General features: G+C 67.8%; 43 protein-coding genes (1 of these 43 running past the window's edge). 22 read left to right on the top strand and 21 right to left on the bottom strand.

The annotated features are described in order from the left end of the window. Positions 1 to 270: 270 nt before the first annotated feature. The 7 genes from pqqE to typA form a co-directional block, all read right to left on the bottom strand. On the bottom strand, positions 271 to 1,419 hold the full coding sequence (pqqE, locus tag ACSAMQ_RS05455; RefSeq protein WP_435394681.1) for a pyrroloquinoline quinone biosynthesis protein PqqE: 1,149 nt from the start codon (positions 1,417 to 1,419) through the stop codon (positions 271 to 273). Then, entirely contained in the window at positions 1,416 to 1,712 is a 297-nt protein-coding gene (pqqD, locus tag ACSAMQ_RS05460) for a pyrroloquinoline quinone biosynthesis peptide chaperone PqqD (protein ID WP_435394682.1), read from the bottom strand. Before pqqD ends, pqqE begins: the two co-directional genes overlap by 4 nt. Continuing rightward, complete coding sequence (gene pqqC / locus ACSAMQ_RS05465; protein WP_435394728.1) at positions 1,709 to 2,512, bottom strand: pyrroloquinoline-quinone synthase PqqC; 804 nt, start codon at positions 2,510 to 2,512, stop codon at positions 1,709 to 1,711. Before pqqC ends, pqqD begins: the two co-directional genes overlap by 4 nt. Before the next feature lie 70 nt (positions 2,513 to 2,582). Beyond that, positions 2,583 to 3,509, bottom strand: coding sequence for a pyrroloquinoline quinone biosynthesis protein PqqB (gene pqqB, locus ACSAMQ_RS05470; protein ID WP_435394729.1), 927 nt, complete (start codon positions 3,507 to 3,509; stop codon positions 2,583 to 2,585). 65 nt (positions 3,510 to 3,574) lie between these two features. Further along, positions 3,575 to 3,658 (bottom strand): pyrroloquinoline quinone precursor peptide PqqA, encoded by an 84-nt coding sequence (pqqA, locus tag ACSAMQ_RS05475; RefSeq protein WP_036111709.1) that lies wholly within the window; start codon positions 3,656 to 3,658, stop codon positions 3,575 to 3,577. A 254-nt stretch (positions 3,659 to 3,912) separates the two neighbouring features. Continuing rightward, complete coding sequence (locus tag ACSAMQ_RS05480; protein ID WP_435394683.1) at positions 3,913 to 4,386, bottom strand: DUF2127 domain-containing protein; 474 nt, start codon at positions 4,384 to 4,386, stop codon at positions 3,913 to 3,915. Between the two features lie 370 nt (positions 4,387 to 4,756). Next, positions 4,757 to 6,586 carry a translational GTPase TypA gene (gene typA, locus ACSAMQ_RS05485; protein WP_435394684.1) on the bottom strand — a complete coding sequence of 610 codons (1,830 nt, stop codon included), beginning with the start codon at positions 6,584 to 6,586 and terminating at the stop codon, positions 4,757 to 4,759. Between the two features lie 344 nt (positions 6,587 to 6,930). On the opposite strand from typA, the gene ACSAMQ_RS05490 reads away from it, so the two are divergent. The 5 genes from ACSAMQ_RS05490 (at position 6,931) to ACSAMQ_RS05510 (ending at position 11,434) form a co-directional block, all read left to right on the top strand. Further along, complete coding sequence (locus tag ACSAMQ_RS05490; protein ID WP_435394685.1) at positions 6,931 to 7,437, top strand: peptidylprolyl isomerase; 507 nt, start codon at positions 6,931 to 6,933, stop codon at positions 7,435 to 7,437. 396 nt (positions 7,438 to 7,833) lie between these two features. Then, positions 7,834 to 9,039, top strand: coding sequence for a pyridoxal phosphate-dependent aminotransferase (locus ACSAMQ_RS05495; protein WP_435394686.1), 1,206 nt, complete (start codon positions 7,834 to 7,836; stop codon positions 9,037 to 9,039). A 44-nt stretch (positions 9,040 to 9,083) separates the two neighbouring features. Further along, on the top strand, positions 9,084 to 9,461 hold the full coding sequence (locus ACSAMQ_RS05500) for a glutaredoxin family protein (protein WP_435394687.1): 378 nt from the start codon (positions 9,084 to 9,086) through the stop codon (positions 9,459 to 9,461). 118 nt (positions 9,462 to 9,579) lie between these two features. Next, on the top strand, positions 9,580 to 10,566 hold the full coding sequence (locus tag ACSAMQ_RS05505; protein WP_435394688.1) for a malate dehydrogenase: 987 nt from the start codon (positions 9,580 to 9,582) through the stop codon (positions 10,564 to 10,566). A gap of 199 nt (positions 10,567 to 10,765) precedes the next feature. Next, the gene (locus ACSAMQ_RS05510; RefSeq protein WP_435394689.1) at positions 10,766 to 11,434 is read left to right on the top strand and encodes a LuxR C-terminal-related transcriptional regulator; all 669 of its coding nucleotides are present in this window, start codon (positions 10,766 to 10,768) and stop codon (positions 11,432 to 11,434) included. Positions 11,435 to 11,580: 146 nt separating this feature from the next. Here ACSAMQ_RS05510 and ACSAMQ_RS05515 read toward each other — a convergent pair whose 3' ends face one another. The 4 genes from ACSAMQ_RS05515 to ACSAMQ_RS05530 form a co-directional block, all read right to left on the bottom strand. Next, on the bottom strand, positions 11,581 to 14,244 hold the full coding sequence (locus ACSAMQ_RS05515) for a hybrid sensor histidine kinase/response regulator (protein WP_435394730.1): 2,664 nt from the start codon (positions 14,242 to 14,244) through the stop codon (positions 11,581 to 11,583). 199 nt (positions 14,245 to 14,443) lie between these two features. Beyond that, positions 14,444 to 15,646: an OprO/OprP family phosphate-selective porin gene (locus tag ACSAMQ_RS05520; RefSeq protein WP_435394690.1), complete on the bottom strand. Its 1,203-nt coding sequence runs from the start codon at positions 15,644 to 15,646 to the stop codon at positions 14,444 to 14,446. Between the two features lie 113 nt (positions 15,647 to 15,759). Beyond that, the gene (locus ACSAMQ_RS05525) at positions 15,760 to 17,082 is read right to left on the bottom strand and encodes a dicarboxylate/amino acid:cation symporter (RefSeq protein ID WP_435394691.1); all 1,323 of its coding nucleotides are present in this window, start codon (positions 17,080 to 17,082) and stop codon (positions 15,760 to 15,762) included. 72 nt (positions 17,083 to 17,154) lie between these two features. Further along, positions 17,155 to 18,483, bottom strand: coding sequence for an MFS transporter (locus ACSAMQ_RS05530; protein ID WP_435394692.1), 1,329 nt, complete (start codon positions 18,481 to 18,483; stop codon positions 17,155 to 17,157). 412 nt (positions 18,484 to 18,895) lie between these two features. On the opposite strand from ACSAMQ_RS05530, the gene ACSAMQ_RS05535 reads away from it, so the two are divergent. From ACSAMQ_RS05535 to ACSAMQ_RS05560, 6 genes are all read left to right on the top strand, one after another. Further along, on the top strand, positions 18,896 to 21,259 hold the full coding sequence (locus ACSAMQ_RS05535; RefSeq protein ID WP_435394693.1) for a TonB-dependent receptor: 2,364 nt from the start codon (positions 18,896 to 18,898) through the stop codon (positions 21,257 to 21,259). Between the two features lie 1,022 nt (positions 21,260 to 22,281). Next, positions 22,282 to 24,192, top strand: a complete 1,911-nt coding sequence (gene prpE, locus ACSAMQ_RS05540; protein WP_435394694.1) for a propionate--CoA ligase — start codon at positions 22,282 to 22,284, stop codon at positions 24,190 to 24,192. Between the two features lie 116 nt (positions 24,193 to 24,308). Continuing rightward, positions 24,309 to 25,358: a suppressor of fused domain protein gene (locus ACSAMQ_RS05545; protein ID WP_435394695.1), complete on the top strand. Its 1,050-nt coding sequence runs from the start codon at positions 24,309 to 24,311 to the stop codon at positions 25,356 to 25,358. 152 nt (positions 25,359 to 25,510) lie between these two features. Continuing rightward, the gene (gene prpB / locus ACSAMQ_RS05550; protein WP_435394696.1) at positions 25,511 to 26,398 is read left to right on the top strand and encodes a methylisocitrate lyase; all 888 of its coding nucleotides are present in this window, start codon (positions 25,511 to 25,513) and stop codon (positions 26,396 to 26,398) included. A 135-nt stretch (positions 26,399 to 26,533) separates the two neighbouring features. Continuing rightward, positions 26,534 to 27,685 (top strand): bifunctional 2-methylcitrate synthase/citrate synthase, encoded by a 1,152-nt coding sequence (gene prpC, locus ACSAMQ_RS05555; protein ID WP_435394697.1) that lies wholly within the window; start codon positions 26,534 to 26,536, stop codon positions 27,683 to 27,685. A 290-nt stretch (positions 27,686 to 27,975) separates the two neighbouring features. Next, the gene (locus ACSAMQ_RS05560; RefSeq protein ID WP_435394698.1) at positions 27,976 to 28,488 is read left to right on the top strand and encodes a hypothetical protein; all 513 of its coding nucleotides are present in this window, start codon (positions 27,976 to 27,978) and stop codon (positions 28,486 to 28,488) included. A 231-nt stretch (positions 28,489 to 28,719) separates the two neighbouring features. Here ACSAMQ_RS05560 and ACSAMQ_RS05565 read toward each other — a convergent pair whose 3' ends face one another. From ACSAMQ_RS05565 to ACSAMQ_RS05575, 3 genes are all read right to left on the bottom strand, one after another. Beyond that, positions 28,720 to 29,331 carry a glutathione S-transferase N-terminal domain-containing protein gene (locus ACSAMQ_RS05565; protein ID WP_435394699.1) on the bottom strand — a complete coding sequence of 204 codons (612 nt, stop codon included), beginning with the start codon at positions 29,329 to 29,331 and terminating at the stop codon, positions 28,720 to 28,722. A gap of 162 nt (positions 29,332 to 29,493) precedes the next feature. After that, on the bottom strand, positions 29,494 to 29,991 hold the full coding sequence (locus ACSAMQ_RS05570) for a cell wall hydrolase (RefSeq protein WP_435394700.1): 498 nt from the start codon (positions 29,989 to 29,991) through the stop codon (positions 29,494 to 29,496). Positions 29,992 to 30,775: 784 nt separating this feature from the next. Next, the gene (locus ACSAMQ_RS05575) at positions 30,776 to 32,824 is read right to left on the bottom strand and encodes an FAD-dependent oxidoreductase (protein WP_435394701.1); all 2,049 of its coding nucleotides are present in this window, start codon (positions 32,822 to 32,824) and stop codon (positions 30,776 to 30,778) included. Positions 32,825 to 32,995: 171 nt separating this feature from the next. Here ACSAMQ_RS05575 and ACSAMQ_RS05580 point away from each other — a divergent pair, with 171 nt between their 5' ends. The 4 genes from ACSAMQ_RS05580 to fusA all read left to right on the top strand — a co-directional run bounded on the left by ACSAMQ_RS05580 (position 32,996) and on the right by fusA (position 41,033). Then, positions 32,996 to 34,453, top strand: a complete 1,458-nt coding sequence (locus ACSAMQ_RS05580; protein ID WP_435394702.1) for a hypothetical protein — start codon at positions 32,996 to 32,998, stop codon at positions 34,451 to 34,453. Beyond that, positions 34,450 to 35,442, top strand: a complete 993-nt coding sequence (locus tag ACSAMQ_RS05585; protein WP_435394703.1) for a hypothetical protein — start codon at positions 34,450 to 34,452, stop codon at positions 35,440 to 35,442. Before ACSAMQ_RS05580 ends, ACSAMQ_RS05585 begins: the two co-directional genes overlap by 4 nt. Next, positions 35,435 to 38,236 carry an AAA family ATPase gene (locus ACSAMQ_RS05590; RefSeq protein ID WP_435394704.1) on the top strand — a complete coding sequence of 934 codons (2,802 nt, stop codon included), beginning with the start codon at positions 35,435 to 35,437 and terminating at the stop codon, positions 38,234 to 38,236. The genes ACSAMQ_RS05585 and ACSAMQ_RS05590 overlap by 8 nt, the downstream gene beginning before the upstream one ends. Before the next feature lie 733 nt (positions 38,237 to 38,969). Beyond that, positions 38,970 to 41,033 (top strand): elongation factor G, encoded by a 2,064-nt coding sequence (gene fusA / locus ACSAMQ_RS05595; RefSeq protein WP_435394705.1) that lies wholly within the window; start codon positions 38,970 to 38,972, stop codon positions 41,031 to 41,033. A 284-nt stretch (positions 41,034 to 41,317) separates the two neighbouring features. On the opposite strand, the gene ACSAMQ_RS05600 is transcribed toward fusA, so the two are convergent. From ACSAMQ_RS05600 to ACSAMQ_RS05610, 3 genes are read right to left on the bottom strand one after another with little or no spacing between them, the layout of a single operon-like run. Beyond that, positions 41,318 to 42,334 carry a zinc-binding alcohol dehydrogenase family protein gene (locus ACSAMQ_RS05600; RefSeq protein ID WP_435394706.1) on the bottom strand — a complete coding sequence of 339 codons (1,017 nt, stop codon included), beginning with the start codon at positions 42,332 to 42,334 and terminating at the stop codon, positions 41,318 to 41,320. A gap of 55 nt (positions 42,335 to 42,389) precedes the next feature. After that, positions 42,390 to 43,421, bottom strand: a complete 1,032-nt coding sequence (locus tag ACSAMQ_RS05605; RefSeq protein ID WP_435394731.1) for an aldo/keto reductase — start codon at positions 43,419 to 43,421, stop codon at positions 42,390 to 42,392. Between the two features lie 41 nt (positions 43,422 to 43,462). Continuing rightward, complete coding sequence (locus ACSAMQ_RS05610; protein ID WP_435394707.1) at positions 43,463 to 44,713, bottom strand: SGNH/GDSL hydrolase family protein; 1,251 nt, start codon at positions 44,711 to 44,713, stop codon at positions 43,463 to 43,465. Positions 44,714 to 44,846: 133 nt separating this feature from the next. On the opposite strand from ACSAMQ_RS05610, the gene ACSAMQ_RS05615 reads away from it, so the two are divergent. After that, the gene (locus ACSAMQ_RS05615; protein ID WP_435394708.1) at positions 44,847 to 45,752 is read left to right on the top strand and encodes a LysR substrate-binding domain-containing protein; all 906 of its coding nucleotides are present in this window, start codon (positions 44,847 to 44,849) and stop codon (positions 45,750 to 45,752) included. Positions 45,753 to 45,859: 107 nt separating this feature from the next. Here the strand turns inward: ACSAMQ_RS05615 and ACSAMQ_RS05620 are convergent, their stop codons facing one another. Next, on the bottom strand, positions 45,860 to 47,107 hold the full coding sequence (locus ACSAMQ_RS05620) for an MFS transporter (protein ID WP_435394709.1): 1,248 nt from the start codon (positions 47,105 to 47,107) through the stop codon (positions 45,860 to 45,862). Between the two features lie 101 nt (positions 47,108 to 47,208). On the opposite strand from ACSAMQ_RS05620, the gene ACSAMQ_RS05625 reads away from it, so the two are divergent. Next, entirely contained in the window at positions 47,209 to 48,123 is a 915-nt protein-coding gene (locus ACSAMQ_RS05625) for a LysR family transcriptional regulator (RefSeq protein ID WP_435394710.1), read from the top strand. Between the two features lie 1,231 nt (positions 48,124 to 49,354). Here the strand turns inward: ACSAMQ_RS05625 and ACSAMQ_RS05630 are convergent. Beyond that, a complete protein-coding gene (locus tag ACSAMQ_RS05630; RefSeq protein WP_435394711.1) occupies positions 49,355 to 50,146 on the bottom strand; it encodes a DODA-type extradiol aromatic ring-opening family dioxygenase in 792 nt (263 codons plus the stop codon). 225 nt (positions 50,147 to 50,371) lie between these two features. Here ACSAMQ_RS05630 and ACSAMQ_RS05635 point away from each other — a divergent pair, with 225 nt between their 5' ends. The 5 genes from ACSAMQ_RS05635 (at position 50,372) to ACSAMQ_RS05655 (ending at position 56,404) form a co-directional block, all read left to right on the top strand. Further along, positions 50,372 to 51,829, top strand: coding sequence for a bifunctional 2-methylcitrate dehydratase/aconitate hydratase (locus tag ACSAMQ_RS05635; RefSeq protein WP_435394712.1), 1,458 nt, complete (start codon positions 50,372 to 50,374; stop codon positions 51,827 to 51,829). Between the two features lie 256 nt (positions 51,830 to 52,085). Then, complete coding sequence (locus ACSAMQ_RS05640; protein ID WP_435394713.1) at positions 52,086 to 53,174, top strand: OmpA family protein; 1,089 nt, start codon at positions 52,086 to 52,088, stop codon at positions 53,172 to 53,174. Between the two features lie 405 nt (positions 53,175 to 53,579). Beyond that, positions 53,580 to 54,668, top strand: a complete 1,089-nt coding sequence (locus ACSAMQ_RS05645; RefSeq protein WP_408950707.1) for an OmpA family protein — start codon at positions 53,580 to 53,582, stop codon at positions 54,666 to 54,668. Positions 54,669 to 54,980: 312 nt separating this feature from the next. Continuing rightward, positions 54,981 to 55,502 carry a hypothetical protein gene (locus ACSAMQ_RS05650; RefSeq protein ID WP_435394714.1) on the top strand — a complete coding sequence of 174 codons (522 nt, stop codon included), beginning with the start codon at positions 54,981 to 54,983 and terminating at the stop codon, positions 55,500 to 55,502. 71 nt (positions 55,503 to 55,573) lie between these two features. Then, complete coding sequence (locus ACSAMQ_RS05655) at positions 55,574 to 56,404, top strand: pseudouridine synthase (RefSeq protein WP_435394715.1); 831 nt, start codon at positions 55,574 to 55,576, stop codon at positions 56,402 to 56,404. On the opposite strand, the gene ACSAMQ_RS05660 is transcribed toward ACSAMQ_RS05655, so the two are convergent. Further along, positions 56,401 to 56,805 (bottom strand): HNH endonuclease, encoded by a 405-nt coding sequence (locus ACSAMQ_RS05660; protein ID WP_435394716.1) that lies wholly within the window; start codon positions 56,803 to 56,805, stop codon positions 56,401 to 56,403. The genes ACSAMQ_RS05655 and ACSAMQ_RS05660 overlap by 4 nt on opposite strands. Before the next feature lie 24 nt (positions 56,806 to 56,829). Beyond that, positions 56,830 to 57,671 carry the 3' portion of a glycine C-acetyltransferase gene (gene kbl, locus ACSAMQ_RS05665; RefSeq protein WP_435394717.1) on the bottom strand. The gene runs 376 nt beyond the window's last position, so only the last 842 of its 1,218 coding nucleotides appear in the window; its start codon lies off the right edge, out of view — the gene reads right to left on this strand; its stop codon occupies positions 56,830 to 56,832.

The following is a 57,671-nucleotide window of genomic DNA, read 5'->3' on the forward strand; positions in this document are numbered from 1 at the left end:
GGGTCGGGCGCGGCGCGCCGTTGCCCGCGCAGCTGGCGACGGCCAGGACGAGCACGACGGCGCTCAGGCGCAGCGCGAGCGTGGCGGACATGGCGGATTCCTGCGGGGACTCGGGCGAGTATGCGCGCGCGCACGGGCCTGGGCGAGGCAGGTTCTGCTCCGCGGGCGCCGCGCAGACCGCCGTTCGGCCGGATGGCGGCCTCCTGACGCGATTGTCCTAACACCGCAGCGGACGCCGGCGCTTCGCCGATACCTGCGCGCAGGCGTGGCTCAGGGCGTGCCGCGGCCGGCGGGGCGGATCTTGCGGTAGACGAATTCCGGCGCCGGCGCCCGCGATTCGCGCTCGGCCAGTTCGCGTACCGCGGCATGATCCGGCGAGCGATCGCAGACCGGGTCGAGGGTGTCGGCGCGTCCGCTCAAGGCCAGCGCCTGGCAGCGGCAACCGCCCCAGTCGATTTCGCGGCGGTCGCAGCCGCGGCAGGGTTCCGGCATCCAGTCGGTGCCGCGATAACGCTGGAAGGCATCCGACTCGCGCCAGATCTCGCCGAGGCTGCGGTCGCGCACCGAATCGAACTGCAGTTCGGCGATGCTCTCGGCGGCGTGGCAGGGCAGGACCTTGCCTTCCGGAGTGATGTTGACGAAGCGCTGCGCCCAGCCGCCCATGCAGGCCTTGGGACGGCGCGCGTAGTAATCGGGGGTGACGTAGTCGATGGTCAGCGTGCCGCGAAGGCGTTGGCGCGCGTCCTCGACCACCGCGGTGACCGCGTCGAGCTGCGCCCGGGTCGGCATCAGTGCGGCGCGGTTCTTCAGGCCCCAGCCGTAGTATTGGGTGTGCGCGACTTCGAGCCGGCCGGCACCGAGCTCGAGCGCGAGTTCGATCATCGCCGCGACGCGCTCGGCGTTATGGCGATGGACCACCGCGTTGAGGGTCAGCGGCAGGCCGAGTTCGCCGCACCAGCGCGCCAGGGCGAGCTTGCGCCGATGGCTGCCGGCATAACCGGCGATACGGTCGGCGCCGCGTTCCTCGCTGTCCTGGATGCTCAGCTGCAGATGGTCGAGGCCGGCCTGTTGCAGGCCGAGCAAGCGCTCGCGGTCGACGCCGACGCCGGAAGTGATCAGATTGCAGTACAGCCCCAGCGAACGCGCATGCCGCAGCAGCTCGGGCAAATCCTTGCGCAGGGTCGGTTCGCCGCCGGAGAAGTGCACCTGCAGCACGCCGAGTTCGGCGGCTTCGCCGAGCACGCGCAGCCAGTCGTCGGTCGCCAGTTCCTCGCGCAGGCCGACCAGTTGCAGCGGGTTGGAGCAATACGGGCAGGACAGCGGGCAACGGTGGGTGAGTTCGAGCAGCACCGCGAGCGGCGGCGCCGGGACGCGTTCGGCGTGCGGCGACGGTACCGACGGGGCGGCGACGGCGCTCATGAGGCCGGCGCGGCGACCGCGAGCATGCGCTTGTCGAGCAGACTGGCGAACAGTTCGAGCACGTCGTCGCGGACCTGCCCGGCGTCGGCGCCGTACTCGGCCGCGAGCGCGGCGACGATGGTGTCGACGTCGGCGGCGCCGTCGACGCGGGCGAGCACGGCATGGGCGATCTCGTCGAGTTCGACCACGCGTTCGGGCGCCAGCAGCACCCATTGGTCGCGGGCGCGGTCGTGCTGCAGGCGCACGCCGGCAGGAAAGCGCGGCACCGCGCGGGCGTCGATCGTCGCGCTCATGCGCCGGGCTCCGATATGGGCTGCGGGTCGGGCTCCGGCTCGGGCTCCGGCGCGGGGCGGAATGCGCCCGGCGGAATCAGGTCGGCGCGGCCTTCGGGCGCGTGGACGACATAGGCCAGGTAGAGCGCATCGAGCATCGACCACAGCACCTCGCACTTGAAGCGCAGCGCAGCGCAGACCGCGTCCTGCTGCTCGCGGCTGCGGGCATGGCGTTTGACGTAGTCGAGGGCGAAATTGGCGTCCTGCGGCGCCTGGTGCAGGCGCGAATCGAAGTAGGCCAGCGCCGGCTTCGAGACGAAATCGTAGTGGGCGAGCATGCCGGCGACGCGTTGGCCGATGATGTTCGGTGCGAACAGCTCGGTCAGCGACGAGGCGATGGCTTCGAGCAGGCTGCGTTCGCGCACGAAGTGGATATAGGCCTGGACCGCGAAGCGCGTCGCCGGCAACAGGCCGTGCCCGGACTCAACCAGGTCGCGGTCGAGGCCGAGCGCATCGGTCAGGTGCAGCCAGCGCGCGATGCCGCCGTCGCCGGCGCGTTCGCCGTCGTGGTCGACGATGCGCTGGCGCCAGACGCGGCGCAGGTCGGGGTCTTCGATGCGGGCGAGCAGAGCGGCGTCCTTGAGCGGGATGCAGCGCTGGTATTCGAAACGGTTGAGCGCCCAGGCCTGGACTTGGCCACGGTTCAGACGGCCGCCGTGCAGCAGGGCATGGAAGGGGTGCCGGTCGTGATACCGCTCGGCGCCGATCGCGCGCAGCCGCGCCTCCAACTGCGCCGGAGTCAGCAGCGCGTCGTCGGCGATGCGCTGCTCGGACGGGTTCGCTCCGATGGCATGCGCGTTCACGGTCCGGTCTCCATTACAGCCAGCTCCATCACAGCTTGATCTCCATGCCGTCCTCGGCGACTTCCCAGCCGTGCGCGGCGATGTGCGCACGTTCCGGCGAGGCCTCGTCGAGCACCGGGTTGGTGGTATTGAGGTGGATGAACAGCTTGCGCCGCACCTCGAGGTCGGCGAACGCGGCGAGGGTGCTGTCGCCGTCGTCGTCGCCGAGGATATTCATATGGCCCATGCGCGCGCCGGTCTTGTGGCCGACCCCGGCGCGGATCAGTTCGTCGTCGCGCCACAGGGTGCCGTCGAAGAACACCAGGTCCGCGCCGCGCAGACGTTCGCGCAGGGCCGGGGTCATCGCCGCGCAGCCGGGAATGTAGAAGCAGCGTTGCGCGCCGTCGGAAATCTCCAGGCCGACGGTCTCCTCGGCCGAGCCGGTCAGGTCGCCGCCGCTGCGCGATTCCATGAACAAGGGCACCTTGCCGGGCACGCTGAACGGGGTCACGCGCAAGCCGAGCGGGGCGTCGAGTCCGGCCACCTCGAGCGGCGCGTCGAGGGTCAGCGCCTTGCGCGTCACGTACTGCGGGTCGAGCGCATCGAAGATCGGGTTGTCGCGCAGCAACTGCAGCACGCGCGCGCTGGCCCACAGGTCGAAGCGCTGGCGTTCGCGCATCGACAGCAGGCCGGCGATGTGGTCGATCTCGCCGCTGGTCAGCAGCACCGCCTCGATCGGCGAATGGCGCAGGCCGCGCTGCGGCCACAGCCGCTCGATGGCCAGCACCTGCTGGCGGAAATCGGGCGAGGCGTTGATCAGCAGCCAGCGTTCGCCGTCGGCGCTGACCGCGATGCTGGCCTGGCTGCGGCGCTTGTGGCCGGGCTCCTGGCGCCAGGCGCGCCGGCTGCCGGGGGTGTTGCAATTCCACTGCGGATAACCGCCTCCGGCCGCCGCACCGAGCACGAGGATTTCCATCATCGTGGGGCCATCGGGCCGGCGTTACGACTCGCGCGCGTTGCGACGGCGGAAGCGGGCATGATTCAGAACAGGTCGCCGGAGGAGTACGAATTGATTTCGCAGCCGACCGAGATTTCGCGGATCTGAGGCTTGGACCAGGTCTTCATGTACGTTCCTCGCGTTGGGGAGTGGGGTCTTGCCGGGGCGGCGCAACCGCGGGCGATGGTTTGCGCGCATGGGCACCGCCGTGCATCGCGCAGACCGGGCTGCGGAAGCCGCGGCTTGCGGCCGCGGCCGGAGCCGCGACCTCAAAACGATACACCCGCCCGGTGGGCGATGCCTGTGATTTCCAGCCCGATCGCGATGCGCGCGTTGCGGTGCCGGCGGCCTCGGCGCTGTCGCCGAAACGTGACGGCCGGGCTCAGCGGCGCCGTTTGAACAGGTCGCGGGCGAGAACCCAAACGACGATCACGTTGATTGTGAGAACTGCGATGGCCAGCCAGCCGGGATGGCGGTACAGGGCATACAGGTCGAACGGCAAGTACGCCGCGGCGCCGAGGCAACCGAGCCAGGAGGCCCAGGCCTTCGCCTTCCACAGGCCCCAGGCTTCGAGCAGGTGCAGCAGGCCGTAGCCGAGCACGACGCCGGCGGCGAGGTGCAGCGCATGCGGGTCGATCGCGTGCGCGAGCCAGGCCAGCGAGCCGTGTTCGGGGTCGAGATGGAAGCGCTTGATGAGTTCTTCGATCCAGCGCTGCAACGGCGCCGGGCCGAGCAATTCCAGCCCGCTCGCGGCGGACAGGGCGAGCAGGCCCTTGATCCCCTCGACCGCGGCGATCAGGTGCAGGCCCGGATGGGCCTTGGGGTCGCCGTCGTAGTGGGAGTCGGTCGGGGTCATCGGGGCGGGGGCATCGTTCGGACGGGGGCGGAATGCAGGCGAGGCGGGGCGGGTCGAGGCGGAGCGGGCCGGTGATCGCCGAACCGGCTGCGATCGAACTGGCGGAAGTCAAACTGGCGAAAACCGAACTGGTGGAAACCGAACTGGCAAAGATCGGACACGACCGGATCGTGTATGGGCGTGCGCGTTCGATCCCGGTTGCGCGTCAGGGTTCCCGCGCCGATCGGGCATTCGGCGATCGGGCCGGTGCCGCAAAACGCGAAACGCGAAACGCGCGCCAGCGGCGCGCGTTTCGTGGCCCCGGCCCGTACCGCGCGAGCGGGACAGGCGTGTGGGCGATGTCGCCCCGATCGGGCGACGGCCGTGACGATCAGGCCGCGCGCGAGGCGCGCTTGCGATCGCTTTCGGTGAGGAACTTCTTGCGCAGACGGATTTCCTTCGGGGTGACTTCGACCAGTTCGTCGTCCTCGATGAAGTCCAGCGCCTGCTCCAGCGTGTACTTGATCGCCGGGCTCAACTGGATCGCATCGTCCTTGCCCGATGCGCGCATGTTGGTCAGCGGCTTGGGCTTGATCGCGTTGACGGTCAGGTCGTTGTCCTTCGAGTGGATGCCGACCAACTGGCCTTCGTACACCTGATCGCCCTCGGCGGCGAACAGGCGGCCGCGTTCCTGCAGCGGCCCAAGCGAGTAGGCCGGGGTGGTGCCCGCCGCATTGGCGATCATCACGCCGTTGATGCGCTTGGCGATCGGGCCGGTTTCCTTCGGGCCGTAATGGTCGAATACGTGGAACAGCAAGCCCGAACCCTGGGTAAGGGTACGGAACTCGTTCTGGAAACCGATCAGGCCGCGCGCCGGGATCATGTAGTCCAGGCGTACGCGTCCCTTGCCGTCGGATTCCATGTTCTTCAGCTGCGCCTTGCGGGTGCCCAGCTTCTCCATGACGCCGCCCTGGTGCTGCTCTTCGATGTCGACCACCAGCTGCTCGATCGGCTCCATCAGCTTGCCGTCGATTTCCTTGATGATGACTTCCGGACGCGACACGGCCAGCTCGAAACCTTCGCGGCGCATGTTCTCGATCAGCACCGACAGGTGCAGCTCGCCGCGGCCGGAGACCAGGAACTTGTCCGGGTCGGAACCTTCCTCGACCTTCAGCGCGACGTTATGCAGCGTCTCGCGCTCCAGGCGCTCGCGCAGCTGGCGGCTGGTCAGGAACTTGCCGCCGCTGAGCTCTTTGTTGCCGGCGAACGGCGAGTTGTTGACCTGGAAGGTCATGCTGATGGTGGGCTCGTCCACGGTCAGCGCGGGCAGCGCCTCCGGGGTGTCGAGCGCGCACACGGTGTCGGAGATCGACAGCTCGGCGACGCCGGAGATGGCGACGATGTCGCCGGCCTCGGCTTCCTCGGTTTCCAGGCGCTCCAGGCCCATGAAGCCGAGCACCTGCAGGACCTTGCCCTGGCGCTTCTTGCCTTCGCGGTCGACCACGCTGACCGGCATGTTGCGGCGGACCTTGCCGCGCTGGATGCGGCCGATGCCGATCAGGCCGACGAAGTTGCTGTAGTCCAGCTGGCTGATGCGCATCTGGAACGGGCCGTCGGGATCGACTTCCGGCGGCGGCACGTGCTTCATGATCGCTTCGTACAGCGGGGTCATGTCGCCCGAGCGTGCGGCGTCGTCGAGGCTGGCGTAGCCGTGCAGCGCCGAGGCGTAGACGATCGGGAAGTCGAGCTGCTCGTTGGTGGCGCCGAGCTTGTCGAACAGGTCGAACACCTGGTCGATGACCCAGTCCGGACGCGCGCCCGGACGGTCGATCTTGTTGACCACCACGATCGGCTTGAAGCCCATCGCGAAGGCTTTCTGGGTGACGAAGCGCGTCTGCGGCATCGGGCCGTCCATCGCGTCGACCAGGATCAGCACCGAGTCGACCATCGACAGCACGCGCTCGACCTCGCCGCCGAAGTCGGCGTGGCCCGGGGTGTCGACGATGTTGATGCGGTTGCCCTGCCAGGTGATGGCGGTGTTCTTGGCCAGGATCGTGATGCCGCGTTCCTTTTCCTGGTCGTTGCTGTCCATCGCGCGCTCGGCCAGCACCGTGCGTTCGGACAGGGTGCCCGACTGCTTGAGCAGACAGTCGACGAGGGTGGTCTTGCCGTGGTCGACGTGGGCGACGATGGCGATATTGCGCAGGCGTTCGATGGACATGCGATTGGACGCCGGAAGGCGCTATAGCTGAGGAAGTAAGCCGATCATTATAGCGGGCAAACATGGCAAGTGCCGGCGGGGCGAGGATTTATTCGCCCGGGGGCCAGATTTATGAACAGGGCAAGGCGGGGCCCGGGTCCAGCCGCGTCGGCCGGCGCCCTGCCGTCTGGCGGCGGAGCTGAGTCGGGCCGCCGCTGGGCCGCTGCCCGGCGCAATCGCGGCGGCAGGCCGGCAACCGGCCGATTCGGCCCATCGGGTACCCTTGTGGATGGTCCCGGGCGCCGCCATGTCGGCTGCCGAACGTCCGTAGTCCCCATTCCCTCGCATCATCTGGAGTCCGCTGTATGAGCCTGATCGCCACTTTCGACACCGACCGCGGCCCGATCCGCGTCGAACTCGCCGCCGACAAGGCGCCGCTGACCGTCGCCAACTTCGTCAATCTGGCCCAGCGCGGCTTCTACGACGGCCTGAACTTCCACCGCGTGATCCCGAACTTCATGATCCAGGGCGGCTGCCCGCAGGGCACCGGCACCGGCGGCCCGGGCTACCGTTTCGAGGACGAGACCCGTAACGGCCTGGGCCACCAGCGCGGCGTGCTGTCGATGGCGAACGCCGGCCCGGGCACCAACGGCAGCCAGTTCTTCATCACCCACATCGTCTGCGACTGGCTCGACGGCAAGCACACCGTGTTCGGCAAGGTCCTCGAAGGCCTGGACGTGGTCGATGCGGTCAAGCAGGGCGACAAGATCAAGTCGGTCAAGATCGAAGGCGACGTCGCCAGCGCCCTGGCCGCCAAGGCCGAGCGCGTTGCCGACTGGAACAAGGTGCTCGACGAGAACGCCCGCGCCTGAGGCCCGGTGGGCTGCCTTGCAGCCTCGCCACCACATGCGGGACAGGAAAGACGGCCGCAAGGCCGTCTTTTCGTTTTCGGGGCGGCGCTTGCCCAAGCCACGGCGATGTCGCGCCGGGCCGTGCCGAAGCGGCCGCCCGGGCAAAGCGGCGCGGCCGATCGGGCACCGCGAACGGCGGCGAAGACACCGCTGCGGGCCGGTAAACGGGCCGGCGCGAAGCCGGCGGCGCGGCGACGCTGTGCTACCATTTTGCGGCTCGAACCAGTGGTTCCGGCAGGCGTTTCCGGAGCATCGTTCTTCCGCTGCCGGGCACGCCGACGCGCCGCCACCGCCGTCCCGCGCATGCTCCTCTCCCGCACCAGCTCCGTCGCACACCACCCCACGAGGTTCAAGACGATGCCCCAGCTCGCCCGGCGCATCGGTCGCGCCAAGCCCAGCGCGATCATGCAGGTAGCCGAAAAGGCCAAGCGGCTCAAAGCCGAAGGCCGCGACATCATCAGCTTTTCGATCGGCGTTCCCAACTTCCTGCCCGGCGACCATGTCTACGCCGCCGTGCGCGACGCGCTGGCCAAAGACAGCGGCCAGTACGGCAGCAACCGCGGCGCCGACGCACTGCTGGACGCCTTCATCGAGCACATGGGCAAGATCGGCCTGACCGGCTACGGCCGCGTCAACGTGGCCACCGGCATCGGCGCCAAGCACGTGATCTACAACATCGCCGAAGCGCTGCTCGACGAAGGCGACACGATCGCGTTCCCGACCCCGTACTGGACCAGCTATCTCGACATCGCCGAGATCGTCAACGCCAAGATCGACCTGTTGCCGTGCCCGGCTTCGCAGGACTACAAGCTCACTCCCGCGCAGCTCGACGCCGCCCTGGCGAAGAAGCCGAAGGTGTTCTTGTTCAACAACCCGTCCAACCCCACCGGCATGGTCTACGGGAAGGAAGAAATCGACGCGCTGGCCGAGGTCGTGGCGAAGTATCCGGACACCTGGATCATCACCGACGACATCTACAACCGCATGGTGTTCGACGGCCTGGGCTACCACAACTTCGTGCATGCCCGCCCGGAACTGCGCGACCGGGTGATCTTCATCGACTCGCTGTCCAAGACCTACGGCATGCCGGGCTGGCGCGTGGGCTTCATGGCTGGGCCGGAATCGGTCGCCCAGGCCGTGACCACGATGAACTCCAACCACATCACCAACGTGCCCGAAGTGGTCACCGCCGCCGCGGTCGCCGCGCTGTCGGGCCCGCAGGACGTGCCGACCCAGAAATGCGCCGAGTTCCAGGCCAAGCGCGACCAGGTCATGGCGGTGATGAACGCGATTCCGGGCGTGGTCTGCCCGCGTCCGCAGGGCGCGTTCTACGTATTCCCGGACATCAGCGTCGCCTTCGGCAAGACCCATGCGCCGAGCGGCCTGAAGATCGGCAACGACATGGATTTCTGCAGCGCGCTGCTGGAAACCAAGGGCGTGGCCTGCGTGCCGGGTTCGGCGTTCGGCGAGCCGCGCGCGCTGCGCATCAGCTACACCTGCCCGACGCCGCAGCTCGCGCCGGGCCTGCAGCGGTTCCAGGAATTCTTCGCCGAGCTCGTCTGAGCCCGGCGCGGTCCCATCACTGACGTAGCCAAGGAAAGCCCCGCATGCGCGTTCTTACCGTCCTGCTGATCCTCGGCCTGGCCGGCGGCGCGTATGCGCTGGCCTACAAGGGCGACACCGCCTGGTTCGCCACCCGCCAGGCGGAACTCAAACCCGACGACCCGCGTCACCAGACCGGCGACAAGCGCATCGTGATGCTCGCCGCCGACTGGTGCGGCTATTGCGAAAAACTGCGCAAGGATTTCGAACTCGCCGACGTGCGCTACAGCATCATCGACATCGACACGCCCGCCGGCCAGCGCGCCATGAGCGCGGTCGGCGCGCGCGGCGTGCCGGTGACGATCGTCGGCCAGGAGGTCGTCTACGGCTACGACATGGACGAGATCAAGGACCGGCTGAAACCGCTGGGCTACCGGCTCTGAAGGCACCCGGCGCGGCCAACACGTTCGAAAGCGCGTTGCGCTTTGGCACCCTCATTCACGATCACCTTGGCGGGCCCCGCGTCCGCACCATCGATCAACTAGCGAAGGAAACACCCCGATGAAGACCCCCGTCCGCGTTGCCGTCACCGGTGCTGCCGGCCAGATCGGCTACTCGCTGCTGTTCCGCATCGCCTCCGGCGAAATGCTCGGCAAGGACCAGCCCGTCATCCTGCAGTTGCTCGAACTGCCGCTCGAAAAGGCCCAGGCCGCGCTGAAGGGCGTGATCATGGAGCTCGAGGACTGCGCGTTCCCGCTGCTGGCCGGCGTGGTCGGCACCGACGATGCCGAAGTCGCGTTCAAGGACGCCGACGTGGCCCTGCTGGTCGGCGCGCGTCCGCGCGGCCCCGGCATGGAGCGCAAGGACCTGCTTCTGGAAAACGCCAAGATCTTCACCGCCCAGGGCGCGGCGCTGAACAAGGTCGCCTCGCGCGACGTCAAGGTGCTGGTGGTCGGCAACCCGGCCAACACCAACGCCTACATCGCGATGAAGTCGGCGCCTGACCTGCCGGCCAAGAACTTCACCGCCATGCTGCGCCTGGATCACAACCGCGCGCTGAGCCAGCTCGCCGCCAAGGCCGGCGTGGCCGTGGGCGACATCGACAGCCTGATCGTGTGGGGCAACCACAGCCCGACCATGTACCCGGACTACCGCTTCGCCAAGGCCGGCGGCGTGTCGCTGAAGGACAAGATCAACGACGCCGCCTGGAACGCCGACAACTTCATCCCGACCGTCGGCAAGCGCGGTGCGGCGATCATCGAAGCGCGCGGCCTGTCCTCGGCGGCCTCGGCGGCCAACGCCGCGATCGACCACATCCGCGACTGGGTGCTCGGCAGCAACGGCAAGTGGGTGACCATGGGCGTGCCGTCCGACGGCAGCTACGGCATCCCGGAGGGCGTGATGTACGGCGTGCCGGTGATCACCGCGAACGGCGAGTACACCCGCGTCGAAGGCCTCGAAATCGATGCCTTCAGCCGCGAGCGCATGGACAAGACCCTGGCCGAGCTCGAAGAAGAGCGCGCCGGCGTGGCCCACCTGCTGGGCTGATCGCAGCGCGATCGCGATGCATGAACGGGGCGGTCTTGGCCGCCCCGTTCCGTTGGGGCCTACGGCCGAGGCCCCGATCGTTTCGGGATCTTCTCCCGCTTGCGCGGCAAGCCCGCCCGCCGGGCCGGACGAGCGCGCGGGAAGCGCCCCCGAGCGTGTAGCATCGGTCCCGCTCCGAACTCCGAGGGGACCCCGTCCGATGAGCGAAACCCTGCGCCTGCTGATAGCCGACGACCACCCGATGTTCCGGGCGGCGCTGCGTTATGCGCTCGGCGAGATCGCCCCCGGCGCGAGCGTCGTCGAGGTGTCGAGCCAGAGTGCGCTCGAGGCGGCCATCGGCAGCGGCGAGGAATTCGACCTGGCCATGCTCGACTTGATGATGCCCGGCGCGATGGGTTTCTCCTCGCTGGTGTACGCGCGCGGCGAGCGGCCCGAGTTGCCGGTGGTGATCATCTCCTCCAACGAACACCCGCGCACGATCCGCCGCGCCCAGCAGTTCGGCGCCGCTGCGTTCGTGCCCAAGTCGGCGCCGACCACCGTGCTCGGCGAAGCGGTCAAGGCAGTGCTGGCCGGCGACGTCTGGTTTCCGGCGCAGAAGGCCGAACGCGACGAACACGACGCGCAGCTCGCCGACCGCCTCGCGCTGCTGACGCCGCAGCAACTGCGCGTGTTGATGCGCCTGGCCGACGGCCTGCTCAACAAACAGATCGCCTACGAACTGTCGCTGGCCGAGAACACGGTGAAGATCCACGTCACCGCGATCCTGCGCAAACTCGGCTGCCATTCGCGCACTCAGGCGGCGGTGCTGGTGAAAGGCCTGTCGCTGGAAGACGAAGGCGCGGACCTGCACGGCTCGGCGGTGCCGTAGCGGCACGGAACCGAGGCGGCCGACGCTACGGGGCGGCGATAACCCGACAACGCGAAGGCGGCCGCGCAGTTTCCCTCTTTGGATAAGGGCAGGCGTGCTTTGAGCTTCGCGATAAGCGCCAAGGCGTCCCCGCGCCACCGAGTCTCCTACCTCTCCCCCGCACCGCGCCCCAGCAAGCGCATCGTCAACGCGCGCAGCGCGGCGGGTTTCAGCGGTTTAGGCAGGAAGCTCCAGCCGCGCTCGGTCGCGCGCGGCCGCAGGCTCGGGTCGGCGTCGGCCGACATCAGCACCACCGGCGGCATGCGCTCCCATTCGGCTTCCAACTGCAGGGCCAGTTCGAAGCCGGTGCTCTCGCCGAGCCGGTAGTCGAGCAATAGCAATTCGGGCATGGCCAGCGATGCGGCCATGCGCAGGGCGCTGGCGGCGTCGGCGGCGGTCTCGACGCGACAGCCCCAGTCGCCGAGCAGCCGTTGCGCGGCCTGGCGCGAATGCAGGTCGTCGTCGATCACCCAGACGCGACGGCCGCGCAGTAGCGGGTCGAGGTCGGATGCGGCATCGCCGTTGACCGGGCCGGAAGACGCGGCCGCGGATGGTTCGGCTTGCGCAGCCGCGTAAGGGACTTCCACCGAGAACACGCTGCCGCGGCCCGGCCACGAGCGCACCGCGATGCGGTGGTCGAGCAACTGGGCGACGCGGCGCACGATCGCCAGGCCGAGCCCGGCGCCGCGCGGCGGCGCCTCGACCCCCAGGTCGAGGCGCTGGAATTCCTCGAAGATCAGCTCGAGCTTGTTGGCGGGGATGCCGGGGCCGGTGTCCCAGACCTCGATCCGCAGGCCGTCGCGCAGGCGCCGCGCGCCGAGCACGATGCGGCCGTCGCGCGGGGTGAACTGCAAGGCGTTGGACAGGAAGTTCTGCACGATCCGGCGCAGCAGTATCTCGTCGCTGTCGACCACTGCGGTGGAAGCGATGCAATGCAGGCGCAAGCCGCGCGACTCGGCCAGGATGCGGAACTGGCTGTCGATGGTGGCGAACACGCGCGCCAACGGCAGGGCGGCGCGGCGCACTTCGAGTGCGCCCGATTCCAGCCGCGAGATGTCGAGCAGGCTCGACAGGATGTCGTCCTGCGCGGCCAGCGCGGCCTCGATGTGGTCGGTGAGTTCGCGGCCTTCGGCATCGACGCGCCGGCGCAGCGACGACAGGTACATGCGCGCCGCGTTCAAGGGCTGCAACAGGTCGTGCACCGCCGCGGCGACGAACCGGGTCTTGGAGCGGTTGGCGCGCTCGGCCTCGCCCTTGGCGGTCTGCAGGTCGCTGGTGCGCTGTTCGATGCCGCGTTCGAGGCTGTCGGCGAGCGTGCGCAGGTCGCGCGCGGCCTGCTTGTAGGCGGTGATGTCGGCGTAGCTGGTGACGAAGCCGCCGTCGGGCATCGGGTTGCCGCGGATCTCGATCACGGTGCCGTCGGGGCGCTCGCGTTCGTGCAGATACGGCTGGCCGCGCTGTAGATGATCGAGGCGACGGCGGATCGCCTCCTCGGGGTCGCTGCCGAGCAGGCCGCGGCGGGCGTTGTAGCGGATCAGGTCTTCGATCGGCCGGCCGACCTGCAGCAACTCGGGCGGGTAGCGGAACAGTTCGGCGTAGCGCTGGTTCCAGGCGACCAGGCGCAACTGCGAGTCGACCACGCTGACGCCTTGCGGCAGATGCTCCAGGCTGTGGCCCTCGCCGAGGCTGGCCTGGCGTGCGGCCTGGACCACGCCGTCCTGCGCGGTGCGCAAGGCCTCGGCATGGTGCTCTACCATCTTCTCCAGTTCCTGCCGGCTGCGCAGGCGCAGGGTCGCGATGCGATGGCGCTGCAGGATCAGCAGGGCCAGCGAGACCAACAGCAGCCAGCCGCCGGCGGCGACCGCGCGCGCGATCCAGGCGGTGCGCAGGCTCGGCGTGGTGTCGCGCAGCAGATGCAGGGTCCAGTTCTCGCGCGGCAGGTGCAGCGACTGCCACAGCATCGGCTCGCGCATGGCCGGGTCGCGCAGGCGCACCACGCGCGCGCCGCCGCCGATGTCGCGTTCGAGCCGGATCGAGGCCAGGCGCAAGGATTGCCCCTGGTATTGGCGGGTCGACTGCAGCTCGCGGCGTTGCGCCGGGGTCGGCGGCTCCAGCATGCGGTAGCGCCACTGCGGCTTCGCGCTGAGGAACACCACGCCGTTGGCGTCGCTCAGCAAGACCAGGTCGCCGCGCTCGCTCCAGTCCGAGCGGATGTCTTCGAGTTCGACCTTGACCGCGACCGCGCCGACCGCGCCGCCGCGTTCGTCGTGGATCGCGCGGGCGATGAAATGGCCGGGGATGTGGGTGGTCACGCCGATCGCGTAAAACTCGCCGGTGCCTTCGGTCATCGCCCGCTGGAAATAGGGGCGGAAAGCGTAGGAGTGGCCGACGTTGCTGTTGGCCCCGGCCCAGTTGCTCGCGGCGATGCCGATGCCGTTGCCGTCGATCAGGGTCAGGGTGCTGGTGCGGTTGGCGAAGTTGAGCTGGACCAGGCGTTCGTTGGCGCGCTGGCGCTGCGACTGGTCGCCGGGGTTGGCGAGAGTGGCGCGCAGTTGCGGATCGAGCGACAGCACCGCCGGCATGATCCGGTACCGGTCGATGTGTTGTTCGATGACCTGGGCGCGCTGGTCGAGCAGGGCGCGCGCCTCGGTGGCCTGGCGCTGCAGCGCCTGGGCATAGGCGATGCGCCCGGCGACCAACATCGCCAGCAACAGCACGGCCAGGATCGCGGCGATCCAGAGCGCGGTCTTGAGCTGGCGGGGGCGGGGGATCACGGTGGCGGGGCTCGCTGGGGCCTCGGGGCAAGACTAACCGGTTTGGGTCGCGGACCGGGGTGGCGCCGGTCGCCGCGGTTCGTGGTCGCGGCTTGCGCCGCTCCTACCCGGAAGCTGCGTAGCAAAGGGCAGGAACGGCGCAAGCCGCGAGCGCGTCACTGCGACGACGATGCGACGGTCCGTCAGCTGCGTACCGTCAGAAATGCACCTGCGCCCGCAGCTCCAGCACGTCGGGGTCCGCCGACAACACGCCCTTGTCGGCCGACACGCGCACGTAGTTGGCCTGGAACTTGAAGTGCGTGGTCAGGTACCAGTTCACTCCGAGGGTCAGGTCGCGCTGGCGGCCGCCGGCGATGCCGCTGTCGTCGAGGTCGAGCTCGCCATAGCGCGCCAGCAGTTCCACCGCGCCATAACCGTGCGCCGGCTTGATGTTGGCGACGTTGTTGTTGCTGTAGGGCCGGGTCTCGCCGGTCACCACCCAACTGCCGGTGACGTAGTAGCCGTCGGCGGTGAAATCGCGAGCGCCGTCCTCGCGTTCGGCGCTCGCGCGCAGGTATTCCGCCTGCAGCGACCAGGGGCCGTCGATCCACAGCGCTTCCAGGCCGTTGCGCACGATCCGGTCGGTATTGCGCAGGCTGCCCGAGTCGACCAGGCGCACCGGCGTCAGCCCGTTGCCGGGGCGCGCGCGAAAGCGCGCCGAGGGGCCGAAATAGGCGTCGCGGCCGTCGCGGAACCCGTGCGGGTTCTCGACCGAACCGGTCAGGCCCAGGTGCACGACACGGTTCTTGTCCTTGACCGGCGTCCACACCGCGCGCGCCGCGGCGGTCGTGCCCGGGTTGTCGCCCTGCAGGTCGTGGCCGAAGAAATACGCGGTGCCGACGGCGTAGCGCGGGCGTTCCAGCGACCACTCCACGCCGGTGCGGCGACCCTGGAACATCGCCTGCGAAGCCGCCGACAGTTCCATCATGCTGCCCGTGCGCGAGGCCGCTACGCTTTCCATGCTGACCGGGGTCTTGAAGTAGCCGACCCGCAGCTTGCCGTAGTCGGCGCCGAACCAAGCCTTGGTTTCCAGGCGCAGGGCGACGTCGAGCCAGAGCTTGGACTCGAAGTCCATCACCGCGGTGAAATCGTAGACGTCCTTCTTCTTCAGGCCGACGCCGAACTCGCGGCGCCGGTAGTGACCGTCGTCGCGTAGCGCGGTCGCGGCGGTGCCGTAGCCGCGGTCGCCGGAAAAATCGACTACGTCGTAAGCGACATTGGCGGTCGCCGACAATTCGGTGCCGTCGTCGAAGCTGTATTTGGTCGGCCAGTCGTCGAGGCCGGCGGCCTGGGCGAGGCAGGAAACCGACGACAGCAACACGGTGGACAGGGCGAGGGCGGGGCGGTCGGGACGCGGCATCGGGACGGGCTCCAGGGTCGTGCGGCAGCCGTCCTGGCAGCAGCGTGCCGTGCCGGACGCGGTGCGTCCGGCTGCGGCGGTGGCTAGGGGAGGGGGTTAAAGCACCGGGGCGATCAGGCGGTCTTGTCGGCCAGCGGCGCGTGGGTGTCCGAGGGCAGAGCGGTATCGAGTTCGGTCGCGCTCGGCGGGTTGAGCAGCTCGTGGTTGAGTTTGTCGCGGTCGAGCTCGTTCTCCCAGCGCGCGACCACGATGGTGGCGACGCCGTTGCCGATGAAGTTGGTCAGCGCGCGCGCTTCGCTCATGAAACGGTCGATGCCGAGGATCAGCGCCAGACCCGCGACCGGCACCGCCGGCACCACGGTCAGGGTCGCGGCCAGGGTGATGAAGCCGGCGCCGGTGACGCCGGAGGCGCCCTTCGAGGTCAGCATCGCCACCGCGAGCAGGGTCAGCTCCTGGGTCAGGGTCAGCTCGACGTTGAGCGCCTGGGCGATGAAGATCGTCGCCATGGTCAGGTAGATATTGGTGCCGTCGAGGTTGAACGAATAACCGCTCGGCACTACCAGGCCGACCACCGGCTTGGAACAGCCCAGGCGTTCGAGCTTGCGCATCAGCGGCACCAGCGCCGACTCCGACGAGGACGTGCCGAGCACCAGCAGCAACTCGTCGCGAATGTAGCGGATGAAGCGCAGGATGCTGAAGCCGGTGAAGTGGGCGATCGTGCCGAGCACCACCAGGATGAACACCGCGCAGGTCAGGTAGAAGCTGCCCATCAGGCGCGCCAGCGGCCCGAGCGAGTCCACCCCGTACTTGCCGATGGTGAAGGCCATCGCAGCGCCGGCGCCGATCGGGGCCAGCTTCATGATCATGCTCATCATGCCGAAGAACACCTTCGACACCGACTCGAACAAGTCGATGATCTTCTCGCCGGTCTTGCCGATGTGCAGCAGGGCGAAGCCGAACAGCACCGCGAGCAGCAACACCTGCAACAGGTCGCCGCCGCCGGTGAAGGCGTCGGTGAAGGTCTTGGGAATGATGTGCAGGAGGAATTCGACCGTGCTCTGGTCCTTGGCCGCGGCGGCGTACTTTTCGACCGCGCTCGCATCCAGCGTGGCCGGATCGGCGTTGAAGCCGGCGCCGGGCTTGAGCGTATTGACCACGACCAGGCCGATCACCAGGGCGATGGTCGAGACAACCTCGAAATACAGGATGGCCTTCACGCCGACGCGGCCGACTTTCTTGACGTCGGAGACGCCGGCGATGCCGAGCACCACGGTCAGGAAGATGATCGGCGCGATCAGCATCTTGATCAGCGAGATGAAGCCGTCGCCGAGCGGTTTGAGCTTGACCGCGAAGTCCGGGAAGAAGTGGCCGACCACGCCGCCCAGGAGGATGGCGCCGAGCACCCAGAGGTAGAAACGCGAGCCGGACTTTTTCATGGCGGGTACTCAGGCGGGAGCGAGTGGAGGGAGCGAGTGGAGAGGAGCGAGCAACGAGTGCAGCGGCAGGGGTCAGTCGCGGTCGATGTGCGAATGCTTGCGGGTGTCGGGCATCAGGGTGTAGACCAGCAGCGAGCAGGCGATGCAGGCGCTGACGTACCAGAAGAAGCCGGTCTCCATGCCGATCTGCTTGAACCACAGCGCCACCGGCTCGGCGGTGCCGCCGAACAGGGCGACGGTGAGCGCATACGGCAGGCCGACGCCGAGCGCGCGGATCTCGACCGGGAACAGTTCGGCTTTCACCACCGCGTTGATCGCGGTGTAGCCGCTGACCGCGCTGAGCAAAATCATGATCAGCCAGAACGCCTGCATCGGCGTCTGCGCATCCTGGATCAGGTGCATCACCGGCACCGTCAGCACCGTGCCGAGCACGCCGAAGGCGATCAGCAGCGGGCGCCGGCCGATCCGGTCGGACAGGGCGCCGACCAGCGGCTGCATCAGCATGTAGACGAACAAGGTGCCGGCATTGATCAAGGATGCGGTTTCCTTGTCGAAGCCGGTGCTGATGGTGAGGAACTTCAGCATGTAGTTGGTGTAGGTGTAGAACGCCAAGGTGCCGCCCATGGTCAGGCCGATCACGGTCAACACCGCGCGGGGGTGCTGCATCAGCGTGCGCAGCGAACCTTCCTTGCGCGAAGGCGTGTCGCTGGCCTTGAGCTTGGTGAACGATTCTGTTTCCTGCATGTTGCGGCGGAGGTACAGGGCGATCACCGCGGCCAGGGCGCCGATCGCGAACGGGATGCGCCAGCCCCAGGATTTGAGCTGCGCGTCGTCGAGCACGAACTGTTGCAGCACGATCAGCACCGTCAGCGCGAGCAGCTGGCCCATGATCAGGGTGACGTAGAGGAAGCTCGACCAGAAGCCGCGGTTTTCGCGCGAGGACATCTCGCTGAGGTAGGTCGCCGAGCTGCCGTATTCGCCGCCGACGCTGAGCCCCTGCAGCAGGCGCGCGAACACCAGCAGGATCGGCGCGAAGATGCCGAGGGTTTCGTAGCCGGGGGTGAAGGTGATGATCAGCGAGCCGGTGCACATCATCAGCACCGACAGCATCAGCGCCGCCTTGCGGCCGCGCCGGTCGGCGTAGCGGCCGAACACCCAGCCGCCGAGCGGGCGCATCAGGAAGCCGACGGCGAAGATCGCCGCGGCATTGAGCGCCTGCGAGATGCTGTCGCCCTTGGGGAAGAAGACGTGGGCGAAGTACAGTGAGAACGCGCTGTAGACGTACCAGTCGTAGTACTCGACCAGGTTGCCGATCGACCCGGAGAAGATCGACTTCAGGCGCTGGCTGGGGCTCATGGCCGGTGCGCTGGCGAGGAGGGTATCGGCGGTGGTGGCGCTCACGGCGGCTCCTGATGACGGTAGGGACGGCGCCGGATCGTTCGATGAGGGAGACATCGCGGAACGGCCATGGCACGGCGGCGGCACGTCCCTGCGCCCGTTGCCGATGGTGGGCGTGCGGCCGGCCGCGACCAATAGCACCTTAGGGTTAGGGCCGGCCGCGGTGCCGCGGGAGCCTGGAAATACGGGGGTTCCGGCGCGTCCGGCCGATGCACGATGACGGCGTCGAAGGGTCGGCGCCGTGACCGCGGTCGATGAATCCGCCGGCCGCGCCGCCGGCGAGCGCTGTCGCGGCGGGGCTGCGCTCGGGCCTCCCACCTGATCGCAGCGGCGCGGGCCCGGTCTCGCCATCTGCGCGTCATCTGCGACCGCCATCCTTGCCGGCCGTGATCGATGGCCCTTTGGAGATGTGCGAATGAAACGAGCCCACGCAACGCCGACCCTGGTGCTGGCGATCTGGTCGGCACTGGCGATGCTGCCGGCCCAGGCCGCCGAGCTCGAAACGGGCGCCCCCGAAACGGGCGCCCTCGGCGCCGCGGCCGATGCCGGCGGCAGCGACGCGACCACGCTCGATGCGGTGTCGGTGATCGGCATGGGCGAGACCCGCCAGGTCCAGCGCATCAAGCGCGCCGACCTGGAGCTGCCGGCACCGGGCACCAGCGCACAGAAGATCCTCAACAAGCTGCCCGGCATCTCGGTGCAGTCCAACGACGTCTACGGCGCCAACGAGGAATCCCAGACCATCAGCCTGCGCGGCTTCAACCAGCGCCTGTTGGGCTACACCCTCGACGGCATCCCGCTCGGCGACAACAGCTACGGCAACTACAACGGCCTGGGCATCAGCCGCGCGCTGATCGGCGAGAACCTCGCCGGCGCCGAGCTCGCCGCCGGCGTCGGTTCGCTCGGCACCGCCTCGACCAGCAACCTCGGCGGGACCCTGCAGTATTTCTCCTCCGACCCGGAAGCCGGGTTCGGCCTGCGCCTGGCCCAGACTTTCGGCAGCGACAAGACCCGCCGCACCTATGCGCGCCTGGACACCGGCGAACACGGCGGCTTCTCGATGTATCTGTCCGGTTCGCTCCTCAGCGCCGACATGTGGTCGGCACCGGGCGACAACCAGGACCAGAACCAGGTCAACCTCAAGGCGGTCTACAACTTCGGCGACGGCCACCGCGTCAGCGCCTACCTGGCCAGCGCCGAGACCAGCCAGGCCAACTTCGCCTATCTGTCCAAGGGCCTGCTCGCGCGCGGCGCCGGCTGGGACTGGAACCTGTACAAGCCCGATTGGCAGCGCGCCCTGGCCGCGGCCTATTGCGCGCCGCGGCCGTGGCCGGCGCGCCAGCACCTGGCCGGCGACCCGCGCTGCGCCTTCAGCGGCCCGGCCAACAGCATCGACGACGCCTACTACGCCAGCCGCGCGCTGCGCACCGACCATCTCGCCGCGCTCGCCGGCGAGTTCAATCTTGCCGAAGGGGTGCAGCTGAAGTCGCAGGCCTACTACCACGACAACCGCGGCCAGGGCCATTGGTGGTCGCCGGGCAACTACTCCTACCCGAACACCGCCAAGGCGATCCCGATCTCGATCCGCAGCACCAACTACGGCATCAACCGCTACGGCGCGATGGCCTCGTTGAACTGGGAGCTCGGCAACCACCGCATCGAAGGCGGCTTCTGGTACGAGAGCAACCATCACGACGTGCAGCGCAACTTCTACTTCATCGAAGGGCCGGTCAACGACGATCGCTACCTGCGCGACCCGGACCGCCGCCTGTTCTTCCAGAAGTACCGCATCAACACCCGCCAGGCCTATCTCCAGGACACCATCAGCCTGCTCGACGGGCGCATGACCCTCGACATCGGCGCCAAGAGCACCCAGGTCGACATGCGCGCGCGCCAGGTGGCGCCGTCGACCATGGAAGTGCCCAACGCGACCGGCCGCCTCAAGACCGACAAGAGCTTTCTGCCGCAGCTCGGCATCGGCTACAGGCTCGGGGAAGGCCAGGAACTGTTCGCCGCCTACACCCGCAACGTCGCCGCCTTCGTCGGCGGCGGCGCCGGCGGCCCGCTGGCGATCAACCAGGCCGCGTTCGACGCGCAGAAAGACAGCCTCGACCCAGAGGAGTCGCGCACGATCGAAGCCGGCTACCGCCGCGTCGGAGAGACCTACCAGGCCTCGTTGAGCCTGTACGCGGTGCGCTTCGACAACCGGCTGCTGTCGCTGAACCCATGCTCGAGCATCGAGGCCGGCACCCGGCCCGAGTGCATCACCAAGTTCTTCAACGTCGGCTCGGTCGACAGCCTCGGCAGCGAGTTCGTCTTCATCTGGAAGCCGAGCGAGCAGTTCCAGTGGTACAACGCCTTGTCGTGGAACAAGTCGACTTATCAGGACAACTACATCGATGCCGGCCGCGAGATCCAGACCCGCGACAAGCGCGTGGTCGACGTGCCCGACAAGATGCTGTCGAGCGAGCTTAGTTACCGCAGCGGCCCCTGGCTGCTGAGCCTGAGCGGCAAGTACACCGGCAAGCGCTACTACACCTACACCAACGACAACGGCTTCGGCGGTTCGACCACCTTCGATGCCTCGGCCCGCTACACCTTCGGCGCGATGGGCCCGTTTCGCCAGTGGTCGGTCGCGCTCAACGGCAGCAACCTCACCGACAAGCGCACCGCGAGCAACCTGACCGCCTTCAGCGCCTCCGACCCGCAGGGCAAGACCTTCGCCTTCCACGCCAACGCACCGCGGCAGGTGTTTTTGACCATCGACGCCCGATTCTGATCCGCTCTGGTTTTAGCTCGACTCGACTCGACTCGACTCGACTTGGCCCGGCTTGGCTCTGGCTCTGGCTGTGCGCAGCCTAAGTCTCGCGAAGGCAAAGGACACCCGGAGGGCGGCGCGCATGGATGCGCGCCGTGCAACACCGGGACAAGGACGTCCCGTGTGTTGCATGCCTGCGTCAGCTTCGCGTGTGCGGGCTTGTGATTCAAAGAAAGGCATTTTTCTTTGGTTACCTTTCTTTTGTTGCTTATGACAAAAGAAAGTAACTCGCCCGCTTGCGGGCGAAAGCTTTGCACTTGCTTGAAGAAAGGAGCACCGCGAACCAAACCCCCTGTAGGCGCGGCGTGGTCCGCGACCGTGACCTCTCAATATCGCGCCGATGCCAGCCGCAGCCCTTCAGGGTAGGAGCGGCGCGAGCCGCGACCGCGCTGCGGCGGTCTTGCGGCGCACGGCCCAAGAAAGATCAGGATCAAAAAGGTCAAGATCAAAAAGATCGAGATCAAAAAGATCAAGATCAAACCCAAAGCTTCCGCCACTAAAGCGGCGGGTTACTTTCTTTTGTCTAAAGCAACAAAAGAAAGGTAACCAAAGAAAAATGCTTTTCTTTGAATCAAGGGCCCGCACGAGCGGTGCATCCGCGGGGATCTACATACGGGACATCCCTGTCCCGATGAAAAACGGCCCGCATCCCTGCGGGCCGCCCTCCGGGTCTCCCATGGCCTTCGCGAGTCCTAGGCTGCGCACAGCTACAGCACAGCCTGAGCCAGAGCGAGAGCCAGGGTCACAGCCAAGGCCAAGGCCGGAGCTACAGCTAAGGCCAAATCCAAAGCCGGGGTGCAGCGGAGAACAGGCGGCTACAAGGGCAGGGGCCGCGGCGATCCGAGGGAACTCCCCAAGCGGGCCGCCGAAACCAACCCCGTTCACACCCACCCACACCCCTCTAGACCATCGTCGTAACGCCACCCGCCCGCCCCTTGGTCTAGCCTGCGAGCGGTAGCCCCCAGGTCGTACGAGGCAGCCGCATGCGTGACGAGGCCGAGTCTTATCAAGCGTTCCACCGCCGCTCGATCGAGCAGCCCGAAGCGTTCTGGGCCGAGCAGGCGCAGGCGATCCACTGGCACAAGCCGCCGCAACGGATCCTCGATTATTCGCGGCCGCCATTCCGGCGCTGGTTCGCTGGCGGCGAAACCAACCTGTGCTACAACGCGGTCGACCGTCATCTCGAAGCGCGCGGCGATCAGGCCGCGCTGGTGGCGATCTCCAGCGAAACCGGGTCGACCCGCGAGGTCAGCTACGCCGAACTGCATCGCGAAGTGAATACGTTCGCCGCGATCCTGAAGTCGCTCGGCGTCGGCCGCGGCGACCGCGTGGTGATCTACATGCCGAACATGGCCGAGGCGGTGTTCGCCATGCTCGCCTGCGCGCGCATCGGCGCGGTGCATTCGGTGGTGTTCGGCGGTTTCGCCGCGCACAACCTGGCGCTGCGCATCGACGACGCCACCCCGAAGCTGTTGATCTGCGCCGATGCCGGCATACGCGGCGGCAAGCTCATTCCCTACAAGCCCCTGGTCGATGCGGCCTGCGCCGAAGCGCAGTCGCCCCCGCCGCGGGTGTTGATCGTCAGCCGCGGTCTCGACCCGGCGCCGAACCTGATCGCCGGGCGCGACGTGGATTACGCCGCGTTGCGCGCCGAACACGACGGCGCCCGGGTCGAGGTGGAGTGGCTCGAATCCAACGAGCCCAGCTATCTGCTCTACACCTCCGGCACCACCGGCAAGCCCAAGGGCGTGCAGCGCGACGTCGGCGGCTACGCGGTCGCGCTGGCCCTATCGATGTGGTCGATCTACGACATCCGCGCCGGGCAGGTGATGTTCTCGACCTCCGACGTCGGCTGGGCGGTCGGCCATTCCTACAACGTCTACGGCCCGCTGATCGCCGGCGCGACCTCGGTGCTGTACGAAGGGTTGCCGACGAATCCCGACCCGGGAATTTGGTGGCGCATCTGCGAGCAGTACGGCGTGCGCACCATGTTGTCCTCGCCGACCGGCATCCGCGTGCTGAAGAAGCAGGACGCCGCCTGGCTGAAGAAGCACGACCTGTCGAAACTGCAGTGGCTGTTCCTCGCCGGCGAGCCGCTCGACGAACCGACCGCGCACTGGATCACCGAAGGCATCGGCAAGACCATCATCGACAACTACTGGCAGACCGAAACCGGCTGGCCGGTGTTGTCCCTGATGCCCGGCCTGGATCTGCAGCCGGTCAAGTTCGGTTCGCCGGGCTTGCCGACGCCGGGCTATCACCTGCGGGTGATCGACGAAGCCACCGGCGCCGACGTCGGCCCGCACGAGAAGGGCGTGCTGGTGATCGTGCCGCCGTTGCCGCCGGGCTGCATGACCACGGTCTGGAACGACGACGCGCGTTTCCTGTCGAGCTACTTCGGCCATTTCAAGGAATTGCTGTACAGCTCGCTGGACTGGGCGATCCGCGACGAGGATGGCTGCACCTTCATCCTCGGACGCACCGACGACGTGATCAACGTCGCCGGCCATCGCCTCGGCACGCGCGAAATCGAGGAGTCCGTCGCCAGCCACGCCAGCGTCGCCGAAGCCGCGGTCATCGGTGTGCACGACGAGCTCAAGGGACAGGTCCCGGTGGTGTTCGCCACTCTCAAACAGGCCGCCGACCAGGATCCGGCCAGCGCCGCGGCCGGCATGCAGCGCTGCGTGGTCGAGCAGCTCGGCGCGGTCGCGCGGCCGGCGCGGGTGTACGTGGTGAACGCCTTGCCCAAGACGCGCTCGGGCAAATTGCTGCGGCGTTCGATCCAGGCCCTGGCCGAAGACCGCGACCCCGGCGACCTGTCCACCCTCGACGATCCCGCCGCGCTCGACGAGGTCCGTCGCGCCCTGGCGCGCGGGGCCGACGCCGGCGGCTGAGGGGAGGGCGGGAGGGCATTGGCTTTCTTGACACGACCTTTTCCGCAATCGCGTTAGCATCGGCGGCAACTGCGGGTACGTCCGCTCTCATCGCCAAAAGCGAGGCAGAACGCGTAATGGAAGCAGAACAGGACAGCGCGCCGGGCTGGGAGGCGATCGACCGGGCCCTGAGCCGGTTGTATCTGCGTCAGGAGCCCAAGCACTACGGCCCCCGCGGCAACGGCGCCAATGACCCCTTGGCGGCCATTCGCGCCTATAAGCGCATCATTCCGGTGCCGCACTGGCATTTCGTCACCTACGGTTTGAGCGAACTGCACGGCAAGACCTCCGACGATCCGCAGCGCAGCGGTTTCGGGTTCGAGTTGACCTTCCGCCTGGCCAACCCGGACGACAGCGAAGAGCCGCCCGCCTGGGTGCCGGATTTCCTGCAGAACCTCGCCCGCTACGTGTTCGAAAGCGGCAACGTGTTCAACGCCGGGCATTACCTCAATGCCAACGGCCCGATTGCGGCCGATACCGCGACCCGGATCCAGGCGGTCGCATTCGCGCCCGATCCGGAACTGCCGGCGATCGACACCGAGAACGGACGGGTCGAGTTCCTGCAGGCGGTCGGCATCACCAACGAGGAAGAATTCGCGCTCAAGCGTTGGTCGACTTTGCGGGTGCTGGACGTATTCCTCGATTACCTGCCGCTGTGGGTGACCGAACTCGATCGCGAGTCCCTGGTCGACGACCCGGAGGTTGCCGAGCGTCTGCATCAGGGTTCCGCGCAGGAAGGCTCCAGTTCGGCGATGGTCTATACCGAGCAACTGGAGTGGCGCCAGCACAAGCGCCTGCTGCGCCAGTCGATCACCGAGATCGTGCTGGACTCGCGCCAAGTGGGCGAACTGCTCGCCCTGTTGCCGCTGCGCCTGCCGTTCGGCAAGCCCTTCAGCCTGATCGGCCCGTCGGCGCGGATCGTGTTCGAGCCGGCGCCGCGCAACGGCGCGCACGCCGACGGCGAGGCCCTGCATCTGCGCCTGAACGAGGCGACTTTGCGCAATCTGGTGGCCTGTTTGCGCACCCAGGAAGGGCGCTACAAGGTCGAGGGGCTGGATGCGGTGGAAGTGGTGGTCCGCAAGAGCGAAGGCCAACCGCGCCAGGAGCCCGCCCGCCAGCACGGCTGAGCGGGCCGGGCCGAACCGCCAGTTGCGCCGGCGCGCCGGTATGCGCCCTGGGTCGCCGCCGGCGCGGCGGCCGGTACAGGGTCGGCATCGGCGAGCGGGGCAGGCGGGTTAAAATGCCGGATCGCCCCGCCCGGGCCCTCCGGAGTTCCAAGATGACCTTATTGTCCGCAGGCGCGAAGTTCCGCGCCGCGCTCGCCGAAGAATCGCCGTTGCAGGTCATCGGCGCGATCAACGCCAATCACGCGCTGCTCGCCAAGCGCGCCGGGTATCGCGCGATCTATCTGTCCGGCGGCGGCGTCGCCGCGGGTTCGCTGGGCCTGCCGGACCTGGGCATCAACACGCTCGAAGACGTACTGATCGACGTGCGCCGCATCACCGATGTCTGCGATCTGCCGTTGCTGGTCGATATCGACACCGGCTTCGGCCCGAGCGCGTTCAACATCGAGCGCACGGTCAAGTCGCTGATCAAGGCCGGCGCGGCCGGCTGCCACATTGAGGACCAGGTCGGCGCCAAGCGTTGCGGTCATCGCCCGGGCAAGGAGATCGTCCCGGCCGACGAAATGGTCGACCGGGTCAAGGCCGCGGCCGACGCCAAGACCGATCCCGGGTTCTTCCTGATCGCGCGCACCGACGCGATCGCGGTCGACGGCGTCGATGCCGCGATCGAACGCGCGATCGCCTGCGTCGAAGCCGGCGCCGACGGCATCTTCGCCGAGGCCGCCTACGACCTGCCGACCTACCGCCGCTTCGTCGATGCGGTCAAGGTGCCGGTGCTGGCCAACATCACCGAATTCGGCCAGACCCCGTTGTTCACCCGCGACGAACTGGCCTCGGCCGGGGTCGCCATCCAGCTGTATCCGCTGTCGGCGTTCCGGGCCATGAACAAGGCCGCCGAGAACGTCTACCAGGCGATCCGCCGCGACGGCCACCAGAAGAACGTGGTCGACACGATGCAGACCCGCGAAGAGCTGTACGACCGCATCGGCTACCACGCCTTCGAAGGCAAGCTCGACGCGCTGTTCGCCAAGAAGAACGGTTGAGCCGATTCTCCCTTCTCCCGACGCGGGAGGGGTATTCGATTTTTCTTCTCCGGCAAGCGGGATAGATGTTTGGTTCTCTTCCCGCGAGCGGGACAGGGAACAAGGAACAACAGAAAACTTCATCGAGGACGGACCATGAGCGATACGCAACAGACCCTGCCCAAGCCCAAGAAATCCGTGGCCCTCAGCGGCACCGCCGCGGGCAATACCGCCCTGTGCACCGTCGGCCGCAGCGGCAACGATCTGCATTACCGCGGCTACGACATCCACGACCTGGCGACCCAGTCGACCTTCGAGGAGGTCTCGCACCTGCTGGTGCACAGGGCGCTGCCGACGGCTTCGCAGCTCAAGGCCTACAAGACCAAGCTCAAGCGCCTGCGTGGGCTGCCGGCGATCGTCACCGATGCGCTCGAACTGGTGCCGGCCAACGCGCATCCGATGGACGTGCTGCGCACCGGCTGTTCGGTGCTCGGCACCGTGCTGCCCGAGCGCGAAGGCCACGTCGCGTCCGAAGCGCGCGACATCGCCGACCGCCTGATCGCCAGCTTCGGTTCGATGCTGCTGTACTGGTGGCATTTCACCCGCAACGGCCGCCGCATCGACTGCGAGACCGACGACGACAGCGTCGCCGCGCACTTCCTGCACCTGCTGCACGGCGAGCCGCCGAGCGCGCTGCACGCCGACGCGCTCGACAAGTCGCTGATCCTGTACGCCGAGCACGAGTTCAACGCCTCGACCTTCACCGCGCGCGTCATCGCCGGCACCGGGTCGGACCTGCATTCGTGCATCACCGGCGCGATCGGCGCGCTGCGCGGGCCCAAGCACGGCGGCGCCAACGAAGTCGCGATGGACATCATCTCGCGCTACGGCGACGCCGATGCCGCAGAGGCCGACATCCGCGCCCGCGTGGAGCGCAAGGAAATCGTGATCGGCTTCGGCCACCCGGTCTATACGGTCGGCGATCCGCGCAACCCGATCATCAAGGAACTCTCGCGCAGCCTGTGCAAGGAAGGCGGCAACCAAACCCTGTTCGAGGTCAGCGAGCGCATCGAGAACCTGATGTGGGACCTGAAGAAGATGTTCCCGAACCTGGATTGGTACTCGGCCTCGGCCTATCACATGATGGGCATCCCGACGCCGATGTTCACGCCGCTGTTCGTGATCGCCCGCACCACCGGTTGGAGCGCGCACGTGATCGAGCAGCGCGAGGACGGCAAGATCATCCGCCCGAGCGCGAACTACACCGGTCCGGAAGACCGCGCCTACGTGCCTATCGAGCAGCGTTGAGCCCCGGCTGCCGGCTTCGCGCCGGCGGCTTAAACGCAGGACGGCCACGCAAAAGGCCAGGCTTCGAGCCTGGCCTTTTCGTTTGCGCGCGCGGCGCCCAGCGTAGCGATTGCCGTATACGACTAACGTCGAATACGACACAGAAACGTCATGCTGCGACATGGCATAGTCCCGGACCAGCCGGGAGGACGACGGCGTGGCCGCGCGCATGCGCATGGCCTGGGGAATACACGCCGCGCCCTCCGGCCTCGGACCTCCGTCGTGCGACGGGATTCAACACGGGGAATACCATGCGCGACAGCGATATGCCGGTTAAGACCAACGACGGTCGGGACGAAATCCAGAACCGCTCGCGCAAATTGCCGCCGGTCTTGCGTTCGATCCTGCTGATCGTCGACGGCGACCGCAGCGTGCGCCATCTGCGCGACCTGATCGGCAGCCTGCACGGGCCGACCGATGCCCTCGAGCAATTGGAAGCGATGGGCCTGATCGCCTCGTCGGCAGCCGTGGCCGCGACCATGACCGCGCATGCGCCGACCCCCGGCATCGCCTTCGCCGCCGCACCGCCGCCGCTATCGGCGGAGGACGCCGCGCAGCGTTACCAGACGCTGTACACGCTGATGAGCGAGACCGTGCGCGAGCATCTCGGTCTGCGCGGTTATTTCCTGCAGTTGAAGATCGAGCGTTGCGGCAACAGCGAAGAACTCGCCGAGTTGCTGCCCGACCTCAGCGCCGCCCTGGCCAAGGTGCGCAAGGACAACATCGCCGCCGAGATCGAAGACCGCTTCGCCGCCGGGGTTTGATCGTAAGACGGTTTGTGTCGCCTGTTCCTGGAGCGATGATCTAAAGGGTAGGAGCGGCGCAAGCCGCGACCGCGATCTTTCGATCGATGGCGATATCGTTCGTGCGTGCGGCCGCAGACGTGGGCGCCGATGCTCGTTCCCGCGCGTTGCCTATCGTATTGCGGCCGCGCCGCTTCGCCTGACGCGGCTCGCGCCGCTCCTACCCCAAAGCGGTGCGACCGCTCCTGCCTCTTACAGCAGGCCTTCGGCCTTCAATGCCGCCTGCACGCCGGCGTCGGCTTCCATGCGGCGCTTGAATGCCGCCAGGTGCTCGTAGCCGGACAGGTCGACCTTGACCGAATCGGCCCAGCGCAGGGTGATGTAAAGATAGGGATCGGCGTAGCTGCGGAAGCCGGCGATCCACTCGCGATCGGCCAGGCGCTGGTCGGCCGTGGCATACAGGCCGCGCAGGCGTTCGCGTGCGTGTTGGCGCAGGGTGTCGGCTTGCGTCGGATCGGGATGGAACTTGCCCGGCGCGAAAATCGGCAGGAATGCCGGATGCACGTCGGAGTTGACGAAGGCCAGCCAACGCGCGGCTTCGGCGTGTTGCTGCGCACTGCCGTCGCCGGAGAGTCGCGCCTGCGGAAAATTGTCCGCGATGTAGCCCATGATCGCGGCGTTCTGGGTCAGCACGAAATCGCCATCGACCACCGCCGGCACCGCACCGGCCGGATTGATGGCGAGAAAGGCGGGCGCCTTCATCGAGTCCTTGTCCATCACCTCGACTTCGAACGCGCCGCCGGTCCACTGCAGGGCGATATGGTCGGCGGTCGAACACGCGCCGGGCTTGCTGTAGAGCTTCATGCTTAACGCCTCCATGAAAGAAAAAAAGCAGGTCGGCGACTATCACCGACCTGCTTCGTATCCTCAAGGAGGAGACTGCAACGGAGCGTTACGACACCGGCGCCATGGGCCGGCCGCGAACGCGGCCCCGGCCTTCGCCGGCGCTTTCGATCTTCAGCGGCGTCAGCCCTTGCTGACGCCTTTGGGCAACTCGGCCTCGGCGATGACGCGGCGCGGCTTGAGCTTCTGCACCTTGTAGAAGGTGTGGTCGCCGATGGTCGCGACCTGGTAGGCGTTGCGCCAGGACGGGCTGGCGATCGCCAGGGCGGCGAAGTGGCTCGCGCCCGGCACGATTTCCTTGCGCTGACCGGCCGGCAGGGCCCAGTTGCGTTCGGCGGCCAGGGCGACGTTGACCGACTCGGTCCAGGCCTCGCTGTTGCTCAGACGCGTGCCCGGCGAGACCAGGCTGGGGGCGAACTGCTTGTTGGCGGTGACCACCTGGCAGACCGTGGAGCCCCACAGGCCGCTGTCGCGACGGCGCAGGGCGACCTCGGCGACGGCTTGCTGGCCGCGCAGGGACTGATCGCGGGCTTCCAGGTACACGGTGGTGCTCAAACACAGCGAATCGGCGGTTTGTGGCGGCAATACCGAGGCCAACCACAGGATCCAGGCCAGTTTCATCGTTGACTCCTTGCTCCGTTGCGCTGGCCGCACTTCGTCTTCCATCTCCATGGAACGGGAGATGGCGACAGCGGTGAGGCCGCATGGCGTACTGGGGAGGGCGGCGGCTCTACGGCGCGCTTTGCCCCGTCACCGGGAACCGTGTCGTGTCCGACGCGGGCGGTGTGGGATGCCACCTCTGCAGGGGTGGCGGAAAAGTTGGCGCAAGGTAGCGACGGCTTGCCAAACAAACCCTGAATGACAATTTCTAAGTTTCTAAATTAGTTGGAGTTTTTATTCTGAATAGGCCTTAGGCCCTTGGTTTCATTGGGCTTCAGCCCGGCACGAACCGTGCCCGGATCGTCTCAGCTGTTCATGATTCGGCCCGGAACAGGCAGCCCACAGCGTCGATTTGGCGTCTCCGGCCCCGGGTGGACTCGGCAATCGGCTGGATTCGGCCCTGTCCGGCCGCTTTCGAACCCCAGGGGTAGGAGCGGCGCAAGCCGCGACCACGACCCGTGGGGCGGCGGCGTTGCGATCCAGGCAAGCGTTCCGGGTCTGTATGGCGGCCGGCTGCGGCCGCTGATCGCGACGCCACAGACATATATATGTATCGCCGCAGGGAAGCGGCGACTCGGCGCTTCGATGTCTGGCCATAACGCAGCCGCATGCCGGCTGCTGCGGTTCTTTCTTACAAGGCAGCCGCAAGACGGCTGCTGCGGCTCTTCCTTACAAGGCAGCCGCAAGACGGCTGCTGCGGCTCTCTCTTACAAGGCAGCCGCAAGACGGCTGCTGCGGTTCTTTCTTACAAGGCAGCCGCAAGACGGCTGCCTTGGTCGATCGCCCGCTTGGCGTCGAGTTCGGCGGCCACGTCGGCGCCGCCGATCACGTGTACCGGCTTGCGGCCGTGGGCGAGCGCCGCGGCCAGCGGCTTGAAGGGTTCCTGGCCGGCGCAGATCACCACCTGGTCGACCGGCAGCAACTGCTCGCTGCCGTCGACGCGGATGCGCAAGCCTGCGTCGTCGACGCCGACGTATTCGACCCCGCCGATCATCCGCACCTGCTTGGCCTTGAGGGTGGCGCGGTGGATCCAGCCGGTGGTCTTGCCGAGCTTCGCCCCGGGCTTGCCGGGACTGCGCTGCAGCAGCCAGACCTCGCGCGCCGGCGGCTCCGGCCGCGGCGCGACCAGGCCGCCGCGGTTGTCGCCGTAGCCCAGGTCGACGCCCCATTCGGCGCGCCAGCGGGCCGGGTCCAGGCTGACCGAAGCGCCTTCGTGGACCAGGTACTCGGCGACGTCGAAGCCGATGCCGCCGGCACCGATGATCGCCACCCGTTTGCCCGGCACCACCTGGCCCTTGAGCACGTCGAGATAGGAACAGACCTTGGGGTGATCGGCGCCAGGGAAATTCACCTGGCGCGGGGCGATGCCGGTCGCCAGCACCACCTCGTCGAAGCCGGCCAGCGCGGCCGCGTCGGCGCGCGTGCGCAGGCGCAACTCGACCCCGGTCTGCTCGAGCTTGCCGCCGAAGTAGCGCAGGGTTTCGTAGAACTCTTCCTTGCCGGGGATCTTCTTGGCGAGGTTGAATTGGCCGCCGATCTCGTCGGCGGCGTCGAACAGGGTCACGCGGTGGCCGCGCTCGGCCGCGACCGTCGCGCAGGCCAGGCCGGCCGGGCCGGCGCCGACCACGGCGATGCGCTTGGGCGCGCGGGTCGGCAGGTAGTTCAGCTCGGTCTCGGCGCAGGCGCGCGGGTTGACCAGGCAGCTGGCGTGCTTGTTCTGGAACACGTGGTCCAGGCAGGCCTGGTTGCAGCCGATGCAGGTGTTGATGTCGGCGCTGCGCTGCGCGCGCGCCTTGGCCACCCACTGCGAATCGGCCAGCAGCGGCCGCGCCATCGACACCATGTCGGCCTCGCCCGCAGCGAGGATGCGCTCGGCCACCTCGGGCATGTTGATGCGGTTGGTGGTGATCAGCGGCAGGCCGACTTCGGGCTTGAGCCGCGCGGTGATGCCGGTGAAGGCGCCGCGCGGCACCGAGGTGGCGATGGTCGGCACCCGCGCTTCGTGCCAGCCGATGCCGGTGTTGATCAGGGTCGCGCCGGCGGCTTCGATGGCCTTGGCCTGCACGAGCACGTCGGCCCAGCTGGAGCCTTCCTCGACCAGGTCGATCATCGACAGGCGGTAGATGATGATGAAGTCCGGCCCACAGGCTTCGCGGATGCGGCGCACGATCTCGACGCAGAAGCGGATGCGCTGGGCGGTGTCGCCGCCCCAGGCGTCCTTGCGCTTGTTGGTGCGCGGCACGGTGAACTGGTTGAGCAGATAGCCTTCCGAACCCATCACCTCGACGCCGTCGTAGCCGGCCTCGCGGGCGAGCCGGGCGGTGCGCACGAAGGCCTTGATCTGGCGCTCGACCCCGCCGGCCGACAGCGCACGCGGAGTGAACGGGTTGATCGGCGCCTTGAGCTTGCTCGGCGCGACCTGCAGCGGGTGATAACCGTAGCGCCCGGCGTGCAGGATCTGCATGCAGATGCGCCCGCCGTGCGCGTGGACGGCCTTCGTCACCTGGCGGTGCTTAGCGGTTTCCCACGGCCAGCTGAGCTTGCCGCCGAAAGGCTTGAGCCAGCCGACGACGTTCGGGGCGAAGCCGCCGGTGACGATCAGGCCGACTCCGCCGGCGGCGCGCTCGCCGAAATAGGCCGCCAGCTTGGGAAAGTCGGCGGCCTTGTCTTCCAGGCCGGTGTGCATCGAGCCCATCAGCACGCGGTTGGGCAGGGTGCAGAAGCCCAGGTCCAGCGGTGCGAACAGCTGCGGATAGAGCGGATGCGGGGCGGGGTTGCTGGCGGCCGTGGACATGCTGGCTGGATACGCTGGCGTATGGATTGTGCACGATGCCGCGAAAGCCGTGCCAATTCAAGGTCCGCGTCAAAGCGGCGAGAGGACAGGCACCGAACGCGGCGGATTGCAACGGTTGTCACGGACCGGACCCATCGCCGAACATGCCCGACCTCTTGCAGTCCCGAATCCATGGACGCCGCCCCAGAACCCAGCCTCCAGGACTATCTGCGCGCCGACATCGTCGCCGCCGACCTGCCCGACCTGCAGCCGCTGCTGGGCGCGCGCGATCTGCTGCGCGCGTTCTCGACCCTGTTCCACGGCGGCGAGGAGTCGGTGATGGTGCGGCTGCTGGTGCTGCGCGCCATCGGCGAACGCGGCCAGGCGCCGGACTGGTCGCCGCAGGAACTGCGCGAACACTTCGGCTACCTCGACCCGGTCAAGTTCGACACCGTGATCGGCCGCCTGCGCGAGAACGACCTGTTGCTGTGGGACGGCGAAACCCAGCGTTACCGGATCAGCCCGGTCGGGCGCCAGGCGCTGGCCTCGATCGGCCTGCTGCTGCAGTTCAACCGCGAAGGCGACGAGCTGGCCTACGTCACCGCGCAGATCGCCGCCGGCCAGGCGGTCGGCCGGGTGCGTTCGGACGATCTGCAGCACCTGCTGTCGCGCCTCAACGAGTTGCGCGAGGACTTCGACCAGGCGGTGCTGAGCGGTTCCGAACACCGCATCCAGCGCGCCGCCGGCACCTTGCAGTCGGCCTGGCGCTGGATCGAGAAGGGCACCGAGATCGTCGAGGAGATTTCCTCGGACGCCGAGCTCGACAGCCACACCCACCGCGTCGCCCAGCAGATCGGCCGCGCCCAGAGCGCGATGCTGCGCCAGGCCTCGGTGTTCCAGCGCGCGCTGAGCCAGCTCGACCGCCATCGCGTGCACCTCGGCGCGAGCGGCCTGTCGTCTTCGGACGTCAACCGCTATTTGCGCGGGCTCGACATCGAGGCGCTCGCCGCGCATGCCGACGACGTGCTCGCGCGTTCGGCGATCCCGGCCTTCATGCTGGCGCCGATCGCGCTCGACGTGGCCGAGTACGAACTGGTCGAACGCGAACGCGAAGCGCGCGAAGACCAGTCCCTGCCGCCGGCGCAGGCCGCGCCCGATACCGACGCCTCCCCGGCCGCGGCCACCGACTTCCAGTTCGCCGAACGCTGGCTGGACGAGTTGACCGCGCTGAGCGGCGATGCCGCCGCGCTGATCGACGTGGTGCCGCAGGACAGCTTCTCGCTCAGCGCCTATCGCCTGTCCTTGCTCGGCCTGATCGGCGACCCCGGCGCCGAGAACCGCAACGGCGTCAGCGCTTCGATGGCGCGGCTGCCGCTGGCGTGGCGGGTCGAACCCGAGTTCGAGCCCGTCGACCGCGCCGGCGTGGCCTACATGAGCCGCGGCCGGCTCGAAGCGATCACCGAGGAAATGCGCCTGGCTGCGCGCGCGCCGCGCAAGCGCACGACGAAACACGAAACCCCCGACGGCGGCGAAGCGTCCACGCACGCAAGCCAGGCCGCGTCCAAACCCAAGAAGACCGCCTCCGGGCGCGGCGCCGCGCCTGCGGGCAAACGCGCCAAAGCGACCAAGGACACCGCAGACACCCGATGAACGATCCTATCGCCTCTCTGATCGCGCGGCTGATCGCCGAGCGTTGGCTGCCGCGCGATGACGTCGCGGTCCGCGAACTGCTGACCGACGCCGAACAGCGCAACGACCTCGACCGCCGCCTCGCCGCGTCGGGCCTGCGCCTGCTCGAACACCCCTACGCCGCCAACATCGCGGTCGGCATCGCCCGCCCGCAGGAATCGGCGGTGTTCGGCAGCGCCAAGGCCTGGTCCTCGACCAACCTGCAACTCGACCGCGACGCGATCGCGCTGTTGGTGGTGCTGTGGGCGCTGTTGGTGCTGCCCAAGCGCCAGCGCCAGATCGCGCGCCAGCAGGCCGACCGCGACCAGGACCAGGAGCAGATGTTCGCCGAGCTCAAGCCGATCCCGGTGGGCGCCGAAGTGGTCGAACCGATCAACGAGCGCACCTTGCTCGCCGATTTCGGCGAGAAGCTCGGGGGCAAGACCCGGATCCAGTTCAACCTGGGTTCGCTGGCGCGGCAGGGCTTCATCGTCCGCCGCAAGGAGCGGATCCACGAGGGACCGTTGCTGGACCTGGCCCTGGATTACGAACGCATCGCCGGCCGCGTCATGAACGGCGCGCTGTCCTTCGTCGTCGCCGAGGCGCGCCACTACCGCGGCGACCCGGCGGAGCCCGAAGGCGAGAGCGCGGCCGAAGCCGAGGCCGATGCGGCGTTGCTGGCCGACATCGAAGCCGGCATCTATTCCGACCTCGACACTTATGCCGAGGCGAACGCCGAATACGACTCCACGGCTTCGAACGAGGGCGGCGCCGAGCCGGCGTCGCAGATCGATGACCACGGTGTCGACGCCGACGCCGAAGTGGATCTCGAAATCGAAACGGTCGCTGCGGACGCCGAGCCGGCCGCAAGCGACGACGCAAACGACGACGCGGCCGACCCCGGCAACGAAGACGAAGTAACCGGGTCGACCCGACCGAAGCACGACGAGGAGGCCGCGGCCGATGTTTGAATTCCGCTCGCTGGAACTCGTGCACTGGGATTATTGGCAGCGCTTCCAACTGCCGCTGGACGCTTCGATCGTTACCGTGGTCGGCCCGAACGGTTCGGGCAAGACCACCTTGCTCGATGCGCTGCGCACCCTGCTGGCGATCGAGGATCGCGACACCGCGCGCGACTACAAGACCTATCTGCGCCACAACGGCAAACCCTATGCCTGGTTGCGCGCGGTGGTCAGCAACCGCCCCGACCGGCGCGGCGGCCGGCCGTTCTTCCCGATCAAGGACGACGTGGTCACCCTGGCCTGCCGCATCCGCAAGCGCGGCGGCGACTGGAGCCGCGACTACCAGATCGTGGCCGGCGACACCCCGGTGGAGACTCTGGAGCAGGGCGGCGAATGGCTCGGCGTGCGCGACTATCGCGTGCGCCTGGCCGGTGCCGGCCTGACCCGCGCGATCTGCCGCGTGCTGACCCTGGAACAGGGCGCGACCGACAAGCTCTGCCAATATTCTCCGCGCGACCTGCTGCAGCTGATCTTCGACGTGTTCGAAGACAAGGCCGTGCTCGACGACTACCAGCGCGCCCGCACCGAGCAGTTCGACGTCGAGAAGGAGTTGCAGCAACTCGGCCAGGACCTGGCCGGTCTGCATCTGCGCCTGGAGTCGGCCAAGGCCGACGTGCGTTCGTTCGAAGAAGGCAATGCGCTGCGCAATCAGCGCCAGCGCCTGGAAAGCGAGATCGCGCCCAAGGTCGAGCTGGCCGACCAGCGCGCGGTGATCGACGGCGCCAAGCCGCGCCTGACCGGCCTGCGTCGCGCTTTGCGCGAACGCGAGCGGGTGCTTGAAGAGATGCGCGCGCAGGACGCCATCGCCGCGACCGGCCGCGACGTGTTGCAGGAGGCCATGCGCGAAGCGCGCCGGCAGGTGACCGCCAGCGAACAGGCCTTCACCCAGGCGCGCGACGCCGCGCGCGACGCCGAGATGCTGGTCAAGCGCCGCGACGAGCTGGCCAAGCTGCAGGCGCAGCGCGGCGCCATCGACGTCGAAGCGCTCAGCGCCAGCGTCGAGAACGGCCGTCGCCGCCAGGCCGAGCTCAAGCTCGAAGTCGAACGCGACCGCAAGCGCAGCGGCGAGATTTCCGCGCAGATCGCCGCCCTCAGCGGCGGCGGCCGCATCGTCGAGCCGTTCGAGCGCGATTTCCGGGCCGGGCTCGACCAAGCCGGCATCAAGCACCACGTCCTGACCGAACTGGTCGAGATCACCGACCCGCAATGGTCGGTCGCGGTCGAAGCGGTGCTCGCGCCGTACCGGCACCTGCTCGTGCTGGAGAATCCCAAGGACGCGCGCGCCGCCTGGAAGCTCGGCGAGAGCCAGCAGTACCGCCACTTCATCGTCGCCGAACGCGCGCCGGTGCCGAAAGCCGGCGCTGGCACCCTGCTCGAAGTGGTGCGCTTCTCGGCCGACCCACCGGCGTGGTTGCCGCGCCAGCTCGACCGCATCCGCCGGGTCACCGACATCGAGCACGGCTCGCGCCTGCCGGCCGGGCAGGACTGGATCACCCAGAAGGGCTATCTGCGCGAAAGCCGCGGCGGCCGCCATATCGGCGGCACCCAGCACCACTTCGGTACCGGCGCGCGCCAGTCGCACCTGGCCGAGCTGCGCGCCGAACTCGCGACGATCGCCCAGCGCAGCCAGTCGCGCGAAGCGGAGCTGCAGGAACTGAGCCAGCGCGTCGACGCCGAGCAATCGCGCCTGATGGGACTCGATGCGGCGCAGGAACTGGTCACTCGCGCGGCCGAATTCGCCGATGCCCAGGCACGGCTGCCCGGCCTGGCCGAAGCCGCCGCCGAAGCCGCCGCGGCGCTGGCGCTGGCGCGCGCCAGGATCGACGAGGCCGCCGAACAGGACAAGGCCGAAGGCATCGCCGCGGCCAAGCGCCAGGGCCAGATCGACGCGCTCGCCCGCGAACTGCGCGAACGCGCCCAGCAGATCAACGGCGAGCGCCAGAGCCTGATCCAGCGCATCCTCGACTATCGCCGCAAGCGCGCGATGATGCCGCAGGCCTGGCGCAGCGCCGCCGCGCTCGCCGCCGCCCGCGAAGAGTACGAAAGCGCTTCGGCGGTGCGTCGCGAGATCGAACGCATGGACGACCGCCTGGCCCGCGGCGGTTTCGTCGACGACGAATCCTGCATCCCGCTGCGCGACAAGATCGCGGCCGACCACGGCGAACTGGAGAACTCCATCGGCCGTCGCGAATCGCACCTGGAGCGCGCCAAGCGCCTGACCCAGGAAGCACGTGGCGCCTACATCAACGTCTTGCGCGCCACCGTGCGCCGCTACAAGAAGAACCTCGCCGCGCTCGGCGAACTCGCCGGCATCGGCGTCGACGCCGACATGCCCGAACTGGCCAACGACGACGTCGCCCTGGCCCAGGCCGGCCTGTCGGTGCGTTTCGACTTCGACCGCAAGGGCTGGATCGGCCTCGACGACGGCGAAGCCTCGGGCGGACAGCAGGTGATGAAGTCCCTGTTGCTGCTGGTGGCTTTGTTGCGCGATGAAGACCAGCCGGGCGGCTTCGTCTTCATCGACGAACCCTTCGCCCACCTGGACGTGTTCAACATCGAGAAGGTCGGCCGCTTCCTGCGCGCCACCGATGCGCAGTACATCCTGACCACGCCGATCACTCATAACCTCAACGTGTTCGAACCCTCGGACCTGGTGTTGGCGACCAGCAAGCGCCGCGGCGGCAGCCCCTGGGCCGAAGCCGTGGCCGTGCTCAAGCGTAAACTCGAAGACAAGGCGGCGTAATCGCGAGGCGGCACTGCCGCCTCGTTTTTGTTGCCCGACATTCCCGTGGCTTCTGCCGTTCCCACTGGGCAAAGTGGAGCAGTTCATCGGCTCGCTGCCTCTGCTGCTGTTCCCCTCTCTGAAAGAGGCAGGGGCCCGCTTTTGCTCTTCCACGCGAGAATCCAAAGCCGCCGCCCTCGCGCCGCGAAGTTCGCGCCGACGTTCGCCCCTCTGCAAAGGGGCGACGGCCCGCGTGCCGGAATCGCTCGCGCCCACGACTACGCGCCGACCGCCGACGTGCTGCGCCTTCGTGCATCAGGTGGAACGATAAATCCCACCGATCCGGAGCCTGGACCAATTGACTCCTGCCTCTCCGGCCTTACTCTATGCACACCCAAAACCGCAGTCGCACCGCACCCATGAAGTCGTTCCCGCTACTGATATCGCTGCAAGCCCAGCGCGAGAGCGCGGGCCGGGTGCGCCTGCCTCCTGTGATCTTCGGTCCCGGGTCGATGTAATCGACCGGTCGAAGCCACACCAGAACAGAGCACCCGCAAGGGTGCTTTTTTATTGCCCGCGGTTTATCGCCGGCCCGGACCGAACAGGTTCCCGGGTCGGATTCCCTTCACTGCAATGCCCGGAAAACCAAGGAGAACGTGCCATGAATTCCACGGCCGACACCCAAACCTAGCCGCGCGTCCCATCGCCAACAGGGACGCGCGGCCTCCTCTGTTGGCAACCAGGCATTCATCTCATGAACACCACGCTCCGTAAGGTTTCCATCCCGTCCCGCTGGCGCAATCTCGGCATCATCGCCCACGTCGATGCGGGCAAAACCACGCTGACCGAACGCCTGCTGTGGAAAACCGGCGCCATCCATCGCGTCGGCGAAGTCCACGACGGCGCGGCGACCACCGATTACACCGAGATCGAACAACGCCGCGGCATCACCATCGGCGCGGCCGCGGTGCAGACGTTCTGGACGCCGCAAGATGGGGCCGAACACCGGTTGACCATCATCGACACCCCGGGCCATATCGATTTCGCGATCGAAGTGGAACGCTCCCTGCGCGTGCTCGACGGCGCGGTCGCCGTGTTCAGCGCGGTCGACGGCGTGCAGCCGCAGTCGGAAACCGTGTGGCGCCAGGCGCGCCGCCATGGCGTGCCGCTGATCGCGTTCGTCAACAAGATGGACCGCGTCGGCGCCTCGTTCGATCTCGTGCTCGCGCAGATGCGCGACAAGCTCGATGCGACGCCGTGGCCGATCGGTTGGCCGCTCGGCGCGGAAAGCGAGTTGCGCGGCTGGGTCGATCTGGTCGATCGCAGCGTGGTGCTGTGGGACGACGCCGGCACGAGCCTGCGGCGCGCTTGGAGCGACGAAGAGGCCGACGAGTACACGCCGCTGCGCAGCCGCCTGATCGAACAGGTCGCCGACCACGACGACGAGCTCGCCGAGGCCTTCCTCGATGCGCGCGTCGTCGACGCCGCCTTGCTCAAGGCGGCGCTGCGCCGGGCCACCTTGAAAGGCGCGGGCACGCCGGTGCTGGCCGGTTCGGCGTTCAAGAACAAGGGCGTGGAAACGCTGTTGGACGCGATCGTCGATTACCTGCCGTCGCCTCTGGATCGCCCCGCGGTCCGGGCCGAAAGCGATGCCGGCGAAGTGACGCTCGCTGCCGACGCGGGCGGGCTCTTGAGCGGTCTGTTGTTCAAGATCGTGCATCAGGAGCACGGCGCGCTGTCGTTCATCCGGCTGTACTCCGGCACCCTGCGGGTCGGCGACACGGTATGGGCTTCGGGTCGCGGGCGTGAGCAACGCGTCGGCCGCTTGCAGGTCGTGCAGGCCAACCGCGGCCAGGACGTCGAGGTGGCCTATGCCGGCGAGATCGTCGCGGTGGCGGGCTGGAAGGACGCGGTCAGCGGCGAGAGCCTCAGCGGTATCGAGCGCAAGCTGGTGCTGGACACGATCCAGGCCCAGCCGGCGGTGTTGTCCTGGCGTCTGACGCCTGGCAAGGCCAGCGATCTGATCCGTCTCGGCCAGGGCCTGGCGAGCCTGGCTCAGGAGGACCCGTCGTTCCGTGTCGGCACGGATGCCGAGACCGGCGAGACGCTGGTGTGGGGCATGGGCGAGTTGCATCTCGACGTCATGGTCGAACGCCTGCGGCAGGAGTGGAACGTCGAGGTGCGCACCGGTTCGCCGCGCGTGGCCTATCAGGAAACGCCGAGCAGGCCGGTGACGGGCGTCGAGGGCAAGCTGTCCAAGCAGAACGGCGGTTCCGGCCAGTTCGCGCGCGTGGTGATCGATGTGGCGCCGCGCAGCGACGGCCAGTTCGAGTTCGTCGACCGCACCAGCGGCGGCGTGGTGCCGAGAAACTTCGTCGCCGCGACCGAGAAGGGCCTGCGTGCGGCGCTGGCGGAAGGCCCGCGCGGTTACCCGGTGGTCGGCCTCAGCGTGAGCCTCGTCGACGGCGAGACGCATGCGGTGGATTCGTCGGAACTGGCGTTCCAGCGCGCCGCTGCGGATGCGCTGAAGACCGCGTTGGCCTCGGCCGGCACGACCTTGCTCGAACCGGTGATGGCGCTGGTCGTCGACACGCCCGCGGGCAACGTCGGCGACGTGGTCGGCGACCTGCAACGGCGTGCCGGCCGGGTGTTGGCGATCGAGGACAAGGGCAGCCGGACCGATGTCACCGCACGCGCGCCGCTGGCGCAGTTGTCGGGCTATACGACGACCCTGCGTTCGTTGACCCAGGGCCGGGCCTCGGCCTCGATGGTGTTCGACCGCTACGAGGAGGCGCGCTCGGCGCCGCAGGCGGCTTGAGACCGATGCGGAAGAGGAAAGAGCAAACAGGAGCGAGAAGGGGGCCGGCATGCCGGCCCCCTGAGTTTTCGTAGACAGGAGAATTCGCAGTCAAGAGTCTTCAGAGGTCTGCCACGGCGAACCCTGGGTATTCGGCTTCGCCGAAATAAAGCGGATCCACCTTCGCGGGAACGGCGGCAGGAGGGGGCGGCGCCACTTCCGGCAGTCGTCCCCGCGAAACGCCGAGGCGCCATGCGACCTAGCCGCGTCCCGGTGACTTCAGAGTCGTGCCGACTCCCAACATCTCACCATCCCGCCAACACCAGTTTCCCGATGGTCGTCCCCGATTCCAGGCGGCGATGCGCTTCGCGCAAGGTCTGCGCGTCGATCTTGCCGAGGGTTTCGGTGTGCGTGCCCTTGAGCTCGCCGGCGTCGATCAGTTCGGCGACGCGGTCGAGCAGGCGGCCTTGTTCGATCATGTCGGCGGTGCCGAAGCGCGGGCGCGCGAACATCATTTCCCAGTGGATGCCGATGCACTTGGCCTTGTAGGGGTCGCCGATCTTCACCGCGCCGCTCGGTTCCACGATCAGGCCCACATGGCCTTGCGGGGCGAGCAGTTCGCCGAGCACCTCCCAGTAGCGGTCGGTGTCGGCGAGATTGAGCGCGGCATCGATCTGTTCGATGCCGAGCGCCTGCAACTGCGGCGCCAGCGGCTGGCGGTGATCGACCACCTCGTCGGCGCCCATGCGCCGGCACCATTCGACGGTTTCCGCACGCGAGGCGGTGGCGACGACGCGGAAGCCGGCGCGCTTGGCGATCTGGATCGCGATCGATCCGACGCCGCCGGCACCGGCGATGATCAGCAAGGTCTTGCCGTGGCCGCCTTGTTCGCTGTCGTAGGGCATGCGCTGGAACAACAGCTCCCAGGCGGTGATCGCGGTCAGCGGCAGCGCCGCGGCTTCGGCCGCGCTGAGCGACTTCGGCGCAGCGCCGACGATGCGTTCGTCGACCAACTGCAGTTCGCTGTTGCTGCCGGAGCGGGTGATGTCGCCTGCGTAGTAGACGCGGTCGCCGACCTTGAAGCGCGTGACTGCGTCGCCCACGGCCTCGACCACGCCCGCGGCGTCGTAGCCGAGCACGCGCGGCTGCGCCTCGACCTGCGGTTTCGGCGAGCGCACCTTGGTGTCGACCGGGTTGACCGAGACGGCTTCGACCCGCACCAGCAGGTCGTGTCCGCTCGCGCTCGGTGCGGGCAGTTCGACGTCGAGCAGCGACTGCGGATCGTCGATGGGCAGGTAACGGGTCAGGGCGACGGCTTTCATGAGGACTCCAGGACAGGACGAGGCGAGGGAATGAGGGGATGAGGGCGGGTGGGGATCAGACCGGCGCCGGATTGCGTTCGGCGAACTGTCCGTTCCAGTACGGGTAATAAGGGTAGGGCGGCGTGACGGCGCTGGCTGCGTCGAGTTTCGCTATTTGCGCCGGGTCGAGGTTCCAGCCGATCGCGCCGAGGTTCTGCCGCAATTGCTCCTCGTTGCGCGCGCCGATCAGCACGGTCGATACGGTCGGCCGTTGCAGCAGCCAGTTCAGGGCGATCTGCGGCACGCTCTTGCCGGTCTCGGCGGCCACCTCGTCGAGCGCATCGATCACCCGGTACAGGCGCTCGGGGTCGACCGGCGGGGCGAAGCCGGCGGTGTCGTGCAGGCGGCTGCCTTCGGGCAGCGGCTGGCCGCGGCGGATCTTGCCGGTCAGGCGGCCCCAGCCGAGCGGGCTCCACACCACCGCGCCGACGCCCTGGTCCTGGCCGAGCGGCATCAGCTCCCACTCGTAGTCGCGGCCGATCAGCGAGTAGTAGGTCTGGTTGGCGACGAAGCGCGAATAGCCGTAACGGTCCGCGGCGGCCTGCGATTTCATCAGCTGCCAGCCGGAAAAATTCGACGCGCCGATGTAGCGCACCTTGCCGGCGCGGACCAGGTCGTCGAGCGTCGACATCACTTCCTCGACCGGCGTCATCGCATCGAAGTGATGAAGTTGCAGCAGATCGATGTAATCGGTGTCGAGGCGCTTGAGCGCCTTGTCGGTGGCGCGCAGCAGATGGTGGCGCGAGGCGCCGACCTCGTTCGGGCCGTCGCCGGCGCGCAGGGTCAGCTTGGTCGACAACACGACCTCGTCGCGGCGGCCCTTGATCGCCGCGCCGAGAATCGTTTCGGATGCGCCGTCGGAGTAAACATCGGCGGTGTCGAAAAAGTTGACCCCGGCCTCCAGGCTGAGGTCGATCAGGCGGCGCGCCTGTTCGATGTCGGTATTGCCCCAGGCGCTGAACAGCGGGCCCTTGCCGCCGAAGGTGCCGGCACCGAAGCCGAGTGCGGAAACCTTGAAGCCGGAGCGGCCGAGCGTGCGGTAATCCATGGTGATGCCCTCGTAGGAAAGTGATATGAGCAAACGTGGAATCAGCGACCGAACAGCAGGGCTTCGTCGACGGCCGCGGCCATCGCGCGGTAGCCGGCGTCGCCAGGGTGCAGGTGATCGCCGGAGTCGTAGGCCGGCAGGAAACGCGTCGGGTGTCGCGGGTCGCGCACGACCGCATCGAAATCGACCACCGCATCGAACTCGCCGCTGCTGCGGATCCATTCGTTGACCGCCTGGCGGACGCGGTCCTTGTCGCGGTGGTAATAACCGTGGATCGGCGAGCCTTCGAGCGCGCCCTCGAACGGGGTCAGGGTGGCGCCGACGATGCGCAGCGACTGGGTGCGGGCGCGGGCGATCAGTTGCCGGTAGCCGGCGATCAGGCGCTCGGCGCTCATCGCTTCGCGCCGGGGTTCGAAACTGCTGCCGGGCCAGGCGATGTCGTTGATGCCGAGCAGGACGATCGCGGCATCGGCTTTGCGGCCGAGCACGTCGCGTTCGAAGCGCGCGAGGGCGCTGACGCCCATGCCGTCGTTGAGCAACTGGCCGCCGGAGATGCCGGCGTTGAGCACGGCGACATCGCGCGGCGCCAGGCGCGCGGCGAGCAGGTCGGGCCAACGCTGGTTGCGGTTCGCAGTCGAGCCGGCGCCGTCGGTGATCGAATCGCCGAGCGCGATCACGCTGCGGGTCGGGCGCGGCGCGTCGACGATGATCCCGCTGAGGTAGGGGCGGGTCTGCAGCACTTGGCCCTGGGCCAGGTTCGCGTCGGCGACGCGGTTGCCCGCGACGAGATAGGCGTCCTGGCGGCCTTCCCAATGGAAGCTGTCGAGCGGCGTCGCCTGTGGCAGGTACAGGCTCACCGCGACTTCGCCCAGCGCGGCGACCTCGAGTTCGACCGGATCGCTGAGCGCCGGCGCGCCGGGCAGGATCGTCACCGAGGCTTGCCCCCCGAAGCTCAGTGCGCGGTCGCTGCCGCTCTCGATGCCGGCGCCGCCGGCGCTGCGGGCGATATGCGCCGCGCCGATGGTGATGGGGCGGTCGCCGTAGGCGTTCGACAATTCGATGCGGACCCGCGAGCCGCCGACGCTGACCCGGGCGACTTGGCGCAGGGTCTGTTCGCGCAGCTCGGTCGGGGCGCCGTTGGGCAGGATGAAACCCGGCGCCCAGGTCGGCTGCGGACTGGCCGACCAGGTGCCGACCCAACGGCCGCCGTCGGCGGCGTGTGCGGCGGGGGCGATAAGCACGACGGCCAGCGCGGCGGCGGTCAAGGGTTTGCGCAGAAAGGAGAGCGTCATGGCCTGGGTTCGGAGAGCGTCGCGGATTCGACGGGGTTCAAATTAGGTTCTTCCGAATCAAGCTGGTAGAAGGCAAAATCGCATATAGCTCATTCCGTATTGGAATGACTCTCGAGGACGAACCGGACCCCCCATGGACACCCTCCGCTCGATGCAAACCTTCGTGCGCGCGGTCGAACTCGGCAGCCTGTCGGCGGTCGCGCGCGAGCAACACACGACCCAGCCGACGGTCAGCAAGATCGTCGCCGCGCTCGAACAGGACCTGGGCGTCCGCCTGCTGCAACGGAGCACCACCCACCTCGCGCCGACCGAACAAGGCCGGCGTTTCTACGAACGCGCGCGGCGGGTGCTGGAGGAATACGGCGAGGCCGTCGCCGACGCGCGCGGCTCCACCGAAACCCCGGCCGGCCTGTTGCGGGTCAGCGCGCCGGTCAGCGTCGGCGTGTTGCGCATGAATCGCCTGGTGCAGGAATTCCTTGCGCTGTACCCGCAGATCGAGATCGAGTTGATCCTCAACGACCGTTTCGTCGATCTGGTCGAAGAGGGCATGGACGTCGCCCTGCGCCTCGGCGGGACCTTGCCGCCGAACGTGGTCGCGCGCCGCATCGCGCTGTCGCCGCGCGGCCTGGTCGCCTCGCACGGTTACCTTCGCAGCCACGCCGCGATCGAGCGGCCGCAGGATGTACCGGCGCATAACTACCTGCGCTTCGCCTGGGCCAGCGAGCACTACGAACTGCACGGTCCCGATGGCGAGACGGTCAAGCTCACCGCCCACGGCCGCTACCGCATCAACAACTCGCTGGGCATCCGCGAAAGTTTCCTGATGGGCGCCGGCCTGGGCCTGGCCCCGGCGTGGCTGGTGCAGGACTTGATCGATACGGGCGAGCTGGCCTGGGTGTTGCCGCAGTGGAAGGCGTCGGCGCACGAGGCCTGGTTGCTGTACCCGTCGCGGCGTTATCAACCGTTGCGCACGCGGGTGTTCCTGCAATTCCTCGGCGAGCGGCTGACCCAGTTGCCGGGGTTTCTTGCGGTGGAGTGAGGAGTCGGGATTCCTGCTCGTTTCACCGTCATCCCCGCCTGCTCGGGGAGGACCGGCCACCGCAACAGCACGCATGCGTATGATTCCAGCTCGCACGACGGGAACACTCAACCCGCCGCGCAGGCAGCCACGGCTTCGTCGCTTTCCTGGGGCGCGGCCGCCTTCCCGGGCGCATCCAGGCGCGCCGCCCACACCGCCAGCGCCAGCCCCGACAGCGTCACCAGTGCCGCAACCCAGGTCACCGCGCCGAGGCCGGGGCCGTATTCGATCACCGCGCCGCCGAGCCAGGCGCCGAGCGCATTGCCCAGGTTGAACGCGCCGATGTTGAGGCTGGACGCCAGGTTCTGCCCGGCCGGGTCGGTCTTCTGCAGCACCCATAGCTGCAGCGGCGACACCGTCGCGAACGCGGCCACGCCAAGCAGGCCGACGAAGGCGATCGCGGCGATCTGGCTGTGCAAGGCGAAGGTCATCAGCCCGAGCACCACCGCCAGCGCGATCAGGGTCGAGATCAGGGCCGGGGCGAGACGCTTGTCGGCCAGGCGTCCGCCGAGAATGTTGCCGAGGATCATGCCGACGCCGAACACCAACAGGATCGGCGACACCGCCGCTTCGCCGAAGCCGCTGATGCGGGTCAGGATCGGCTGGATGAAGGTGTAGACGGTGAACACGCCGGCGAAGCCGAGCACCGTCATCGCCAGGCCGAGCAGCACCTGCGGATGCACCACCGCTTTGACTTCCTTGCGCAGCGCGACCGGGGCCGGCGGGTTCCGGTCCTTCGGCACCAGGGTCGCGATGACGATGGTGGCGATCACGCCGATCACGGCCACCGCCCAGAAGGTCGAACGCCAGCCGTGATGCAGGCCGAGCCAGGCGCCGGCCGGCACGCCGAGCAGGGTGGCGACGGTCAGGCCGGTGAACATGATCGAGATCGCCGAGGCCTTCTTGTCGGCCGGCACCAGGCCGGTCGCGACCACCGCGCCGACGCCGAAGAAGGTGCCGTGGGCGAGCGAGGTGATCACCCGCGCGATCATCAGCACGGTGTAGTTCGGCGCGATCGCGCAGACGATGTTGCCGATGGTGAAGATCACCATGAGCGCGACCAGCACTGCCTTGCGCGGCATGCGCCCGGTGGCGATGGTCAGCACCGGCGCGCCGACGAACACGCCGAGCGCATAGCCGGAGATCAGCAGCCCGGCCGCGGCGAGGCCGACCTGCAGGTCGGCGGCGACCTGCAGCAGCAGGCCCATGATCACGAATTCGGTGGTGCCGATGCCGAAGGCGCCGACGGTCAGCGCGTACAGCGCGACCGGCAGGCCGCGGCGGGCGGCGGGCGTGGCAGAGGAAGAAGCGTGCATGACGGCGTGTCCGCGGAAACGATGCGGCAGCCTAGGTCCTTGCATCTTGTGGAAAAACCGCCAGGATGGCGAATCAGTATCAACGATTCGTTGAGAATGCCATGGACCGTGTCGCCGACCTCAGCCTGTTCCTGCGCGTGCTCGACCTCGGCTCGATCAGCGCCGCCGCCCGCAGCCTCGACCTGTCGGTCGCGGTCGCCAGCCAACGCCTGAAGCGGCTCGAACGCGACCTGGGCGTGCGCCTGCTGCACCGGACCACCCGGCAATTGCACGCCACCGCCGAGGGCGCCGCCCTGGCCGAACGCGGCCGAGCGGTGATCGAAGAGCTCGAAGCGTTGACCGCCGACCTGCGTCAGGCCGGCAGCGAGCCGAGCGGCATCCTGCGCGTGACCACCTCGGCCTCGTTCGGGCGCATGTACATCTCGCCGCTGCTGCCGGAGTTCCAGCGCCGCTATCCGGCGGTGCGGCTCAGCGTCAACCTCAACGACGAGCGCCTGGACCTGATCGGTTCCGGCATGGATCTGGCGATCCGGATCGGCCCGCTCGACGACTCCAGCCTGGTCGCGCGCAAGCTCGCCGACAACCGCCGGGTGCTGGCTTGTTCGCCGGACTATCTGCGCCGCCGCGTCGCTCCGCGCACGCCGCAGGACCTGGCCGACCACGAATGCCTGCTGCTGGTCGGCGCACAGGGGCGCATGGAGTACTGGAGCCTGCTCGATCGCGACGGCCATGCCTCCAGCGTGCGCGTCAATGGCCATCTCGAAAGCAACTTCGGCGAAGTCCTGCGCGATGCCGCGATCGCCGGCCTGGGCATCGCCCACTTCTCCGCCTGGCACGTGCACGAAGACCTGCGCAGCGGCCGCCTGGTGCGGGTATTGCCCGATTACGCCTTGCCCGACACCGCGATCAGCGCCGTGATGCCGCAACGGCGTTTCGTACCGACGCGAGTACGCGTTTTCGTGGATTTTCTCGCCGAATTGTTCGGCGAAGTGCCGCCGTGGGAGCGGGGTGGGTGAGGGGGGATTGATCGACGGATTCGTCGCCGCGGTGCATCGATGGCTGCTGGACCCCTTCTCAAGTTCGTTTTTCTATTGCGGTAAAGGCCTGAGCCTTCACCGATCTCGTCGCGAACCTGCAATGCGTGGTCGCGGCTTGCGCCGCTCCTACAGAGATGGCGGCGCCGCGCCTGGACTTCCTGCGCCGATTTAGGCTTGGGCCTTGGCTGTTGCTTTGCGTCGCCGAGCACTAGCGAAGGCCATAGCAGACACGGAGGGCGGCCCGCAGGGATGCGGGCCGTTTGTCATCGGGACAGGGATGTCCGTATGAAAAATCCCGGCGTCGGCATCGATCGTGCGGGCTGGTGATTCAAAGAAAAGCAACTTCTTTGGTTACCTTTCTTTTGTTGCTTTAGACAAAAAAAAGTAACCCGCCGCTTTAGTGGCGGAAGCTTTGGGTTTGATCTTGATCCTGATCTTTGATCTTGATCCCCGATGAGAGGTACGCCGCAAGACCGCCGCAACGATGTCGCGGCTTGCGCCGCTCCTACCCTGGCGAAAGCGCACCGCTTCGACGGATGACGCCGGCCTCGTCACCTCTGCGTGTTCCGCGGTCGCGACTTACGTCGCTCCTACAAAGGCCCGGCCCTGCACGCAATGCTGCGTAGCGATCCCTGTAGGAGCGGCGTAAGCCGCGACCGCGACGCCTCGATCTCGCGCCGATGCCCGCGGTAGCCCGTCAGGGTAGGAGCGACGCAAGTCGCGACCGCGCCGTCTCCGGTTGCGACGCTTCCTTACCGCAGGGCGGAGAAGCAACATCAAGATCTGAAGCTTCCGCCCCCTAAAGGGTGCGGGTAACTTTCTCGTCGAAAGCAACAAAAGAAAGTCACCAAGGAAAAGTGCTTCTTCCTGCAAGGGCACAAGCCTGCACGATCGATGCCGACGCAGGGATGCTCCAGACAGGCCATCCATGGCTTGCTTGCGCACGGCCCGCATCCCTGCGGGCCGCCCTCCGGGTCTTCATTTGACCGGCAAAGCGGTGAAGCAGCAAAGCAAATAAAAATCTCGGCAACGGCAACGGCCGTCGCTGCTCCTGGGTAGGAGCGGCGCGAGCCGCGACCGCGACGCCTCAATCTTGCGCCGACGCTGACGGCAGCCTGCCAGGGTAGGAACGGCGCCCCACAGGAATTTTCTACGGTCGCAAGCAGCGACCACGCAACCGCACGCGCCCAGCCAAACCGTCAGCCGATCTTCAATCGAACGCGAACGCATCCAACGCCAGCGACCCCATCTCGTGCGAACGATGGATCGTGCGCGTCCTCGGTTCGTCGCCGGCGGCGCCCATCGCCACGAACAGCGGCATCAGGTGTTCGACGGTCGGGTGGGCGTGGCGCGCGTGCGGGGCCCGGTCTTGCCATTCGAGCAGGGCGGTATGGTCGCCGGCGGCAAGTTTGCCGTGCATCCAGGCGCTGAACTCGGCCGCCCACGGCGGCATCGGCGCGTCGCGATGGCGCCAGTCGAGATCGCCGAGGTTGTGCACGAAGCCGCCCGAGCCGATCACCAGCACGCCTTCGTCGCGCAGTCGGGACAGGGCGCGGCCGACCGCGTAGTGCTCGGCGGCGGTGCCGTGCGGCATCACCGACAACGGCACCACCGGGATGTCGGCCTGCGGGTACATGCGCCGCAACGGCACCCATACGCCGTGGTCGAGGCCGTGGTGGTCGCGCAACTTGGCCGGCAGGCCGGAGTCGACCAAGCGGTCGACCACCTCTTCGGCCAGGTCGGGCGAGCCGGCGGCGGGGTAGTCGATCCGGTACAGCGCTTCGGGGAAGCCGCCGAAGTCGTGCACGGTATGCGGGCGGTCGTGGCCGCCGACCATCGGCCGGTCGGTCATGAAGTGCGCCGAGGCGATCACGATCGCGCGCGGCCACGGCAACTGCTGGCCGAGATCGTCGAGAAAACGCCCGGCGGGCGTGTCCTCGACCGCCAGCATCGGAGAACCGTGGGAGAGAAACAGCGTCGGCAGGCGGGTCGGAATGTCCATGAGCCAAGGGTGATCCCGGTCGCGGGGTTTTCCAAGTTGACCCGACGTGCTGGATCGTTCTGCCGCTGTGCGCAATGCCGCTAATCAAGCCGCATTGTTGAGTGAGCTTCGCCGCGTAAGCGCCCCCGCCATAGAACCGCGCGCGGGGCCAGCGGACGGCCGACCCCGCCGCGTCGTCCGGGTCTGGCAAAATAGCCGGCTCACTCACCCGCAGGCCCCTTGCACATGAGCCACTTCGATATCCGTTCGACCGTCCGTCCCGACCCCGACAAGCCGATGGTGGACATCGCCGACTACGTCGCCGATTACAAGATCGATTCGAAAGAGGCTTACGACACCGCCCGCTACATGCTGCTGGATTCGCTGGCCTGCGCGGCGCTGGCGATGGACCACAAGGAATGCCTCAAGCACCTCGGCCCGCTGGTGCCGGGCGCGGAAATGAAGGGCGGCGCGCGCGTCCCCTATACCGGTCATGAGCTCGACCCGGTCCAGGCTGCCTACAACATCGGCGTGCAGATCCGCTGGCTCGACTTCAACGACACTTGGCTCGCCGCCGAATGGGGCCATCCGTCCGACAACCTCGGCGCCATCCTCGGCGTCGCCGACTATCTGGGCCGCAAGGCCGAGGCCGAAGGCGGCCAGGCCATGACCGTGCGCGACGTGCTCGGCCATGCGATCAAGGCCCACGAGATCCAGGGCGGCTACGCGCTCAAGAATTCGTTCAACCGCGTCGGCCTGGACCACGTGATCCTGGTGCGCCTGGCTTCGACCGCGGTCGCCACCCAGATGCTCGGCGGCGACAAGGACGCGATCGTCACCGCGGTCTCGCACTCGTGGATCGACAACGGCGTGCTGCGCACCTACCGCCACGCTCCGAACACCGGCCCGCGCAAGAGCTGGGCCGCCGGCGACGCCTGCCGCCGCGCCGTGACCCACGCCCTCAACGCGGTCAAGGGCGTGGTCGGCTACCCGAGCGCGCTGTCGGTCAAGACCTGGGGCTTCTACGACATCGCCTTCAAGGGCAAGCAGTTCGAGTTCGAGCGTCCGTTCGGCAGCTACGTGATGGAGAACGTGCTGTTCAAGATCAGCTTCCCGGCCGAGTTCCATGCCCAGACCGCGGTCGAGTGCGCGATGAAGCTGCACGAGCAGGTCAAGGACAAGCTGGACCAGATCGAGCGCATCGAGCTGGAGACCCAGGAAGCCGGCGTGCGCATCATCGACAAGACCGGCCCGCTGGCCAACTACGCCGACCGCGACCACTGCCTGCAGTACATGGTCGCCGTGCCGCTGATCTTCGGCCGCCTGACCGCCGACGATTACGTCGATGCGATCGCCGCCGACCCGCGCATCGACGCCCTGCGCGACAAGATGACGGTCAAGGAGAACGAACAGTTCACCAAGGACTACTTCGACCCCGACAAGCGCTACATCGGCAACTCGGTCCAGGTGTTCTTCAAGGACGGCACTTCGACCGACAAGGTCTCGATCGACTACCCGATCGGCCACCGCAAGCGCCGCGCCGAAGGCATCCCGGTGCTGATGGCCAAGTTCGAGGCCGCCGTCCGCGCCAAGCTGCCGGCGGCCCAGGCCGATCGCCTGCTGGCCCTGGCCAACAACCCGGCCGAGCTGGAAGCGTTGCCGATCACCGAGTTCATGGCGTTGTTCGCCCAGGCGGCCCGCTGATCGGCCCGCTGATCGACCCGGCCGTAATCACCACCCCGGATGTGCACAACCGGCGTTCGGATTCGGCACGCCGAAACTGAATGGATCGCGACCCGGTTCCATAATTCATGGAACTTGGTCGAATGTTAGACGGTTGTTAACACCGCTTTCACGTTGGCAAACCTACTCTGCGCGGGATGGCGTCATCAGGCGGCCGTCCTGAACGGTAGAAACCTCGCAGACGCGGTTTCCATTTTTTGAACCAAGGAGCTACAAGATGAATAAGAAACTCCTCTGCGCCGCCCTGCTGGGTGGCCTGAGCCTTGCCCAGGTCGCCAGCGCGCAGGACTTCGACGATCGTTGGTACCTGACCGGCGCTGCCGGCATGAACATCCAGGACAACGATCGCGGCACCCGCAACGCTCCGTTCGGCGCGATCGGCCTCGGCAAGTTCCTCAACAAGAACTGGTCGCTCGACGGTGAGCTGAACTACCAGAACCCGAAGTTCGACGCCAACCAGGACGCTAACTGGAGCCAGTACGGCATCTCGCTGGACCTGCGCCGCCACTTCGTCACCGACGGCCGCAACTGGAACCCCTACCTGCTGATGGGCCTGGGCTACCAGCGCTCGGAAGAGGAATACTTCATCCCGTCGCCGCTGTCGCCGGCTGACCGCAAGGACGGCAACTTCGCCGCCAAGGTCGGCGTCGGTATCCAGGGCGACCTGGGCCGCGTCGGCATCCGCACCGAGCTGGCGTACCGCGCCGACTTCGACGACAGCAGCGTCAACGCTCCGTCGGAAGACTGGTTCGGCGACGTGTTGGCTTCGGTCGGCATCGTGGTGCCGCTGGGTCCGGAACCCGTCGCTCCGGTCGGTCCGGCTCCGGTGGTCGAGCCGGGCTGCGCCGACAAGGACGACGACGGCGACGGCGTGAACAACTGCGACGACAAGTGCCCGGGTTCGCAGGCTGGCCAGACCATCGGTCCGGACGGCTGCCCGGTGCCGGTGACGATCGACCTGAAGGGCGTCAACTTCGACTTCGACAAGGCCACGCTGCGTCCTGACGCGGTGGCGATCCTGAACGAAGCCGCTGAGATCCTGAAGCGTTACCCCGACCTGAAGGTCGAGGTCGCCGGTCACACCGACTCGAAGGGCACCGATGCGTACAACCAGAAGCTGTCGGAGCGTCGCGCGAAGGCTGCGTACGACTACCTGACCAGCAATGGCGTGGACGCTGGCCGTCTGGTGGGTCCGGTGGGCTACGGCGAGAGCCGTCCGATCGCTCCGAACACCAACGAAGACGGTTCGGACAATCCGGAAGGCCGTGCGAAGAACCGCCGCACCGAGCTGAACGTGCAGAACTAAGCGACACCTGCGGGTTCTTCGGAACCCGCACTGCAACATCCGAAGCCCGGCCTTGCGCCGGGCTTCGTTTTTATTCGACGGCCAATCGCCTCCGATGCCCGTGCTGAAAATCCGACCGACGGCCCAATTCGTTTCTAAATACCGACCGTTCGTCGGGGCATTCGCTCGCAGGCGGGAAACCCGCGGCCGAAAACGTTAATTAACGAATCTGGTTTCACAGGGCTGAACTACGTTAAGTGGTATTAACAAACGCGTTGACAGTGTATGATCGCCCCCGCCAGTGACCGCGGCGCCGGCCTAGCCAGTGCTGAGCGTGTCTCTGTCACAGGAGTCAGCGCCGCATAAGACTGTCCCGATCAAACAGTCCGATCACCCCCCGTTCCGATCGATCTGAAGGAGTTAGATATGAAGATCCGTATGTTGAGCACCGCACTACTGGCGGGCTTGGCCTTTTCGCAAGCGGCCAGCGCACAAGATTTCGACGACCGTTGGTACCTGACCGGCGCCGCCGGCATGAACATCCAGGACAACGATCGCGGTACCCGCAACGCTCCGTTCGGCGCGATCGGCCTGGGCAAGTTCCTGAGCAAGAACTGGTCGCTCGACGGTGAGCTGAACTACCAGAACCCGAAGTTCGACGCCAACCAGGACGCTAACTGGAGCCAGTACGGCATCTCGCTGGACCTGCGCCGCCACTTCGTCACCGACGGCCGCAACTGGAACCCCTACCTGCTGATGGGCCTGGGCTACCAGCGCTCGGAAGAGGAATACTTCATCCCGTCGCCGCTGTCGCCGGCTGACCGCAAGGACGGCAACTTCGCCGCCAAGGTCGGCGTCGGTATCCAGGGCGACCTGGGCCGCGTCGGCATCCGCACCGAGCTGGCGTACCGCGCCGACTTCGACGACAGCAGCGTCAACGCTCCGTCGGAAGACTGGTTCGGCGACGTGTTGGCTTCGGTCGGCATCGTGGTGCCGCTGGGTCCGGAACCCGTCGCTCCGGTCGGTCCGGCTCCGGTGGTCGAGCCGGGCTGCGCCGACAAGGACGACGACGGCGACGGCGTGAACAACTGCGACGACAAGTGCCCGGGTTCGCAGGCTGGCCAGACCATCGGTCCGGACGGCTGCCCGGTGCCGGTGACGATCGACCTGAAGGGCGTCAACTTCGACTTCGACAAGGCCACGCTGCGTCCTGACGCGGTGGCGATCCTGAACGAAGCCGCTGAGATCCTGAAGCGTTACCCCGACCTGAAGGTCGAGGTCGCCGGTCACACCGACTCGAAGGGCACCGATGCGTACAACCAGAAGCTGTCGGAGCGTCGCGCGAAGGCTGCGTACGACTACCTGACCAGCAATGGCGTGGACGCTGGCCGTCTGGTGGGTCCGGTGGGCTACGGCGAGAGCCGTCCGATCGCTCCGAACACCAACGAAGACGGTTCGGACAATCCGGAAGGCCGTGCGAAGAACCGCCGCACCGAGCTGAACGTGCAGAACTAAGCGACACCTGCGGGTTCTTCGGAACCCGCACTGCAACATCCGAAGCCCGGCCTTGCGCCGGGCTTCGTTTTTTTGGGGCTTTGGAGGCCGGACATCGCGAGCAGGCCAGACCGCGGCGAGGCCTCGCCGGCGCCGAGGTAAACGGCGGGCGCCGCTCTACGGAGAGCTCGAGGAGCATCGCGCCGATCGCACGACGGGCCGCCGTGGACCGCATCCGCGCTGGTTGTTCGATCCGCTACCCGCGCCTACACTGGCGCATAGTCTTTGCACGCCGTCCGGGCATTCGCGCCCGGGCAGAATTTGGAGAGAGTCATGCGCCACGCCATCGCCGGATTGACCTTGTTCCTCATCGCTGGAGCGGCGCAGGCGCAAGGCGCCAGCAACTGCGCGGCGCTGACCGCCGCCCGCGTGCAGCCGGTGCAGCCGACCCTGATCGCGCCGATCTCGCCGGAACTGGTCGCGCCCTCGCATCAGCTCGGCGCGCCGACCGGCGTGCTCTCGCAGGCGCTCGACGAAGCGCTGTCGGTCGACCAGGTGCTGCTGCGCATCCGCCTCGACGGCTGCAACGTCGCCAAGGCCGCGCCGGCCTCGACCGGCATGCCTTCGGCCAACGATCCGGCCGCCTACAAGCCTAAGACCCAGTTCGACAACACGCCGTGGCGCTTCGACATGAGCCAGGGCGGCAAGCGCATGACCGCCGACGAGTTCAGCGCCTGGATGAAGGCCAAGGGCGTGCGCGTGGCCAAGGGCAACGGCACTGCGGCGCCCGCTGCTCCGGCCGCGACCCCGGTGGTCGAGCCGGCCCCGGTCGAACAGCCGAAGAAAAAGAAGTAAGCCTCGCCGCCGCGACGCGCTGCTTACGGCCGCGGGCCTCGCTCGCGGCCGTTTCGCTTTTGCGGTCCGCGATGGCCGCGAGCGCTGCGGCGAGAGCCGATGGGGCGGCGCTCCGCCGCCGCGTCGCGTTCGCTCCCGCCTTCGATGCCGCCTTGATCACGACCTTTGCCTTGAACAAGCTTCCGCCCCGACACGGTCTGGCCCGCGTGCTGTCCAAGCAAGGCCTGTGCTCGCGCAGCGAAGCGGCGAAGTGGATCGCCGCCGGCCGGGTCGCGGTCGACGGCCGCATCGTCCTCGATCCTGAGTTTCCGATCGTGCAGGGCCGCCATCGTATCGCCGTCGACGGCAACGCCATCGATGCCGCGCCGCGGCTATATCTGATGCTCAACAAGCCGCGCGGCCTGGTCACAACCGCCCAGGACGAGCGCGGCCGCGACACCGTCTACCGTTGCTTCGACGGCGCCGGCCTGCCGTGGCTGGCGCCGGTCGGACGCCTGGACAAGGCCAGCGAAGGCCTGCTGCTGTTCTGCAACGACCCGCAATGGGCGGCGCGCATCACCGATCCCGACTTCGGCCCGGACAAGACCTATCACGTCCAGATCGACACGCGTCCCGAGCCGGCCCTGCTGGCGGCGCTGCGCGAGGGCGTGGTCGAGGAGGGCGAACGCCTGCGCGCCAAGTCGGCGACCTTGCTGCGGGCCGGCGAGAAGAACGCCTGGCTCGAGATCGTGCTCGACGAGGGGCGCAACCGGCAGATCCGGCGCCTGCTCGCCGCCTTCGACATCGAAGTGTTGCGCCTGGTCCGCGTGGCGATCGGCCCGCTCGCGCTCGGCGAACTCGGCAAGCGCGAATGGCGCGTGCTCAGCGCGGCCGAGGCCGCGTCGCTGGTTTCGCCGGACTAAGAACCCGACTCATACGGCGTGCCCTCGTCCTCGCGCCAGCGCGCGAGGCGGGCGTCCAGCAAGTTCGCCACCACCTCGTAAGCGCGGGCGTCGCCGGGGCCGCGCGCATCGTGGCTGGCGCCCTTGCCGTGATTGCAGCGAGTGCAGGCGAGGGCGAGGTTGCGCGGGTCGTCGGCGTCCCCGCCGACTCTCGCGGTCAGGGCCGCCGCGGCGCGGCGGCCGAACCAGGCGCTCGGCACGACGTGTTCTAGCGAGGTCGAACCGATCGGCGCGCCGTCCTCGCCCAGGGCGAGCGCGCGCCGGCAATGCAGGCAACGCGTTCGCCACACGCCATCGTCGAAGCGCGCCAGCGCGTCGGTGCGCACGGCCTGCAACAGGCGGCGACGCAGGACGACGCGCATGCGCCCGGACCGATCAGGCCCGGATCAGGCCTGGATCACGCCGAGCTCGCGGCCGATCTTGATGAAGGCGTCGATGGCGCGGTCGAGGTGCGCGCGGGTATGCGCGGCCGACATCTGGGTGCGGATGCGCGCCTGGCCCTGCGGCACCACCGGGAAGAAGAAGCCGATCGCATAGATGCCTTCCTCGAGCAGCCGGGCCGCGAACTTCTGCGCCAGCGGCGCGTCGTACAGCATCACCGGGCTGATCGGGTGCACGCCGGGCTTCACGTCGAAGCCGGCCGCGGTCATGCGCTCGCGGAAATAAGCGGTGTTCTGCGCGAGTTGTTCGCGCAGCTCGCCGGCGGCCGAGAGCATCTCGAACGCCTTGATGCCGGCGGCGACCACGTGCGGCGGCAGCGAGTTCGAGAACAGATAGGGGCGCGAGCGCTGGCGCAGCAGCTCGACCACTTCCTTCCTGGCGGTGGTGAAGCCGCCGAGCGCGCCGCCCATGGCCTTGCCGAGGGTGCCGGTGAAGATGTCGATCTTGTCCATGACGCCCTTGACCTCGGCCGAGCCGCGGCCGCTGGCGCCGAGGAAGCCGGTCGCATGGCATTCGTCGATATGCACCAGCGCGCCGTACTTTTTCGCCAGCGCGGTGATTTCGTCGAGCGGGGCGATGAAGCCGTCCATCGAGAACACGCCGTCGCTGGTGATCAGCTTGGTCTTGCAACCGGCGGCATCGGCGGCCTGCAGCTGCTTTTCCAGGTCGGCCATGTCGCAGTTGGCGTAACGGAAGCGCTTGGCCTTGCACAGGCGCACGCCGTCGATGATCGAGGCGTGGTTGAGCGCGTCGGAGATGATCGCGTCGTTCTCGCCGAGCAACGGCT

The organism is Lysobacter sp. 1R34A (genome assembly GCF_051217035.1).
Taxonomy (GTDB): Bacteria; Pseudomonadota; Gammaproteobacteria; order Xanthomonadales; family Xanthomonadaceae; genus Lysobacter.

Coding starts and splice junctions, on each gene's coding strand:
- prpE (WP_435394694.1), top strand. CDS start 22,282: ATGCGTGACGAGGCCGAGTCTTATCAAGCGTTCCACCGCCGCTCGATC.
- ACSAMQ_RS05480 (WP_435394683.1), bottom strand. CDS start 4,386: ATGACCCCGACCGACTCCCACTACGACGGCGACCCCAAGGCCCATCCG.
- ACSAMQ_RS05500 (WP_435394687.1), top strand. CDS start 9,084: ATGCGCGTTCTTACCGTCCTGCTGATCCTCGGCCTGGCCGGCGGCGCG.
- ACSAMQ_RS05630 (WP_435394711.1), bottom strand. CDS start 50,146: ATGGACATTCCGACCCGCCTGCCGACGCTGTTTCTCTCCCACGGTTCT.
- pqqB (WP_435394729.1), bottom strand. CDS start 3,509: ATGGAAATCCTCGTGCTCGGTGCGGCGGCCGGAGGCGGTTATCCGCAG.
- prpB (WP_435394696.1), top strand. CDS start 25,511: ATGACCTTATTGTCCGCAGGCGCGAAGTTCCGCGCCGCGCTCGCCGAA.
- ACSAMQ_RS05505 (WP_435394688.1), top strand. CDS start 9,580: ATGAAGACCCCCGTCCGCGTTGCCGTCACCGGTGCTGCCGGCCAGATC.
- ACSAMQ_RS05495 (WP_435394686.1), top strand. CDS start 7,834: ATGCCCCAGCTCGCCCGGCGCATCGGTCGCGCCAAGCCCAGCGCGATC.
- ACSAMQ_RS05660 (WP_435394716.1), bottom strand. CDS start 56,805: ATGCGCGTCGTCCTGCGTCGCCGCCTGTTGCAGGCCGTGCGCACCGAC.
- pqqE (WP_435394681.1), bottom strand. CDS start 1,419: ATGAGCGCCGTCGCCGCCCCGTCGGTACCGTCGCCGCACGCCGAACGC.
- ACSAMQ_RS05590 (WP_435394704.1), top strand. CDS start 35,435: ATGTTTGAATTCCGCTCGCTGGAACTCGTGCACTGGGATTATTGGCAG.
- ACSAMQ_RS05655 (WP_435394715.1), top strand. CDS start 55,574: ATGGCCGCGAGCGCTGCGGCGAGAGCCGATGGGGCGGCGCTCCGCCGC.
- ACSAMQ_RS05525 (WP_435394691.1), bottom strand. CDS start 17,082: ATGAAAAAGTCCGGCTCGCGTTTCTACCTCTGGGTGCTCGGCGCCATC.
- ACSAMQ_RS05625 (WP_435394710.1), top strand. CDS start 47,209: ATGGACCGTGTCGCCGACCTCAGCCTGTTCCTGCGCGTGCTCGACCTC.
- ACSAMQ_RS05650 (WP_435394714.1), top strand. CDS start 54,981: ATGCGCCACGCCATCGCCGGATTGACCTTGTTCCTCATCGCTGGAGCG.
- ACSAMQ_RS05640 (WP_435394713.1), top strand. CDS start 52,086: ATGAATAAGAAACTCCTCTGCGCCGCCCTGCTGGGTGGCCTGAGCCTT.
- prpC (WP_435394697.1), top strand. CDS start 26,534: ATGAGCGATACGCAACAGACCCTGCCCAAGCCCAAGAAATCCGTGGCC.
- ACSAMQ_RS05620 (WP_435394709.1), bottom strand. CDS start 47,107: ATGCACGCTTCTTCCTCTGCCACGCCCGCCGCCCGCCGCGGCCTGCCG.
- ACSAMQ_RS05545 (WP_435394695.1), top strand. CDS start 24,309: ATGGAAGCAGAACAGGACAGCGCGCCGGGCTGGGAGGCGATCGACCGG.
- ACSAMQ_RS05615 (WP_435394708.1), top strand. CDS start 44,847: ATGGACACCCTCCGCTCGATGCAAACCTTCGTGCGCGCGGTCGAACTC.
- ACSAMQ_RS05645 (WP_408950707.1), top strand. CDS start 53,580: ATGAAGATCCGTATGTTGAGCACCGCACTACTGGCGGGCTTGGCCTTT.
- ACSAMQ_RS05565 (WP_435394699.1), bottom strand. CDS start 29,331: ATGAAGCTCTACAGCAAGCCCGGCGCGTGTTCGACCGCCGACCATATC.
- typA (WP_435394684.1), bottom strand. CDS start 6,586: ATGTCCATCGAACGCCTGCGCAATATCGCCATCGTCGCCCACGTCGAC.
- pqqD (WP_435394682.1), bottom strand. CDS start 1,712: ATGAGCGCGACGATCGACGCCCGCGCGGTGCCGCGCTTTCCTGCCGGC.
- ACSAMQ_RS05560 (WP_435394698.1), top strand. CDS start 27,976: ATGCGCGACAGCGATATGCCGGTTAAGACCAACGACGGTCGGGACGAA.
- ACSAMQ_RS05575 (WP_435394701.1), bottom strand. CDS start 32,824: ATGTCCACGGCCGCCAGCAACCCCGCCCCGCATCCGCTCTATCCGCAG.
- fusA (WP_435394705.1), top strand. CDS start 38,970: ATGAACACCACGCTCCGTAAGGTTTCCATCCCGTCCCGCTGGCGCAAT.
- ACSAMQ_RS05610 (WP_435394707.1), bottom strand. CDS start 44,713: ATGACGCTCTCCTTTCTGCGCAAACCCTTGACCGCCGCCGCGCTGGCC.
- ACSAMQ_RS05600 (WP_435394706.1), bottom strand. CDS start 42,334: ATGAAAGCCGTCGCCCTGACCCGTTACCTGCCCATCGACGATCCGCAG.
- ACSAMQ_RS05535 (WP_435394693.1), top strand. CDS start 18,896: ATGAAACGAGCCCACGCAACGCCGACCCTGGTGCTGGCGATCTGGTCG.
- pqqA (WP_036111709.1), bottom strand. CDS start 3,658: ATGAAGACCTGGTCCAAGCCTCAGATCCGCGAAATCTCGGTCGGCTGC.
- ACSAMQ_RS05490 (WP_435394685.1), top strand. CDS start 6,931: ATGAGCCTGATCGCCACTTTCGACACCGACCGCGGCCCGATCCGCGTC.
- ACSAMQ_RS05520 (WP_435394690.1), bottom strand. CDS start 15,646: ATGCCGCGTCCCGACCGCCCCGCCCTCGCCCTGTCCACCGTGTTGCTG.
- ACSAMQ_RS05605 (WP_435394731.1), bottom strand. CDS start 43,421: ATGGATTACCGCACGCTCGGCCGCTCCGGCTTCAAGGTTTCCGCACTC.
- ACSAMQ_RS05585 (WP_435394703.1), top strand. CDS start 34,450: ATGAACGATCCTATCGCCTCTCTGATCGCGCGGCTGATCGCCGAGCGT.
- ACSAMQ_RS05635 (WP_435394712.1), top strand. CDS start 50,372: ATGAGCCACTTCGATATCCGTTCGACCGTCCGTCCCGACCCCGACAAG.
- ACSAMQ_RS05570 (WP_435394700.1), bottom strand. CDS start 29,991: ATGAAACTGGCCTGGATCCTGTGGTTGGCCTCGGTATTGCCGCCACAA.
- ACSAMQ_RS05510 (WP_435394689.1), top strand. CDS start 10,766: ATGAGCGAAACCCTGCGCCTGCTGATAGCCGACGACCACCCGATGTTC.
- ACSAMQ_RS05580 (WP_435394702.1), top strand. CDS start 32,996: ATGGACGCCGCCCCAGAACCCAGCCTCCAGGACTATCTGCGCGCCGAC.